This window comes from Ligilactobacillus murinus, assembly GCF_003288115.1.
GTDB lineage: Bacteria > Bacillota > Bacilli > Lactobacillales > Lactobacillaceae > Ligilactobacillus > Ligilactobacillus murinus.
The window spans coordinates 1,918,021-1,975,691 of sequence record NZ_CP023565.1 but is presented as its reverse complement, the minus strand read 5'-3'; the positions used below and the strand labels follow the sequence as shown (position 1 = coordinate 1,975,691).

Here is a 57,671-nt window from a genome sequence, read left to right as displayed (position 1 = left end):
CAGCTTGATAATTTTCCACCAAGATATCTCGTAACTCACTTCGGATCAACATCGTACATCCAGGAGAAATATTGTTACGCATGATCGCATTTGCATTGAATTGGGTCAACTTGGCTAAAGGGGTTTTTGAATAAATAAAACCAGCGTTGTAAAAAGCTTTACTCTCAGGCAAGTTGAGTGGTTCTCCGTTAGCATCGATCAACTGCACGGCACAATTCAATGCTTTTATCTCCGGCTGTTGTTGCATAAGGGCAACCATCTTGGCTATTTTGTCCAAATGCCAATCATCATCTTGATCGGCTAAAAAAATGTATTTTCCTGTAGCCTTTGCCAAAGCTTGCGCAAAATTCTTACGATAACCTAAATTCTTTTCATTGATCGAAAAATGCCACTTATCAGCAAGACTGTGCTCTTTAATAAAATCTTGCACTAACTGAGCAGTATTATCAGTCGAAACATCGTCACAAATGATCACTTCATCTGGTCGACGCGTTTGTTCTAATAGCGTTGTTAGTTGTCGTTCAATGTATTTTTCACCATTATAGGTCGCCATAACGACTGAGATCATAATTCTGCCTTCTTTCTTAGTGTTTGAGATAGATCAAATACCAATCCCCTAAATATTGGCGATAACGCGGAAAGCAATCCCAGTAAGTTGCTAACTTTATACCTACTAAAGGATTTTTTGTCAGATAAAATCGCTCTCTGACAGAAAGCCAACGATCATTGCGGTCTAAAACTTTTAACTTAGTAGCCTTATCAGCGATCTCACCGCTATTTACATACTCGCGTAAAGTATCATCAAAGGCACGTGCGGTCTGGATCCACTTTTTCTTTGCAGCAACAGATTTTAGATCACGACTTTCCTTGGTAAAGGCACTATTTTGATGTTTACGCCATTTTATCAAATTGCCGTTATAGTTATACAAGCCGTCACTAAATAAGCTTAAGCGCCACAATAAAGTATCATGCGGATATTCCGGACGCCAATACTTGCGTGCCGTATCTAGGAGTTCTTTTCGGATACAATGGGTACACCCTGGGCGTCCAACCAATAAATAGTTATTCTTCAAAGGGATCTGACTTACACTACCATCATTTTGTTTAAAGCCATCTTTATGACTACCATCTTCAAAAAAGAGCTCATAATTTGAAGTCAGCAAGCTGATCTGCGGAGAGTTTTCCATCACTTCACTCATGATCTTTAACTTATCCTGATGCCAAATATCATCTTGATCACAAGAAAAGACAAGCGCGCCACTTGCTGCCCACATGCCATCCATAAAATTACGTCGCCATCCCTTATTTTCAGGATTACGCGTATATTTCCAATTAGCTAGCGAATATTTGGTGATATAGTCGGCAACTATCTGTGGGGTCTTATCGCTACTGCCATCATCAAACAATAAGACTTCATCGGGGCGACGTGTTTGCTGACGCAATGAATCTAACTGCTCGCTGATATATTTTTCACCATTAAAAACTGAAACTACAACTGATATTTTCATCTAGTCACCTCTTAGCGTTGGCCCTTGACTTTGAGATAATTTTTCCAAGCGACCTTGTACATTGGAAAACCAAATTTCAACATAAGATAACCCAACTTGTCCCTTTTTGGCGTCTTAGGATCAGATACTACCTGGGCTTGATTGACTTTCAGATACTTAATGATCGCATTTCGCTTTGCTACTAGATCCGGTTCTGTAATGTCTAACATCTGATTTAGCGTACTAAAGCGTGCATATACTTGACGGCGTTTAACTGCAGCGGCTAGATCAGGATAGCGTGCCACTACATCTTCTGCCATCTGATCAGTCATCTCTAACAACTCTAATTTCTTTGCGTTAAAGCCTGAAGTCGTGATCGATCCAGCTCGTAACATGTAGTTATATTTAGGCAAAAAGCCACACTCGATCGAATCACATTGCATAAATAATTGATATGTAGTTGCAATATCTTCAAAAATCTTACCTTCAGGGAAAGCTACTGTCTCATATAACTCTTTTTTGGCTAATTTAGCATAGGCACAGGTATCAACTAAATCGTGATAACACATCATCTCGATCGCTTTTTTCCCACTGAGAGTGGTCACCAAACCATTGCCATCATTTTTTTCAACTCCAGTCGCCAAATAAACATTATTCAATGCACAGATCGACATCGGTGACTTGAACCCTTTTACTTCCAATAATTCATACAAAAAAGTCACATAATCCGTTGCTACTGTATCATCAGAGTCAACAAATGTTAAGTATTCACCTTGGGCTAGTTTTATACCATGATTTCTAGCATTGGAAAGACCACCGTTAGCTTGGTGGACGACCCTAAAGCGTGGATCTTTTTGAGCAAATTCATCGCACATTTTACCCGAAGAATCCGTACTACCGTCATCGATCAAAATGATCTCAAGTTCAGGATAGGTTTGGCGAGCTAGTGACTCTAAACAAGCCTGTAAATATTTCTCAACGTTATAAACTGGCACGATAATACTGACTAATGGTTTTTCCTGTGTCATCTGTTCATTCATTAGTAGGCACCCTCTGTTTTAAAAATACTGATAATATTTCTAAATAAAATCTTTATATCAAACCACAGTGAAGCATGATCAACATAGTATAGTTCAAGATCACAACGCTCAGGATAATGAACTGTACTTCTTCCCGAGGCTTGCCAATATCCCATAGCACCTGGTGTTACCGATAAGAATTTATCTACTCGATCACCATATTGTGCTAATTCTTCTTCAACAACAGGTCTTGGACCGATCAATGACATATCACCCTTTAAAATGTTGAAAAATTGAGGCAATTCGTCCACCGATGATTTGCGCAAAAAGCGCCCAAAGCCTGTGATCCGTGGATCTTTGTCTGGTGGGAGTTTATAGCTATTTTTTACATACAATGCGTATAAAGCTTTATCTTCCTTGAGTTTTTTATCAGCATCAACGATCATCGAACGATATTTATAAATATAGAAAGGACGATGGTCTTTACCGATCCTTCTTTGCTTATAAAAGACTGGCCCCTTATTCTCACCAAAACTATCGACCAACCAGATCACAAATGTCAGTGGTACTACAAAAACTAAGGCGCAAAGTGAAACTACTATGTCAAAGAGTCGCTTTACTACTAGATATATCATTTTACTGATACCTTTGTCCAAAATCTCATCTCCTTTTTGCAAGACGTTAGTTATCTAGGCGGGATGGCTTCCCAGTTATTTTTCTGATCAAAAACGAACTGATCTTCTTGACCCAATTCTGTTTTCCCATAAACATTACAGGGTACTCGACATAGCTGATCTGATTTTTATCGACCCAAACATCCAATAATAATTCACTGATAAAACCATAGATCCGCTTCTCATATGGTGTATAGTCACTGATATCAGTGCGTTTTTCTACTTCCGACAATACATCGATCAACCAAGTAGTATAAGCATCAAATAACTCACTTTTAGCGATCATCATGTTAAACATATGTACTGAACGGCGCTTGACAGCTTGATCAAAGAACGGTACATGATCAGGGTACTTTTCTACTAACACTTGCCGCGTTGTCTCAAGATCCTTGATATGATGAACATGTTCATAGTGTGACCATGAAGTTTCAATATAGTAATTGCGCTTTTTAGGCAGGATCATATCATATTCTTGAAGAGCTTTCTGCAAGGTCTCAGACGTCATGATATCTTGATACTTCTTATCTACACTAGCAAAAAAATTACGTTTGCCATTGGAAAAGAAACGCCGATAATGAACTAACCCTTTAACATCAGCGGTCCTATTCTTAGTTGCCCAATATTGTGCGGTCAGTTCACAATAATTTTCATTTTTAGCTGAAATATTATCCCCAGTATTATCGCGCAAAAATCCCTTAAAATTTTCTGGATCTTTACCTACTTGTAAAGGGAGATAAATTTCATCTTTTGGCATTTTTGTTTTTTTATGACTTACAACATATACTTCAGCTTTCAAAGCGTCCTCTTTCTTCTGTGATCATTATCTACAGACTAATATTACTCCTAACATTATAGCTATATCTACGTAACTTTGCAATCAAGCTAAAACTCTTTAACAATTCGTTTGACATATAAAAAAGGTCCAAACTTAATTGCTTGAACCTATTACCTCTGATCAGTTTTTAGCTAATTCTACTAATGCTTGCTCTAGATTAGCAAAATAATTCTCTAAATAAAACGGGGCAATGCTTTGCTTGACTACTTGGGGGTCAAAAGTAGCTTGAGTGGCTGCATGTAAAGCCTGCTCTAACCCTGCCAAATCGCCAACATCATACGTAAAGCCATTTTCCCCCTCCTTTAACACATCACGATAACCATTAAAGCGACTAGACACTACAGGGATCCCGCGTGCGATCGTTTCAAGCATGATCATCGGAAGACCTTCATAAGTCGAGGTCATCACTAAAGCAGTCGGGCGTTTTTGGATCGTTTGCCATAGATCTGGCGTCCACCCATGCCAAGTCACTCGATCGGCAATTCCAAGTTCAGTCGCCTTGGACTCACACTTTTTCGCATCCACTCCAGTTCCATACATATCTAATAATGCTTCATCGAAGTGTGCGACTCCTGTCAGCAATTCACCGAGATTTTTTTGTCCAGCCAACATCAGACGCCCCGCGTAAAAGAAATGCGGTTTGTTGTCCGAATAGCTTGGTAACTCAGCTGGCTCTGGTTCGATTGGATTATAGATCAGACGTATTTTCTCTTCTGGAACACCATATTTCATTAATTCTGCCTTGATCGGTGAACTGATCGCTAAATGACCATCAGCTAGTGGTATCGTATTAGCTGCATCAAACATATCTTGGTCTGCTAAGGAAAAATGGATCCATGATAACAAGGTATATTGCTTATGTAAGAGCTGCTTAATCTTTGCCCCTAACTTGATGATCTTTGGACTCAGTGAGATAAAACAGGTACTCTTATCGGCACTGAGAAATAACTGTGCGATCTTGATGAGCTTTTCAAACCGTCCTGCATAGATCTTGACCTTGATTTTTTGATCCAATTTATCTAACCACTCATATTTTACTGGCTCATCTGCCAAAACTAACTCAACTTCATTTTGGGTGACCAAGTGGTTCAAAACTTTAACCAAAACTGTCTCAGTCCCTCCAGTTCCAGATAGTTTCGTACATAAAAATTTCAGTTTCATCCCTGTTCCCTCACTAATTTTTATTGATGCGATCTAATTGTCGCAACAGCTCACTGGAATGTTTGGCTTCGACTTTGCGAATAAAGAAATAATCTCCCTGTTGGATCTCAGCTAAATTCTCCTCATCCAAAATGGCTGGATAACTCCCGTGTTTTTCTTCCCACTTGATATAGCGATAATTTCCATTGATCAATCTTTCCTTGAAACATGGCTCATTACAAATTATCGTCTGCATCCAAAATTCATCTGAAAAGCACCCTGTTTTGAGCATTTGCAAAAATTTGGGATGCGAATCGAGATATTCTAAGCAATATTCAACTGTGTCACGTGGCAGATCAGCCCAATTAGCACCAGCATAGATCTCTTCTTTGATCCCTAAACGCTTGAATTTATCTACACGTAGTAACGTCTGCATCGAGATCAACAAACGATGGTAGATCTTACCAAACGTACTTCGCCGGTTTATGCGATCATAATTAAAGTAGTATTTTTGCCACCAAATGATCGGTTCCCCATTTTTTTTGACCTCAGCAGCTTTTTCGTAAACCATATAGATCTTAGAATCATTTTCAAAATGCCGGTAGAGTTCTTCAATGTTGGCGGCGACCCAATCTTGGCCCGAAATAATATGAAAATAACTGATCGCGGGATTTTTTAAAGCTAATCGCATCAATCTAACAGTTGCTTCCCCGATGCTCCAACTACCCCAATTAACTTTCACCTCAGAAATATAGTGGATCTTATACTCTTTTAGAAACGCCTCATCCGCCGCAGAAAGTTGCATTTTGGTATCAAAATGGATATAGATCTCAAATGACTTACTGAGCTTTTGCGTCAATTCTTTAATTAATGGCATTTCTTTGTGAGCCAAAAGTAAAATGGCTTGCATCGCTTACCTAACTAAACACAACAGGTCTAGTTGTTCCTTTCTAAATTAGTATCTTATCGTATCTTACCTAAAAAATAAGGGCTAAGCAACCAATTGCCTTGATCCATTCAAATTAGCAAAAAGCGCTAAAAAGACAAAGTTATAGGAAACATCCCACATATGTTGGTCGATCCCTGCTGTCAAAACAACCAATAGCAAACAAATACTCCAATAGTAGAGTTTCTCTTGGCGGAAGCGTGTAAATAACAAGTAAAACAGTAAGAACATTAAGGCAAAAATAATGATCCCATGCATCATTAACGTTCTAACATATGAAGAGTCAATATAGAAATAATCTACAACTTTAAATCCACCACCAAAGCCATTTTGATAGATATATTGACCCAACAAAGGTACATTATAGTCATTAAAGGCTACTTTTTCTAAAATCAGTCTGCCTGATAAAAAACTATTGATCTTTTCTAGTGGCCAAAAACCCGGATGATAGAAATATCCCATCAATATAATGGCCAATGTATATAAAATAGTGACCACTTCTAGTAAATATGCTGGTATTTTAGCAAAAAGTGGGCTCAACTTAGGATATACTGCTACACAGATCAGCAAAAATAGCATTAATAAAAGATCTATCCGCGTATCAGTCACAAAGTAAACTAGCGCTGTCAAAGCTACGCAAGAAATATACTCGGCTATATTGAGCTTGAATCGTTTGAGCGCCGTATAAGCTAACATCATAAAAAATCCACGTGCTGCTAGATCGGTAGGATAAACAGCCCCTAGTGAATAACGAACTGCCGGTGAATCGGCTCTCGTGATCATCACATTACGGACACTACCATTTAACGCAAAAATCAATGATAGGACGATCACAACTAAATTGATCCAAATAAACAACTGCAATATCTTGTCAATATCAATGTTTTTAGCCCCAATGATAAAGAACAATAGATAAAAGATCTGATATTCATTTGCATTTGTTCCGACTGCAAACAATATGATCTCTAGTAACATGAAGATCGTTAAATCTTGCCATTTATGGTCATCTAAAAAGATGATCTTTAAAGTGACCAAAAAGGCTGGAATGATCGACAAATAAAACAAAGCTCTTTCTGAGAGCAAGAAATTGACTAGCATCGTGCCTTTTAACGACATCGCAAATAAATAGCATGTAAAACTCACAAAATAAATGATGCTTCCCAAATTAGGGACTTTTTGTAAGAGTTTGTTACTAAAACTATTTCTTAAATCTTCAACTCTATCCATGGTTATCCTTCCAAACTTTCTAGTTTTTTGATCGCTGTTTTAATAAAGTGACCTTGGCGCAATTTTTGTGCCAAAGTCAAGGTATTTTGTTGCATCTCACGGTACTGTTCTGGTGTCATTTGTTTTAATACGTTGCCAACTTCAGTCAAGCTTTCAACTACAAAGCCCACATTATGCGTCACGATAAAGTCAGCTAAGGCAGCTTCTTTCCACATGACAATAGGTAGACCACTGCTCAAGTAAAGTGAGACCTTATGCGGGTCATTGTAGCGCATATATTCACCAAATACGCCATTACATGTCAGCAAACTATCACCATCCCACACCAAACCAAAATTCTGTGAGAAATGTTTAGCTAACTCATCCGGTGGATAGACCCCTGCATATTTGAGAGGTTCAGGATAAGTTTTAGCTGGCGCTGGTCCAAAAAGTGTCAGTTCAAAATCTAATGTTGCTGCTTTTTTTAAAAAATCAGCTTTAGCTAAGTTTCCCGCAAACACCACACTCTTTGCAAAAGGTCGCTGCTTAACTAAAGGGGTTGGATTATAGTAGTCAAATAATCCCAGTTCAACGATCGGAACAGTCACTCCTTGTTCTTCCAGCCAACTACGCATCTTAGCATTATGAGCAATGATCCCATCGGCTTGTTTGAACAGTGCTAGTTCTGCTTGACTTTGAGCTTTATCGCCTCCAAACAAGCGCAAAGTTTCAATGTCATGTATCAATAAATACAATTTTGCGTTTGTTTTTTGCTTGATCGCTTTAAACAGCTCATTTGTCAAATAAGCAGAGTAGACTGGATATTGCAATAAGATCACATCTGCTTGACTTTGTTGCAATATTTTAGGGATATAGTATTTACCGTAATAGATCTTCTTTAACTTAGCCCCAAAACTCTTATCTGCTGGATCCAAATTAACTTTTAGCGGTAATATTTGATAATCAGTTTCCGTCAAAAATTGCTCAACATCAGCCTTGGCTTTGGGACCAGCGTTGTTAGCTTGAGAGCTTTCGAGTGTTATGACATACTTATTCATCTTATCTATTCCTTTGTTCAGATTAACTATCTCCTAAATTATAGCATATTCAAAAATGCGATAGGCTTGAATTCCTACCGCATCCATCTATTTGTTGAATTTTTGTTTGACCATTGCGGTTACTTGTGTCAAAGAAGTTGGTTTTAACAAAACGATCATGATCACATAAATAATGACGCCTAATACAACTTCGCTTCCGATCGACAAAATACTTGTCTTGATCAAATTGCTCATTGCAAAAACTGGGATAAACATCACTATTCCCGCCAAAAGATACTTAGGCACATTGACAAACATCTGCTTGAAATCAGCAATATCACGGATATACCATAACTGATATCCTGTTACTACTAATTCGGAGAGAACCGTTGCATACATCGCACCGTTTAATCCCCAAAAGTAAATAAACGGTAAATTGGCTACGATATTAAAGAGTGCCCCCAAAACAACTGAGGTCGTAAAAGCTTTAACTTTATTCGTTGGTAAAAGATATTGCGTCCCAACAGTATTGCTCCAAGCGATCAGCAAAATAACAACTGACTCGATCAACATTGCTAATCCAACTGGACCAAAGCCCTTACCATAAAAATATGGTCCTAATTGCAAGGAAACAGCTGCTAGACCAAACGTCATCGCCACTGATAACAACGAAATAAAGTCAAATGAAGTATAAAGCATCTGATTGACTCGCTTATGATCGCCTTTAGCAAAGGCCGAAGCCATATGTGGTAACATCACTGTTCCTAATGAGGTCGCTAACGTTAAGACCATTTTAACGATCTGATCAGCATTAAAATAAAAACCAGAATATTCTGAGCCGACCATCGCTCCTAGCATCGTCTTATTGAGCTGAAGATAAACCGACGTCGCAATTTGTGGAATAAATAACGATACGGTCGGATTAAAATGCCTTAGTGGATGCAATTGTCGTAATTTCACGGGTACTAAGATCTTACGCAGATATGGCCATAAGACCCAGTTGCCCACTAAAGCTGAAGCAGCTACGATAAAGATATACAAACCAACATCATTGGCATCCCGAATAAAGGTGAAGATCAAGATCATCGAACTGATCTTGATCACAGTATTTCTAATAACCGTACTCTTAAAGTCTTCGATCCCCATAAATAACCATGAGATATCAAAGGCGACTGCAATGATGTTGATCGATTGGATCCAAAGATATTCAGTATACTCGGTATAAAGCTGCAAAAAGATCACAAATGTAATGTAAGCTACCAATGTCGTCAATGTTTTTAAGATCTGGATCTCCCAAAAAGTTTCTGACATCTTTTGCCGGTTTTCACGAACATATGCAATTTCTCGATTCCCGTAATAACCAACACCTAGACCAGCGATCAAAACAAAATACTGAATGATCGAGTTCGTATAAGCGTTATCGCCGACCCCTGACGCATGTAAGACCCGACTGATATAGGGACTTGTGATCAGCGGTACGATGATCGCTAACACTTGATAGCCCGCATTATACAAATAGTTGCGGAGAACTTTCATAATTAATCACCAAATTCTTGCTTAACTGTGGTCAAAGCAGCTGAGATCACTTGATCCATGTTGTAATAACGATATTGTCCTAAACGTCCACCAAAGATCACATTTTGTGCTTCTTGTTTAGCTAGCTCTTGATATTTAGTGTAAAGCGCGTTGTTTTTCTTATCGTTGACGGGATAATATGGTTCGTCACCGCGTTTCCAATCAGCAGGATATTCCCGGGTTATAACGGTCTTATTCTTATCACCTTTACCAAATTCAAAGTGCTTATGCTCAATGATCCGCGTATATGGTGTTTTGGCATCAGTATAGTTAACGACCGCATTACCTTGGTAGTTATCAACGTCTAAGTTTTCAGTCTCAAAACGTAAACTGCGATATTCTAATTCACCTAATTTGTAATCAAAGAATTGATCGATCATCCCAGTGAATAAAACTTTATCGTAATCACTCAAATATTGGTCTTTGTCATCAAAGAAATCGGTATTTGTTTTGATGGTGATGTTGTCATGAGCTAACATCTTTTCGACGATCTGAGTATAGCCACCAACTGGGATCCCTTGATAATCATCATTGAAATAGTTGTTATCGTAAGTCAAACGCACAGGTAAACGCCGAATGATAAAGGCTGGTAATTCAGTTGCCTTACGCCCCCATTGCTTTTCAGTATAACCCTTGATCAATTTTTCATAGATATCGGTACCGATCAACGAAATAGCTTGTTCTTCCAAGTTTTCTGGTGTCTTACCATTCAAAACAGCACGTTGTTCATCGATCTTTTCTTTAGCTTCTTTAGGTGTGACTACTCCCCAAAGCTTATTGAAAGTATTCATGTTAAAAGGCAAGTTATAGATCTCACCATTGTAATTTGCTACTGGTGTATTCGTATACCGGTTAAATTCAGCAAATTGGTTCACGTAATCCCAAACTTTTTTATTTGAAGTATGGAAAATATGTGCTCCATATTGATGCACTTGGATCCCATTGACTTCTTTTGTATAAATATTTCCTGCTAAGTGATCACGTTTTTCGATCACTGTAACTTCATGGCCACGCTTAGCCGCTTCATTGGCAAAGACAGCCCCAAAAAGTCCTGCACCAACAACTAAATATTTAGACATAATATGTACTCCTCCAAAGATATCTGATTTATCTTGTCTAATTAAACAAAAAGCCGTCACAACGACGGTAATTCCTTTTGCATTATACCACAGAAAAAAAACTTAGCCTACTTTCTTATAAAGTAGGCTAAGAAATTAAGAATATTTGGTATCTGATACTGTAGGTAAAACCGCCAATAAAGCTAGTAAACTGACATTATAAGATACATGCCAAAAATGATGATTGACCGCCATACTCAGGGCTATCAATAAAACTGCGATCGCTAAGCCATAATATTGCTTTTTGAACGCGCGATAAAGCAAATAAACTAGCAAGCCTAACATAAACAATAAAAAGACGATCCCAAACATCATTAGTGCTTGAACATACGCAGAATCGATAAAGTAATAGACTACAAAGCCCCTTGGATCTCCATTGCCATTTTGATAGATATATTGGCCAAACAAGTGGATCGGGTACTTTTCAAATGCCATTTTTCCAAATAACAACCGCCTTGATAACCAGGCGTCAAGTTGCGCATAAAATGGATCATAGGGGTCAAAAAAATATGTTAGCAATAAGTTTCCAAAAGCATAGATACCTACGAGCGCACTTGCCCCTTTAACACCGATAAATTTAATGGCTTTAAAAACTGGTCCTCTAAAATACATCACTAACACCAACAACAGCATCAATACTGCATCTAGTCGACTATTAGTGATCGCGAATATCAAGATCGCGATCAATGCCATAAAACCGATCTCTTGACGTGAGAAAATAAAATCCCGTACCAATGCAAAAGCAAGCATCAAATAGAAAACATGCGCTGCTAGATCAGATGGCGTCGCTAGCCCTAAACCGGCTCGGATCACACCTGCACCTTCACGCCACATGATATTATTAGGCACAAGCCCTAGGACCGCAGCTGCATAGATCAATAAGAGCAACGAGAGGACGACCAAAATATATTTATTTAAAATTTGTTTAAAATCTATCCCATATGCCCCAATGATAAATAGATACATAAAAAATGGATCCAATTCATGTGCTTGCTTACAGACGATAAACAAAAAGCAAGCCCCAACTAAGATCGCCAAAATCGTATTGAATTTATGGTGATCAAAAAATATGATCTTGCAAAAAACCAATAATGCTGCTAATTGTGATAGACGTAATAAAGCAACGATCGCACCTAGCCCTAACGCCCGTGAAAGTGTCGTACCTGCCATAAAATTAACGATCAAATACAGACTAAAGCAAAACATATAGAACTGATTTCCCAGGTTATCTTTGTGTAACGCTAATTTTTCAAGCACCAGACAGCCTCCTAACTATTCTTCTTTAAAGGCCCAAAATCTTTGGCCTAAATAATTCAAGCCCACAAAAAAGACCGATCCAGCCAACATTGCTACATTATTTTGCACATGCGCATCAAAGCCACTAAATAACCACACGGCAAGTGGTTTAGCGACTCCATAAGCGATCAGATAGCATACAGTGATATTTACAGTGAACTTGATCACTGTCGTTAAACTTTTAGATTTATTTTGGAATGTAAAATGCTTATTCAAAAAATAACTCAAAATACTGCCAAAAATATAATTCGAAGCTGACGAGATCCAGTAGCTAAGATGGAAAAAGTTATAAAAAACAAACATGATCCCCATCCCAAAAGCAGTATTTACGATCCCAACTATAATAAATTTTAGCATAGTGGCATCAAATAGATTTTTCAATTTATTAATGATAATTATCAGTCCTTATTTTTTAATTTATTAATCTTTTAAAGATCACATACAATTCTAGCACGACACAAATCTTTCACCCATAGCCTAATAATATCTATAATTTAAACTGAATTTTCTTCAAAAACGTCATTTTCTCAATACTTTAGATAAATTCTTAATAATAACTACTAACAATAGAACTATCCATGTAGTTAAACTTACAAATATAGATAATTTATCCGCCATTGACTTCCTATATCTTACCGTTATTGGAGCAGAATTTGTATTTTTCACTTCAATCATTCCAGTCTTACTCTCACTAGATAGCAATTCCTTTTTCCCTTGATATACGTGAAGATTCTTATAATTAGCAATCGGTAAAATAACTACTTTTTGATTTTTTAAGGTTTTATCCTCATATATAAGACCGTCTGGAATTGATTTTATTTTTTGTAAATTCACTTTTTTCCCAGCGACCGTTGCTTGATGATAAAAGATATCATCGAGATGCTCGACCGCTTTTTTAGGATTATATTGATCTAAATTCCAATAATAAACTCTTTCTTTATCCCCTGCATAGACCTTACCATCAATGAAATTGTCATCAGTTGTTGAAGCTGGGGAACTTATAAACTGTTTGACCCCTGAGTACCAAGTTCCTAACATTATTACTGTTGCCACTCCAACTGTTGCTATTTTATAAAATCTAGGATCAAACTTCTTTTTGGGTAATACTCTACTAAAAAGCTCCCCACCAACAAAAGATAGTAACACTGAAGAAAACGCCGACAGTCTGAATGGAAATTGGATCACCTTAATAGGCGTACGCATCATTATTCCCCAAGGAAAGACACTTGATGATACAACAAAAATAACTGAACCGATCACTAAGCTAATTTTTGAAACTTTACTTAGTTTACTAAAATAGATAAACCCAAAAAACATTACTAGCAAAAGTATGAGTCCAATACTATATATCCCTGTTCTTTCAAAGGTATTTGATAAAGAATTAAGAAATATTTTATCCAACGGAAAAGCTGTTGCAACTAAATCAAGCGGGGCAGGTTGATCGTATTCTTGGTATAACTGTTGTTGCAAAAAAGGTACTAGATAAATAGCAGAACTAGCCATAAATAAAATTACTGCATAGCAACATCTAATAAGTCGTCCTTTTTTATCTGACATCCAGTAAAAACCAACAAAAAATAAGATAGCCATGATCACAACACATAAAAGAGTGCTTAGTACATGAGATAGTAGGATAAATGATAGACCTATTCCCAAATAAGGCCAATCTTTTTTATTTCCAAACATAATGGCATACAAACCATATAAGGCTAGTGGTATAAACACCATTGCTAAATATTCACCTAAGGCAAAGCGAACAAAGGCATCGACAGTACGATAGGTACAAAAACCATATATGATCGCACTAATAAGTGCTACATCTTTTTGATGACAAATCTTATTAACTACTAAATACATAAAAAACATCGACAGAAAACTATAAAAAGCAAAGCCCACATAAATACCATTTACCGTACTATGCAAAATAAGACTTGCAATAACAAAAGGATACAATGTGATCTGTGGATAAAACGATCCCAATAAAAAGCCAGTTTCCCTGTAATTATATGTGTATAGCTGTGGAAAATAATTTCTATGCGATATATTGTCAGCTAATTCCCTTATTCGATTGATATGATAGACCAAATCATCTCCAAAATAAAGTTGATGTTGTGCATATAGTGGAAATACAAATATCACACTAAGCAATAGCAATAGTACTACGATTACTATACTATCACATTTTTTCAATATTTTTTGCATTCTATTAACTCCCTTACACATATAAATCACTATCATTTTTTCTCTTTGATGATATAAACAGGTCGATTTTTGACCTCAGTAAAGATCTTACCAATGTACTTACCCACGATCCCCAAACAAAACAGTTGGATCCCGCCAATAAACAGCATGATACAGATCGTTGATGCCCAGCCACTAGTTGGATCCCCGTGAAGTAGGTAACGGGCAATGATAAATAAGATCCCTAGCCCTGAGATAACTGAAGAGATAAAGCCGATAAAAGCAGCAATATCCAATGGAAATTGTGAAAAATTCACGATCCCATCGATCGAATATTTAAATAAGCTCCAGAAATTCCAGCTAGTTTCTCCAGCGACACGCTCTTGATTTTCATAGTTTAAATATTTCGTTTTAAAACCGACCCAGCTAAAGATCCCTTTTGAAAAACGATTATACTCACTCATTTCAAGGATCGCATCGACCATTTGCCGTGTCATCAAACGAAAATCCCGCGCCCCATCAACGATCTCAGTATCAGAGATCTTATTGATCAATTTATAAAACATTCGTGCAAAAAATGAACGGATCGGTGGTTCACCGGAACGATCGACACGGCGCGTTCCGACACAATCATAGTCGGTAGTTTCTAAGATCTCAAGCATCTGCGGTAACATATCTGGTGGATCTTGAAGGTCAACATCCATCACGGTCACGTAATCGCCAGTAGCTTCACGCAAACCACAATACAAGGCTGCTTCCTTGCCAAAATTACGTGAAAAAGAAACGTAGTGGACATGTTCTGGATCTTTGACCTGTAATTTTTGCATCTCATTTAAGGTGTTATCCGTGGAACCATCATTTACAAACCAGTATTCTAATTCAATATTCTTTAATTTACCCTTTATTTTTTCGACCGCTTCATAAAATAGCGGTACTGATTCTTCTTCAAAATAACAAGGTACAATGATCGATAATTTTTTTGTCATTATTTTCTCCCTTGACTACCCTTTCTCGTTAAATACCAAGTACTACTTAACAAAATAACGCCCATTAAGGTTAACAAAGCACCCAATTTCAAGTGTACTACATGATATTCCATTGTAATATTATTTCTTCCTTTTTCCAAGGGAAGTGCCATTAGCGTATCATCTAACAATTTAGGCATAACTTCTTTTCCATTTAGCTTTATTTTCCACCCGCTATCATATGGGATCGTCGTCTGCAAGTAGTGATCAGCTTGAGCATTTTCTACCACAAAATTAGCCTTACCATTCACTACCTTAGCCTTGACATGATTACTTTGTTGCTTGATCTCAGTCGTTACTTTATCTAACTGATCTAAATTCAACAAATATAATTGTGGTGCATGAAACGCATTTAGATCATTTGTCTGAAGTTCAACATAGCCTTGGCTACCCGCAGTTGGCACATAAAATACACTTGGTGAAAGCCACGTACTATACACTTGTTGAAGCTTACCGTTTAGATCTAATTTGGTTCCATCAACGCCCCAATTCCAAGGAAGCGAACCATACACACTATAATTACCTTGTGGGAGCTTAAATTCATAGCGGATCCCTTTAGGCGTCACTACTTGCGTATATGACAGGGGTTCAAAGAGTTTTACTGGCTCAGCCATCGCTTTAGTATAAACTTCATTTAGATATTCAAATGGCCCTTGTCCTTGAGACGCTTGGGCTACTCCTTTAGTTATAAATCCTAATGGCAAGGCATATGGATCTTGATAGACATCTTTTCCAGCCGCACTAGGCAATGATACTTTTTCCAATCCCTTGATCGGATATGGTGAAAGAACATATTTCACGCCTAAAAATGCATCTGTCGGCAAGATCGATGTGTTAACGACACTTATCCGCTCGCCCTCGGTTCGATATCCCATATCCGCTAATGTCTTCAACTGCATCCCACTTGGGCTTGAAATGTATGACGCTAGTGACCAATAGTTAAAACCATAAGCTTCATTATAGTTGGCCGTTATATTAACGTTAATATCTTCGCCTTTAGCTTTCGTCTGACTGATCCGATAGAGCGCAGGATCATATTCTTTTAACGCAGCGATCTGTGCTTGTTGTTGCTTGACATAATTTTGGTAGCTACTGACCTCACTAAACATATCTTTTGTCAACAGATATGTGTTATAACTAAGTTCACTACCGACCACTAAACATAGCGCAAGCACTATATATTTTTGATAACGTTGTAGTTTGCTACTTGTTAACAAACATAAGCCCAAGACTAGTGCTCCTAAAAAAATACCGCTTTGTCCCCAACGTATTCTGGGCTCTTTAGGTAAGACACACCACGCAACGACCGCTAAGCCGCAGATGATGATAGTAGCTTTGATAAGCGGACGCCAACTTTTTTGCGAAGTATTTGCCCATTTTCCAAAAAATAAACTTGCCATAAAGATCAAAAATAACGAGCCTACATATGAATAACGATACCAGTAACTCGTAGCATCTTTAAAGAGCGAAAATACCATAAACAGCGGTTGCCAGTAATACATCAATAATGAGATGACCAAGAAAATGCCTAAAACTAGCTTTTCCTTGATTTTAAAGCTCTTGCTAAAAAAGAGTGCTACCGCCCCCACCAGAACTAAACTTCCACAAAAAAGCGAAACTTTGGTCGGTGAACTTCCAGCGCCTAAGGTATAACCCAGGACAACTGATAACATGTTGCCTCTAAAAGTATTGGTCACCAATGACCAATCTAAACTTGAGCGTGATTGTTGGCCCATTGACGTCACTGTTGGCAAAAAGGTAATTGCACTGAGCAATATTCCGCTGAGCATTGCCCAAGCATAGACCATGCTTGATCGTCCAATTTTTTTCAAACTGGTATTTTCAGCTAAACATAATTCTAAAACTAACCATCCAAAAGAAAATAAGCAATTTATCGCCCCAACAAGACATCTTTCCAGTAGGCAAAAAAGTCAAGATACTGGATCGATGCATCCATGATAGCTAGCGATTTATTTCCAAATGGCGCAAAGCCAGTGATAAATAAAATCGTATTTAACAAGACGAATGCTAAAAGAAAAATACTCAAATATATTCTACTTTTTTTTAATGTGTGTAGCATTTTCTCACCCCTACTATCGCTAAGCCACCCCAGCTCAACAGTGCTATAAATAACATACTGTAGTATATTTTACTCATTTCATATCTTGTCGTTATTTTATAAGTGCCCTGATTTAGTTTTAACATTACCGTTCCACGTTTACTTGTTTCATGTGAAACATTTTTACCGTTCACATATACCTTTGTTCCCGGATAAACGATAATTGGTAGATCAACAGTTGCCTTTTTCTTGAGCGCAACTTGATATGTGATCTCATTTGGGGCGACCACTGGCGTTTTTTCAATAACTTTTTCACCTACTTTTACATGATGCAAAATTATACTTTGCGCAGCAGGATTAGTAGTGATGTAGTTATTTGCAAATGATCGTTTGGGGTAGTAATCTGTTTCGCCATATAAAACTAAGTAGTCAAACAACAATTTGTAATTTGCGTGATCCAAAACAGCACCTTGTGGGACGGTCGCAAATCTATCGTCTGTTTCACGTAACATCACGTTAGGATCAGGATCACTTATCCGATCTATCATTAAAGTTACCGAGTTAAAATAGAGTAAGCTAGCCACACTCACTACTCCTAATAAAGTAACTATGCGCTGATATTTCTTTTTATTGTCAAATAATCGTGTCACCATCAACGACAGTACAATGGCCAAGAAAAATGAAGAATACACACTGAAACGATATGGGAATTGGATCACTTGTAAAAATGATAAACTCTCAACTCTTTGCAGTACACTGTAAGGAAATAGACTCGTTGAAAGCACTATAAAAGTCAGACCAAGCGCATATATGATCCGTTCACGGCGATCACTTTTAACAAAATACCACCCAAATAACGCTGCAATTAGTAACGCGATCCCGATCCCACGATTCGTTGCACTATTTTCCAGCGAAGCAGCCCAAAATTCTTGCATCGTATATTGAAAACTAAACCCTGGCAACGGTGTCCCCAAATCACTCTTCAAATAATCTGTAATAAATGGATAGATCATCCAAGCGCTCAACAGTAAAGCTAAGCCTACACTCTTAGCTAAAGCTGACCATCTCGCTTTATCTGGTATTCTTCCACATATAAGGCTTATTATAAAGATCACAGCCATAATAGCTACTGCCATTACTGTACTTAATAGGTGACTATAAAGCAATAAAGCAACGCCCATACTTAATAGCGGCCACTTTTTAGCATCACCAAAAACCACCTCATAAAAACCATACATTACAAGTGGAACAAATGTATATGCAATAAATTCTCCAATAACATAATTTTTCAATCCTAGGTATAAATGATACGCTGAAATTGCATAAAAGATAGCAAAAATAATCGCCCGGATCCTACGTTGTGAAAATTTAAACATTACATAGTAGGCTATGGCCATGGTCAAAAACATTACTAGACCATACCAAACATAAAATGCTCGAAGTGGATCAAAAATAAATCTTAATGTAGCCCATGGATAAATAAAGACACTTGGATAAAATAGGAATGAACCGACTCCACTATTATGAAACGTATGTGTTGCAATAAAAGTGAAGAAAGATCCCTCTTTTAGATTACGATATATCTCTTCGACCCTTGAAAAATGAAAACTTCCATCTGAATCGATCCCTAGACGCCCATTTATGTAAAAAGTAATAGTAAATAAGATACTTAAGCCGATAAATAATCCAACGACCAATATTTTTCTTATCCATAGATCGCGTCTTTTACGCGTTGATTCATCCACTAAAATTCCTCCATTATCTAAGTATTTATCCTAGATATTATACCATCAAATGAGTTGCTTTAAAATTTATCTTGCACGATCAAAGCTTTAATGGTATTCTAACCTTATAAAGCTCACGGAGGTTGTTACCATGAATTATGATATTAGTACACAAACTACAGCAACCACCACCTCAACCACTACTATGTAGGCTGGTTGGGGCTATTTGAGATAATAAAATGTCAATTACTAAAGCTAACTGATCAGCAATATCACCTAACAATAAATGTTACGTCGATACCGCTTTTTAGTTAGCTTTTTTGTATAGGACAAAGAAATGGGGATTTTTTATGAGTAAGGATTCACAAGAGCAGCCAAAAAATCATTTAAATCGGTCGCTCACGTCTGGTCAGATGGAAATGATCGCCCTTGGTGGTACGATCGGGGTCGGGTTATTTATGGGTTCGACTTCCACTATCAAATGGACTGGTCCATCAGTTTTACTAGCTTACGCCTTTGTTGGGATCGTCTTATATGCAGTCATGCGTGCTCTAGGTGAAATGATCTACATCAAACCTGGGACTGGTTCTTTTGCTGACTACGCTACCGATTATATCCACCCACTTGCAGGCTATTTAACTAAGTGGAGCAACATCTTTCAATATATCGTTGTTGGGATCAGCGAAGTCATTGCGGTCACTCAATATTTGAATTACTGGTGGCCTAATCTTCCTGATTGGATATCTGGGTTAGTTGTCGTGATCACACTAGCCTTGGCTAATCTAGCCTCGGCCAAAGCTTACGGGACTTTAGAGTTCTACTTTGCCTTGATCAAAGTCGTCACGATCATCTTGATGATCATTATGGGGCTAGCCGTGATCTTTCTTGGCTTTGGAAATAACTGGCAACCCTTAGGCCTATCTAACTTATGGGCTCATGGTGGCTTTTTCCCTGGTGGCTTTAAAGGCTTCATGTTCTCACTTTCGATCATCGTTGGTTCCTATCAAGGGATCGAACTTTTAGGGATCACAGCCGGGGAAGCGGCTAACCCTAAGCATGCGATCGTCGCAGCCGTTAAATCGATCGTTTGGCGCATCTTGATCTTCTATATCGGAGCGATCTTTGTGATCGTAACGATCTACCCATGGGATCAACTAGCTGCGATCGGTTCTCCATTTGTTGAGACTTTCTCTAAAGTCGGGATCGCTGGGGCTGCCGGGATCATCAACTTTGTGGTCTTAACAGCTGCGATGTCAGGGGCTAACTCTGGGATCTACAGTTCTAGTCGCATGCTCTTTAAACTTTCGCTCGACCATGAAGCTCCTAAGATCTTCAGCAAGTTATCTAAGCACGTGGTTCCAAACATTGCGATCTTAGCTATTTCAGGGGGGATCTTACTAGGTTTTATCTTGAATATTATTTTGACTACCTTGAACAAAGATACCGCTAACCTATTCGTTGTTGTTTACAGTTCTAGTGTCTTACCCGGGATGGTACCATGGTTTGTGATCTTGATCTCAGAATTGCGTTTTAGACGCCAAAATACTCATGAGTTAACGGATCATCCGTTCAAGATGCCACTTTATCCGTTCTCAAATTACTTTGCGATCATTTCGCTTGTTGTGATCATGCTCTTTATGTTCATCAATCCAGATACCCGCGTATCAGTCTCTGTCGGAGCTGTCTTTTTACTCATCTTGACGGCTATTTTCTTTAGTAAAAACAAGAAAACTAAAGCTTAAATAAAAAGCCAAAATTTCTAAGTTAAAAAGAAAGAAATTTTGGCTTTTTTGCGTACTTTATTTTATGAAGGTACCTTTTAAATATTGTTCACCAGCCGTCAGATCATACTGAACGAGTTTATAATCTTCTAACAGCTGTCTTTGTTCTTTAGTCAAGTTATTTTTAGCCACTGCTTCACCATCTTGTGTGAGCAACTGCATATTAGTATTGTAGTTATTGATCGTATTTTCAGTGATATCAAGTGTCAAAACCGGTAATTTTTGCCAAACATCTGTCAAGAGCGCATAGTACGGAGAAACTTTTGCATTGACTTGAGCTGAAACCAACGCAGGAAAAGCAGTCGGAGAAACTAATTTCGTCGCTTTAGTTAGATTTTTAGCTCCATGTTGTCGTGCATAAGCATTAGAATAGATAAAATAATCAGTCTTATGCAAAGCTAGACCATTTTGCTTCATATCTACAGTTGGGTAGATCCCTGGTAAATGATCACCATAAAAGACAAAAGTGATCGGCTTTTTAATGTGTTCGATCTGTTCGATAAACTTTTGGATCACTTGATCACTATGGTAAAGTCCCATCGAAAAGTCTTTGACCATATTTTGGACACCTTCGTCTTTGGCAGCTGATCCTGTAGGCGTGAAGCGTTCGGAGCCATCATAATAATTATTATAGTATGGGAAATGATTTTGCATTGTCACTAAATTGATAAATAGGCCCTTTTTAGCTTGTTTTATCTGATCTAAAGTATTAGCAAATGCGGTTTCATCTGAAAGATATGGACTTCGATCGATCTTTTTTTGATGTTTGATCGAATATTTGCTCCCTAGATACATAAAGCGATCAAAGCCAAACTTAGCATAAACCTCGGGCCGACTATAATAAACCCCAATATAAGGATGGATCGCTACAGATTCTGGAAAATAGTTAGCTATTTTTGTTGAGGAACTAGCTGTGTATACGGAGTCGGTAAGGTCGGTGAGAAATTAGCTAAATTCAAACCAGTCAAAGCCATATATTCCATATTGGCAGTTCCTCCGCCGTAGCCCGAACTGATCATATATCCTGCTGTTGTTTGTTGCTTTAGCTTTCTAACATTTGCGATCGGATCTGCCGGCAAACTTATTCCGGGAACTTGAGTTGGGTCAGCAAAACTTTCACTTAAACCAAAGATCACGATCTGATCTTCTAGTGTATTTAAGCGAGTTTGATCGATCTGTTTAGCCCGTTTGATATAGCGTTCTTTGATCTGTGCCATTTTTTTAGCTGAATAATCAGCTGGTCTTTCCATGACTTGAACATCCAGATTATTCAAAAATTGTAATACTGGTCCATTTTTTTGTGCACCTGCAAGTTGATTATAAAACGTTGGATCATTGCCAGTTTTTTCCATGAAAATATGCACCAACGAATCTTGATGATTCAAATATAGTATTCAGAGATCGAATATCCAGCATCTAAGAAACGAAATACTCGATAAATAGTTTCAGCACTACGTTTTAAGGTTTTAGCTACAATATAGGCTTTAACACCTTGATTCCAAAAATTTTGTATGAAGGACAGTTCGCTTATGGTAAAATGATTATAGGTCATTTGTGATTTTCCTTTACTTTTGTTTGTCGATACTCAAAAGTCTATCACAAATGGCTTTTTATTTTTCTAACTTAATTTTACAAACTGCGTAAACAAAAAATACGGCGCAAGCACAGAGCTCACGCCGTATTCATTATTTTAAATCAAATTAACCTTTATGTTCTTTTTTCCAGAGACCTAAGACCACACCTGCAATGATCGAACCGATCGCAACGGATGCGATATAGCCAAGTGGGTTAGTTGCTAATGGCGTTACCCAGAAACCACCGTGTGGCGCTGGTACGGAGACATGCCAAAGCCCAACTAAAGCCCCACCGATCGCAGAACCCAAGACACACGATGGGATCACACGACCTGGATCAGCTGTAGCAAATGGGATCGCACCTTCTGTGATAAATGAGAACCCTAAGACCCAGTTAGAGATACCTGCACGGCGTTCTTGTTCTGGGAATTTATTAGGGAAGAAAGCTGTTGCGATCGCTGTAGCAAATGGTGGGATCATCCCGCCGACCATAACTGCCGCCATCAAGGTCGCAGCTACAACAGATTTAGGATCGTTAGCAAATGCACCAGAAGCAAAGACATAAGCAGCCTTGTTGAAAGGACCACCCATATCGATCGCCATCATCCCAGCTAAGACTAAGGTAAGCACGACTAAGTTACCTGTTCCTAAGTGGTTCAAGAAGTTTGTGATCCAGATGTTGATCGTTGAGAAGATCGGATTGATGATAAAGTACATGATCAAAGCGATGAACAACAAGCCCAAGACTGGGTAGATCAACATTGGCTTCATACCTTCGACACTCTTAGGTAAGTGAGCACAAAGTTTCTTTAGGCCGACCATCAAGTAACCTGCGATAAAACCAGCTGCGATCCCACCTAAGAAGCCAGCTGCAGATTTAGCATCAGCCATCACATTAGCGGTGTACGCCCCGCCAAATGAACCACTGTAAACTGTTGCCATGAAACCACCAACAAACCCTGGCATCAAGGCTGGACGATCACCGATAGCTTCAGCGATGTAAGCAGCTAAAACTGGAACCATGAAAGCAAATGCCATATTACCAGCATTGTTCAAGAAGATGAAGGCTGGTGACTTAGCCCCACCCATGTATTGTTCGACGATAAAGGAGACCGCCATCAAGATCCCACCACCGATAACAAATGGTAACATGTGGGAGATCCCGTTCATCAATTGTTTATAGATATCGCCCCAAACAGAACCGGTCGAGTCGCTTTCTTCAGTTGCATCATTAGCACTTGCATGAAAGACTGGTGCTTTATCTTCTAAAACTTCATTGATCAATTTTTCAGGATCTTTGATCGCATCGGTAACTGGTTTGTTGACCAAGTTCTTGCCATCAAAACGTGCCATTTCGACTTTCTTGTCGGCAGCCACGATAACACCCTTAGCGCGCTTGATCTCATCAGCTGTCAAACGGTGCTTGATACCTTCAGAACCGTTTGTTTCAACTTTGATGTCAACGCCCATCTTATCAGCTTGTTTTTTCAAATTTTCTTCCGCCATGTAAGTATGCGCGATCCCGTTTGGACAAGCTGTTACAGCTACGATGTATGGACGAGAATCATCAGCTGGTTTGTTAGCAGCTGCTTTTTCACGTTCTTCTTGCGCTTTATTTTCAGCTTCCTTTTGCGCAACTGCTTTAGCAAAGATGTCTTGGACCTTTTGTGGTGTGTCAGCTGCTTTCAAAGCATTGACTACATCTGGGTTCATCAAAACTTGGGATAAAGCTGCTAAAGCTTGTAAGTGGGTATTATCTCCACCTTCTGGAGCTGCGATCATAAAGAATAAGTGCGCTGGTTGGCCGTCCATTGATTGGTAATCGACCCCATTGACACTGCGCGCAAACATTACAGCTGGTTTCTTAACTGCTGTATCGTGAGCATGTGGGATCGCGATCCCTTCACCCATACCAGTTGAGCTTTCAGCTTCACGTTTTAAGATATCTTTTTTGTATAATTCTTCGTCGTCAATGATGCCTTTAACAAATAAGTTATGCACCATTTCATCGATAACTTCATTTTTGGTCGTAGCCTTAAGATCCATGATCATAAGGTCGGTCATCAATAAGTCACGAATGTCCATGTCTTACACTTCCTTTTTAATTATTTATATTCTTCGATCTCGATCATTGGTAAGATCTCATTGATCTTTTTAGCATCAGCCAAGTCTTCAGAAAAGGCTGTCGCAGACCCACAAGCTAATCCATAACGGAAAGCTTCGAGTGGATCTTTAGTCTTAGCGTATGTTCCTGTAAAGCCACCGATCATAGAGTCACCCGCACCGACTGAGTTGATCACGGTGCCTTTTGGTGCATATGAACGATAAACTTTATCTTTAGTGATCATCAAGCCACCATCGCCTGCCATCGAGATCAAGACGTGTTGAGCGCCCATTTCAAGTAATTTCTTACCGTATTTAACGATATCGTCAATGCTATTTAGTTTTACACCAAATAATTCAGCTAATTCATGATTGTTAGGTTTGACCACTAAGGGATTTTCTGGCAAAGTCTTCAGCAAACTTTCACCAGTCGTATCGATCACAAATTGGGCACCCTTTTGACGAATGACTTTGATCAGATCAAAGTAAAAATCATCACTCAAACTTGGGACTAAACTTCCGGCAAAGATCACCACATCATCAGCGGTCAATTTATCGAATTGCGCTGTAAAGGCTGCGATCTCTTCTTTAGTCAATTCAGGTCCGCGTCCGTTGATCTCAGTTTCTGCTTGGGCTTTGATCTTAACGTTGATCCGCGTATCAGCTTTGATCGGAGTAAAGTTCGTCTTAAGTCCTGTCTTTTCTAAACTTTCTTTAACAAATTCACCGGTAAAACCACCTAAAAAGCCCCAAGCTGTATTATCCAAGCCAAGTTCTTTCAAGATACGGGAAACATTGATCCCTTTGCCCCCAGGTAATTTATTGTCGTAATCCATTCGGTTGACTTCGCCTAAAGTTAGTTCATTTAACTGGACGATATAGTCGATCGAAGGGTTGACAGTTACTGTATAAATCATCAAAAATCCTCCTGAATCGTCGTTTGTTCGCAATAACGCGCTCTCACTGGTTGTGAAAGACTGCTGGTAATGATCGTTGCTTGCGAAAGTTCAGCTACTTTGACAAAGGAAACATTGTCAAACTTACTTGGATCAGCCAAAACAAAACATTCTTCGCTTTGTTCTAACGCTGTTGTCTTGACAGCTGCCTCATCGGGATCAGGCGTGGTGAACCCATAACGAGGATGGATCCCATTGATACCCAAAAAAGCTTTATTAAACCGTAATTGTGTCAGCGAACTGACTGCTTTGACACCAATAATTGCTTTAGTAGTATTTTTCAACTCACCGCCGACCAAGATCGTACGCACGTTTTGATCAGCTAATAGCGAAGCATGCATAACTCCATTAGTCACAACCGTCAGTTCTGGCTTATTTAAATATGGGATCATCGCTAAAGTCGTCGTTCCCGCGTCCAAGTAGATCACATCTTCAGCTTCGACTAACTTTGCAGCTGCTTGGGCGATCGCCTCTTTTTGAGCCGTATTCTTCGATGCTTTGCCACTCATATCAAGTTCACGTTGGAGCGAATGCTTGATCTTGGCACCACCATGCACTCGGATCAACAAGCCCTTTTCTTCCAAAAGCTGAAGATCGCGCCGAGCCGATGACTCAGAACAATTAGTTTGTTTGCGGATCTCTTTAAGTTTAACGACATTATTTTCCTTTAACATCTGCAAAATATGCTGTTGTCTTTCCTCTGCAAGCACTTTCATTACACCTCCCAAATTATAATATCATCTAAATCAGCAAAAATCAATCATAAAAAGCCAAAAAACGTCATTAAATTCCAAAAAAATTTTAAATATATATTTAAAAAATGCCGTTTTCTATTTAAAAACGGCATTCTATTTACAATTATTTTAAATTATATTCGGTCAAAAACAGTCATTAATTCTTAAAACTGTGGATCGGGGCTGGGATCAAGCCACCACGAGCGATCATCGTAGCACTTGAAGCTTGATTGTATGGCATGATCGGAGCATGTCCCAATAAACCGCCAAATTCAACTTGGTCTCCGACTTTTTTACCTGGAACAGGGATCACCCGTACTGCGGTCGTTTTATTGTTGATCATCCCGATCGCAGCTTCATCGGCGATCATCGCACTGACAGTTGTGGCTGGAATATCACCTGGTAAAGCGATCATATCCAGCCCCACTGAACAAACTGCTGTCATGGCTTCTAGTTTATCCAAGGATAATGTTTTTGCTTCAACAGCAGCAATCATTCCCGCATCTTCAGAAACTGGGATAAAGGCACCAGATAATCCACCTACATGACTGCAAGCCATGATACCGCCTTTTTTGACTGCATCATTTAACATCGCCAAAGCCGCCGTTGTCCCATGAGTCCCGACTTGAGCAAGACCGATCTCTTCTAAGATCTGTGCAACTGAATCACCGACCGCTGGCGTCGGGGCCAAGGAAAGGTCCACGATCCCAAACGGTACATTTAACCGTTTGGCTGCTACACTACCGACTAATTGTCCCATCCGTGTAACTTTAAAAGCTGTCTGTTTGATCGTTTCTGCCACTTGATCGAGTGGTTGACCTTTAACATGTTCTAAAGCAGCTTTAACGACACCAGGCCCTGAGACCCCGACATTGATCACGACATCCGGTTCACTGACCCCATGAAAACCACCCGCCATAAAAGGATTATCCTCGACTGCATTACAGAAGACGACTAATTTAGCGTTGGTCATATAATCTAATTTAGCAGCCGTTGTGATAACTTCCCCCATTTGTTTGACTGCATCCATGTTGATCCCACTCTTGCTGGAACCGACGTTGACTGAGGCACAGACCAAATTCGTTTGTGTTAAAGCTTCAGGCAATGAGGCGATCAAGGTTTGGTCTCCTTTAGTCATCCCCTTTTGAACAAGCGCGGAAAAGCCGCCGATAAAATCGATCCCCAATGTTTGAGCCGCCTTATCCAAAGTTTTAGCGTATTTGACGTAATCTTTATCTTGACTAGCCCCTGCAACTAAAGCGATCGGTGTCACCGCCACGCGTTTATTGACGATCGGAATCCCATATTCCATCTCGATCTGCTCAGCCGTTTTGACTAGATCTTTAGCTTTAGTAGTGATCTTATCGTAGATCTTTTGGCAAGCCACATCACTGGCGCTATCAATGCAATCCAGCAAGGAGATCCCCATGGTAACGGTGCGGACATCGAGATTTTGGTCAGATATCATGTGGATCGTTTCTAAAATCTTATCAAATTCCATGAACTTCCCTCCTATAGTTGATGCATTGCGCGATAAACTTCTTCATTGCGCAAATTGATCTCAACTTTCAAGTTCTGCCCCAATTCAGCAAGTTTAGCTGAGATAAGTTGCAGATCGCTTTGTTCTGGAACTTGGACCGCCATCATCATAGTAAAATGCCCTTCTAAAATAGTTTGACTAATATCGAGAATATTGATACCTTGTTCAGCCAAAAAGCGACTGACTTCAGCAACGATCCCGACCTTATCTTGACCAACAACAGTTAATATAGCTTTCATTATGTATGCCCCCTATATATAACAGTGCGGAGAAATGCGGGAAGCTCCGTAGAAATAACGGTAGCTCAGTCATGAGGTGCTTTTTGCCTCGTGACTGAGTTATTGTTATTTCCTAGGAGTTGCATTTCGTAGCACGACTACTATAACAGTGCGGAGAAAATCGATTTGCACCGTACGGATAGCCTAGAATAGACGATGATGTGCTTTTTGCATCATTGTCTATTCGTAGCTATACGCTAGGTGCTGATTTTCGCAACACGACTACTACTACAGTGCGAAAGAACACGGGAAGCTCCGTAGAAATAACGGTAGCTCAGTCATGAGGCGCTTTTTGCCTCGTGACTGAGTTATTGTTATTTCCTAGGAGTTGTGTTCTGCAGCACGACTATAACAGTGCGGAGAAAATCGGTTTGCACCGTATGGATAGCCTAGAATAGGCGATGATGCCGGTTTTGCATCATTGTCTATTCGTAGCTATACGTTAGGTGCTGATTTTCGCAACACGACTACTACTACAGTGCGAAAGAACACGGGAAGCTCCGTAGAAATAACGGTAGCTCAGTCATGAGGCGCTTTTTGCCTCGTGAGTGAGCTATTGTTATTTCCTAGGAGTTGTGTTCTGTAGCACGACTACTACAGTGCGGAGAAATGCGGGCTTTGCCGTATGGATAACGGTAAGGAAAGTTTGAGGCGCTTTTTGCCTCGTGCTTTCCTTATTGTTATCCACTAGGCATTGCATTTCGCAGCACGACTACAAACCAATAGTTACCAAACGACACCTTAACTATATAATTAACTTACCTTAAGTGCAAGAAATTACTTAACCTGGAAAATATTTTCTTTTACTTGATATTACATGCAATTACATGTAATATAGATTGAGCATTTATATGCATCTGCATGCAATTTATTAGTGAAAGGACTTTATTTATGGATAACATTTCTAAAACGATCGATCCTAAGATCCGCCTGATCGTTACTGTACTACTTTTATTTTCTGGATTTGTCAGTCTAGCTAGTCAAACGATGATGATCACTGCACTACCCGTCATCGAACATGAGATGAATGTCTCATTGACTCTAGTTCAATGGCTCACAACAGGGTACACTTTGATGGTCGGGGTCATCACGCCGCTTTCATCTAATTTGTATGAAAAATTTAAAAAGCGCAATATCTTTTTGGCTACGATCGCGATCTTTATCTTAGGGACTTTGATCGGGTGCTTTGCCACTGATTTTTGGCTCTTGCTACTCGCCCGCTTGGTCCAAGCATGTGCTAGTGGGATCTTGATGTCATTTCAAATGACAACGATGATCTCGATCTATCCCATCGAAAAACGGGGCACGATCCTAGGGATGTCTGGGCTAGTTATCGCTTTTGGTCCAGCTATCGGACCGACACTTTCCGGTTTGATCGTTAACACTTTAGGGTGGCGCTATATTTTTATCTTAGTTTTACCGATGATGTTACTGGTTTGGTCGATCGGTTTTTTTGCCTTTCCTAACTTCTCTGAACCTAAAGACATCAAGATCGACTTTATTTCCGTGGGTCTCTCCTTGCTTGGTTCAGGATTGACTTTAGCAAGTTTGACCTTCTTTCAAACTTCTGCTTTACAAGGTTGGATCATGTTAGTTTTGGGGCTAGCGATCCTCTTCATCTTTGTTAAACGCCAACTTCGCCTCAAGCAACCGATGCTCAAAGTTCAACTCGTCAAAAATCGCTCATTTAGATTGATGACTTTAGTGGGGATCTGTGCTTTCATGGTCTTACTTGGGACTGAACAAATGCTTCCGATCTTTACACAAAATGTTTTACACCTAAATAGTATGGTCTCTGGGATGATCTTGTTACCGGGGGCGATCGCTAATGCGCTTAGTGCAGCTTTAGTCGGACGGCTTTATGACAAACATGGTCCTAAATATTTGATCATTTCAGGCGGGATCTTGATGTTGATCGCTGCGATCCCCTTTGTCATGATCTCTGAGACTACACCGGTTTGGCTCTTGACAGTTGCTTATATGCTTCGCATGATCGGAAATGCCCTCGTATTTTCCCCAGCGATGTCAGAAGCCTTTGTTGACGTTTTACCTGATGAAGTCAGCCATGCTACCGCACTTAACAATAGTTTACGCCAAGCATTTGGTGCTTCATCGATCACCATCTTGATCGTTTTATCCAATATTCCAGCGACATTTACCGCCGGGATGCGTCTTTCCATGTGGGTAACCGTCGGCTTGGTCTTATTGATGTTGACTTGCTTTGGGCTCTATTTACGAAAGGATGCCTGATCATGGAACCACGAATCGATAAATTAGTTTCAATTTTTAATCACAAAATGCGTACCGAACTCAATTTTCAATATGAAAAGATCGGTCTCAGCGCTAAAAATTATTTTTATCTTGAAAAGATCGCCGAGACTCCTGGGATCAGTCAAGCTCAATTCATCAAGATATTACACCGTGATCAAAGCGTTGTTACCCGCCAGATCAATAAATTAGTGGCCGATGGTTGGATCAACAAACGTTTTTCCGATAATGACCATCGCCGCTCAGAATTATTTTTGACTTCTAAAGGTGAAGCTATCTTGCCTAAGATCAAAGATATCTATCGTCAAGTCAATCAAAATTCGCTGGCTAGTTTGACTGCAAGTGAAGCTAAAGTATTTGGTGACTTACTAGATAAAGTGACCACCACCTATCAACCGCATAATTCGACAGAAGTATGAGCCATGCCATATAATAGGGATAAAAACATATGAGGTGTGCACAATGAAAGTTCACATGACCAATATTTACGGGATGACTAAAAATAGTGTCGCTCAGATAGCTCAAAATATGACATCTCAATTTGGAAAACAACTGGGCTTTAACGAGATCGGCATTTACAACTATCCTGTTAGTGTTGATAGCCCAACTGAACTTAGCAAGCGATTCGACGGTATGGTCGCTTCTGTAAGCAATAATGATATCGTCATCTATCAAGCGCCATCTTGGAATACGATCGAGTTTGATCACGCCTTTGTCGATCATCTCAAACGCTATTCTAAGTTGAAATTGATCATCTTTATCCATGATGTGCCGCCACTGATGTTTGCTGAAAATCGCTACTTGCTACCAACATTTATCGATTTTTACCAAAAAGCCGACCTTTTGATCGTGCCTTCTGAACAGATGTATCATTTTTTACGAGAAAATGGCCTGGCAGAGAAAAAATACGTTGTGCAACACATGTGGGATCATCCCTTAGATGCTAATATGCTTTATGACACCACTGAGATCAAACGCTTAAATTTTGCGGGCGACCCCACAAAATTTACATTTGTTCAAGACTGGCAACATGATACTCCCTTGCATTTATTTGCTTCCAAAAAACCTACAGCAACTGACTTGAACCTTATCTATGAAGGCTGGCTCAATGATGCCGAGCTTTGCATCAAGCTTTCTAAAAATGGTGGTTTTGGTTTGGTTTGGAATGATGGTGGCTATACACAAGAATATACTTCCAAATATATTTCCTATAAATTAGGTACTTATCTGGCTGCAGGTCTACCCGTCATCATTCCGTGTGGCATCTCAAATGAAGAACTGATCAGCAAAAATAATCTTGGTTTTGCAGTTGATTCGATCACCGAAGCTTTAGAAAAATTAGAGCGCCTCACCCAAGAAGAATATCTGCAATACAAAAATGCCGTTAAAGAATTTGCTCCACTGCTCCAACAAGGTTACTTTACTAAGCAAGCCTTAGTTCAAGCAGTTTTTGAAGTTTTACAAGCCTAAATGAAAAACAAGCTTTCCTGGGGAATTATTTCCCAGGAAAGCTTATTTTTTATTCATTTAAAAGCGTAAGCGATACAGACTAGCTGGTCGTCCCGGCCCACGCTTATTTGCCTTTCCGATCTCTCTAAAAAGTCGCTGGTGGGTCTTTTTAAAGTTCGAATTATCGATCTCATGAAAACTAACGCCTAAAAACGGGGCATACAAACTCCGCGCTTCACGCAAAGTAAAGGCTTCGCCCAAGATCCGTAAGATGTCTGGTTGAGTATCCAACGAGTGGCGAATACGCAGACAAGCCTTCTTCAAAACATAATCGTTGACTTGGTAGAATTTGTTTTTTCGCAAGCGTTTTTGGTAATACTCAGCCTCGGTATCAACTGTTGCCACCGCTAATTGTTTCTCACCTTTAGTGAAATAATAGTGGCTATTTAAGTTTTCTAAGGTAAATAGTTCCAAGGTCGAAGTCATCATATTCGGAAACTCCGGTAGATAAGTCATATAGACCATTGTCACTAAGCGTTTTCCATCAACTACTCGCTTAGGATCAGTCAATGTCTCTAATTGTTCAATATTTTTAGGTGACACAGTCTGTCCCGTCAACTCATGTGTCAATCTGATCGTCGCATCAAGGACATCCTCATCCTGAATAAGATAAGTTTCAGGTAAAGTCCAGTCACCCTCATCTTTTAATATCACCTTCACTTGGTTGGTCTTGCGATCAAAACACCAAATGATATTGAGCAACTTTACATCAAATGGGATAAATGTTCTATTGATCTTCATTTTTTAGCAACTATCTCGAATAAAAGTATAGCTTTTCCTTTCCTAAATTATCCTGGTGTGTCCATTTTTCCTGTTAATCAGAAGCCAGCTTGTTATAATATAGCTAGCTAAAACGAGGAGGAAAATAACTGTTAATTAAAATGCATTAAAATATAATCAAATATGATGTAATATCTACAAGAAAGATAAAATGTGAGGTAGATATTAAAACCAAAATAAATAGCTGAAAGATCGGGCGTTACTGTTTTAACCCTACAACGCTGGGATAACAATGGGACTTTAAAAGCTTATTGTGCTCCCATGCTAAAGGTGTTATTCTTGATGAAACAATTACTAAAAGAAGTAATGGATAATCAAGTTGACACAATCTTTATTACCTATAAAGATTGATTTATCCGCTTTGGTTATGACTGGTTTGAAAGATTATGTAAGATGCACAATACGGAAATTGTAGTGTTAAACAACATTGAAACTAGTCCTACTCAAGAAATGATCGATGATATGATAAGCATTGTACATGTATTTTCTTGTCGTTTATATGGTTTACGCAAGTATAAAAGTAAATTGAAAGCTGATAAATACTATCCAAGCACACAAAGATGTTCTGATTGCGGTCATATCAAGACTGGTGATGAAAAAATTAGTCTTGATGGTAATCAAAAACATAAAACTAAGCATAACGAATATATCTGTTATGAATGTGGTGCGATCATGGATCGAGATGAAAATGCCGTAGCTAATCTTTTAGCTTTATTAAACTAGAAAATATAACGGGGTGGGCTACACCCTTAAGCTATCTGAGCTAGTCAATGTCATTACCCTCTTGTTAGGATATGGGAACACTAGCGTTGACGGTAGTAAATAAAATTTAGGAAAGGAAAAGCTATATTTCTTTCTCAAATGTAATCATTTGAGATATTTGATTACGTTTGTTCATATTTTATATAGCAGGAAAATATCGATGTTACATCTAATACCAAATGATCTGCCCCAAGCACTCGAAAAGTTAGCTTGGCTAAAAGCAAATGGCTATAACACAGCTACCAGAGAAAGTGTCATCAACGACATGACGCAAGATGGTGTCCAAGATATGCTCGACACAGCACTTGAGGGTCCATATTGGGGGACCGCGTGGGAAAAGCCCGATATGATCTTAACGATTACGGGAAGTCTGGGAGAAGAGATCGCCAAAGTTTATCCGCGAAAAGGATTTGAGACCTTTTCACAAGATCTAGCAGATAATGATCTGCTCTACTGGCGTAATTTATCGGCTCAAGTCAGTGGAGCGATCGGCAACGATTAATAGCGATCACCGTTGATGATTTTTAACCATAACATATTCCACCTTGCTTAACCAGTACTAGGATACAAGTTTCATATACCCATCTGCTTACATTGCTGGTATACCTAGAAAAAGCCTATATATTAAGAAAAACTTAACTTTATATTTTCAAAAATTCTAAAATTTTTCTTGCATTTACAAATTACTATGGTAGAATTTAAAGTAATTTTTGCAAGGGGGAAGAATACAATGGTTAAATTTAGACGTGTTCGTGCGTTTGACACTGAAAACTTGGCTAAAGACATGACTATCGTAAAAAAGGATATTCAAATCTCTGGTCATAAGATCAAAAATGTGCCAGTTCAGCTTGAAGATTCGCAGTCTGAAGATATTAGTTACCTTATTTCAGACCCTATCTTTAAACATCTATATTCGATTATTCGAAGAAGCACTGAAGGTGTTGAATTCGACTTTGACAAGCTCTAAAATCAGTCAAATCTATTAATTTAAGAATTACCTGCGCATCTTTACTTTGAAAGGTGCGCTTTTTATTTTGTTTTGTCGAAACCGCTTACCAAAAACTGTATAATAAAAGAAAAGACCATTGGGGGGATTTAGATGCAAATCTTTACTGTTGCCAAACAATACTTGTATTATAGGTTCTCATTAGCTTTTATCACTTACACACTGCTGCTTTTACTGGGATATTTTTTACTCCAACACTTCGATCATGGCAATTATTTTCGACTCACCTTATTTTTTTGGAGTATTGTTTTTGTTTTAGATTGTCTACGTAGCTTTTTTTATTGGAAATATGCTCGACTCAGTTTTAGTTCTACAGCCGTCATCGTTACCAAAGGCCGTTTCTTTTACTCAAAAACTACGATCCCGCTTGAAAAGATATATATTGTTTCAGAAAGTACAAATGTCTACTTACAGCTTTTCAAATTAAAAAGACTAAATTTTCAAACGATCGCACAGGCAGCTAGTTTTGCCGGGATCACTGAAGACTTCCAGCTTCCCGTGAAAGTAGGTGGGCGTGATGAAGGCTAGACATCAATCGGTGAAATATTTTGCAGTCAAATATACGGAATTTTTTGTCCGTAACGGTCTGATCTACTTGCCCTTGCTGGTTTTTATCTTCATTCTTCCCAATTTTTGGACACTTTTACTTTTCCTGGGTTATACTAGCTCGCTCATTGCGATTTTTTTACGCTATTTCACTACCACCTACCGCATTGAGGCTGATACTTTGACGCTCACAACTGGGGTCATTGCAAAAACAACGCTCAAACTCAAACAAGCTGAGCTCAGCCACACGCTTTCAAACTTCCGCGTCGAACAGACTATCTATCAAAAATTCTTCCGCACGCAAGGTATCCAGATCTATCTCAACAACAGTACCACCGAAGAAGCAATTGAGTTTTTTGCTTTGACCCCTGAGCAGTTAGCGCAATTACAGGAATTTTTAGCCGCGTTCCAGCCCGCTACGGAAATAGTTGCAGAAAACAAAGCAAGCCTCATTGAAAAATCACAAACTGATTTCCTAACAATTGTAAAAACTGGCCTTATTTCCACACGATACTTTGCTTATTTGGCCTTAGTCCTTCAATTAGAAGAGCAGTTTCCACAGCTACAACGTTTCTTTGATCTCACGGCGCTATGGTTTTGGGCGGTCTTAGTCAGTGGTGCGCTCTTTTTTAGTCTCGCTTACCACTATATAAGCTTTGCCAAGTTTTCGTTATGGGAAACTGAGCATAATTTTATCGTTAAAAATCATTTCTTTACCACTGACCAAAATACGATCCCTAAGTCTGCGATCGTTGGGCTAGAGTTGACCAGTGATCTTAATCGTCGACTCTTTAAACTGACCTGTATTACCGCGATCTTGGCTAACAGTGATACTGATCAAGACGAAAACCGCTCCAAAAATTTCTTATTTCCTCTATTACCAACACATGAGCTCTTACCGACTTTAGCCCGTTATTTCCCCTGGATCCCGCGCGAACTTTTTGAGCTTCCAAGCTATCGGCCTAAAGTTCGCTACCAGCTAGGATATTTGCTAAAAATTGGCATTCTAGGGGCAAGCTTATACTTTATCCTGCAATTTTTCATGAGTTGGCTCAGTGCTTTAGGCGTGATCGTTACAGGGATGCTTTTGTTGTCACGTTCATTATTTGAACCACTAACAACACGGATGGCTCATACCCCAGACTACTTTATCTTTACCAGTGGTCTCATCAATAAACGGACTTATATCTTACCTCGAAAAATGCTCGCGAGTATCAAAACAACAGACTATCTTGACATCATTGTTGGTTCGACGTTGACCTTTACCACGACTGACGGCAAAACGATCAGGCTGCTTAGCACTGACGAAAATATTTTATAACAGGAATTCTTTATTCCTCACTAGTATTAAAAACGCCCGTGACACTAAGTCACAGGCGTTTTAATATTTATCTAGAACCTATTTTATTAGTAAATCAAATCATCGTATTTAACTTCTGCTTGTTGTTCTGCTAAAGCTTCAGTTTGATAATAAACTGTGCTCGTCCATGCGCTAGCTCCACCACCAACTACTACGACCGGTGTTTGCTTGCCATCGATCAACTCGGTATGAGCTGCATAGAAAGTTCCAGCCCCAGCAGTTTGGTACCATCCACGAACATTGATATAATTCAAATCATTTTTCGTAACTTCACTGGCAACTCCCCATTCTTGGCGTGCTTCTTGCACAGCGCTATCTGTGTCAAATTTTCTACCGTTTCCTGGACGATATAAGATCGTTTTAGCAGGCTTTTCACCTTCGGACGTATAAACAATCTCATGTTCACTAACTTCTAGCTTAGACATTTTACCATAGCTTTTGGCATACCAAGTTCCCCGCATTGCAACCGGAGTAGTTATATAACCGTTTCTCCCGTCGCTGTAAGCATCATCAGTTGCTGTTTTTTCGTTAGCTGAGCCAACTGTTGTCGTTGGTCTGCCATTATAAATATTGGCAAAATTTTCTTTTAAATCGTTATTTTTTGTTTGTGTCCAGTTATTTGAAGCAGTGTCTGTTTCGTTTACAAGTACGAGCGGAGTGCCATCTTTGATCGTAAAGGCATAAGTGATACTGCCACCAGTATTTTTATTGTAATTATATAGTGCAACGACAGCATAACCCACTTTTTGAGTTCCTTTTGGATCCCAGACAAGTTCTGCAGACTGACCATCAACTGTTGCCGTTTTAAACTCAGTTGGGTAGACAGTTCCATTAGCAGTAGTCAAATTGGTTTCTCCCGTATATTGCGTGTACGTTTGATCCATCACTTTTCCCACTGCTTGATAAAATTACTTAACTCAGTATCCTTTTGAGTCGTCCAAGCACCGATTTTCGTAGCTGAGGCCTTCGCTCTTGTGCTTGAACTGGTGGTCTTCACAGTGGATGAACTTTCATTTGTACTTTCTTTTTTTGCTGCAGAGTTACTGCTACATCCAGCTAAAACGAGCGATAGTAACAATATTCCCAAAATGCCTTTTTTCACGATTTTAAAATACCCCCCTATACTTCTTCACCATTGATCTGGAAGATGATCTCAGGAAATTCTTCGGTCCCATTCTTACCTTCCATAAATTCTAAGGCATCCCGTCTAGTCTGCGATAGATCAACACCCTGTTGTTTAGCAGCAAAGATGCAACCACAGTAACATTGACGGTAGATGTCATATTCCTTACACATCTCAACTGAACGCCGATAACCATTACCCTTCTTAAAATCACTTGGCAAGTAATTGACGTCGTAAAAACGTTGGATCTCGATCCCTACTGAATTGATCGTTTGGGAGTTTTTGTGTGGACTGATCGTCAATGCGCTCCCAAAATAATCAAAGCCTAACTCAACTGCTTTTTTGGCTACCATGTCTAACCGGTAGTCAAAACAAGCTTTACAGCGATCGCCACCTTCAGGCTCTTTTTCTAACCCACGTACTGCTTGGAAATATTCTTGGGGTTTATACGGAGCGGCCACAAATTGCACGTTATTTCCGGTCTTTTCGTTGAAATCATGGATAAATTTTTGTTGGACATATTCACGCCGTTGGTACTCCGCTCGGGGGTGAATATTTGAATTAGCAAAATAGATCGTCACATCCGCAAATTCTGTCATGCGCTCAAGTGTCGTCGTACTACATGGAGCACAACAGGAGTGCAGTAAGATCTTGGGGCGAATTTGGTCTTTTTGCCATGTTGAGACCATCTTCATCATGACTTTATCGTAATTGATCTTTTGGTTTAGATTCATTTTTGCCAAAATATCTTGCAGATCGATCAAAACCCTGACCCTCTTTCAATAAAATTTCTATTTTACAGTATATCACACTATTATCGTGTATAATATTTTTTAGAAAAGAGGGCTCCCTATGCAAAAATATCGCGCTAAACTACACCGTTATACTATTATCCTAACTATCATCACCCTGATCGTTAGTGGGATCTTCATTGTCTGTGCCTTGAATAACGTTTCAAAAATACTACTATTAACACTATTTTTATTGCTTTTTTTCGCCTTAAGTTCATTGATCAGTGTGATCTTCATACTCTATCTCCCACGTTTAGAAAAATTCTTAGCTAAACGGCGCAAACAAAAAAAGACCACTGACAAAAAGCGACCGTAATGCATCTACGCTATATACCCCTAAGATCAAAGCGACTAAGGTGATCACACTGCGGTCATGGGCCGATAGTTTGTCTTCTCGTGACCAAACTTCACCAAATAAAACATCATCATTTACTTGGGCAAACTTAGGCGCAAAATTTCCCAGGTTATCCCGACCAGCTGTTTGTTTTTCTACCATTCGAAGTAGCTAAATATAACTATTTAACTTTGAAGCAAACTGAGACTTGGGGGATCGTTGTGCGCAAAACACACCGGCTCGCAACTAACACAACCGTTACAGGGGCTGATCTAAAAAATGAGACTCTTCTCTTACCTAAACGCGGGATCGTTCGCAACGAACTTAAAACTTGGCTCAAAGCGCTCCCTACTAGTACCAATATTTTAGGTACCAGCAATCTCTTAGGCAATGTTACGACTTTAGCAAGACAAAGTGGCGTTTGCCTAATATGTGTTAAAGGTGCCTTTGAGATGTTTGATACCTCTGAACTTGTCTTTATCCTCTTTGCTCTACTTCGTCACAGTAAACACATTTTAGCGTGGCGTAAAAATATCGAATTATCACTCGCAGCCCAAGAGTTTATCGAGTTTGTTAAAAATAATAAGCTTTAATCATCGAGTTATTTTAATTATTTTTTCATAATTCTCTAAAGCGTGCTATAATCCATATAAGGCGATCTAATCAGCCTACAAAGGAGGAATTTTTATGACTGATCTAGTTGATCTTGACTGGGAAAATTTAGGGTTCGACTACATGGAGCTACCCTATCGTTATCGAGCACATTATAAGGATGGCCAGTGGCACAAAGCTGGCTTGACTGAGGACGCAACGATCGCGATCAATGAAGGCTCACCTGTCTTTCATTATGGTCAAGCTGCATTTGAAGGCTTAAAAGCGTATCGTTGTAAAGATGGTAGCATCAATCTTTTCCGGCCTGATCAAAATGCAGCGCGGTTACAACGAAGCTGCCAACGTTTATTGATGCCAGAAGTGCCGACAGAGATGTTCATCGACGCTCTAAAGCAAGTGGTAAAGGCAAATGAAGCCTATGTTCCTCCATATGGTTCAGGTGGCACCCTTTACTTACGTCCAAATATCATCGGGGTCGGACCAAATATCGGCGTTCATCCCGCTTCTGAATACATCTTTACCGTCTTTGCAATGCCTGTTGGTAACTACTTTAAAGGTGGGCTCCAACCTACTAACTTCTTAGCGGCTAATTACGACCGGGCTGCTCATAAAGGGACTGGTCAAAGTAAAGTTGGCGGTAACTATGCAGCTAGTCTCTTACCCGGGGCTGAAGCCAAAAAACAAGGCTTTTCTGACTGTATCTATTTAGATCCACTTGAACATAAGAAGATCGAAGAAGTTGGTTCAGCTAACTTCTTTGGGATCACTAACGATAACAAGTTCGTTACCCCAAGCTCCCCTTCGATCTTGCCAAGTATCACCAAATATTCATTGCTCTATCTTGCCAAAGAGCGCCTAGGGATGGAGACTGAAGAAACCGATATCTACTTAGATGATCTTGATCACTTAGTCGAAGCTGGTGCCTGTGGGACGGCGGCTGTGATCTCTCCGATCGGTGGTTTCCAGATCGGTGACAAGTTGCACGTCTTTTATTCAGAAACAAAAGTTGGTCCCGTCACCAAGAAACTCTATGATGAATTGACCGGGATCCAATTTGGCGATAAAAAAGCGCCTGAAGGTTGGATCGTTAAAGTTTAAAGCTATAACAAGAGGCTGTGACATAAGTCTCTATCTTTAAAGAAGACCATTCGAATTTTTTGAAAATTTTGAAAAATTCGGATGGTCTTCTTTTTGTTTTTATTATTTGGTGATATTTTTGAACTACTAGTGGACATTTTCCACATGTTCAATGCCATTAACGCTATCCCCATTTGTCGATTTACCTTTTTCTTACTTCGTACGGTAAATCGAGTAAAACCCAAATAAGCCTTCAAATTACCGAAAATAGGTTCGATCTCATACTTTCTTCTACGATAGATCTTATTTTTTTCAGTATTTGAAAGGTTTGTTTTTACTTTCCCCTTGAAATATTCCCATTGTGGATTGATATAGATCTTTCTGACGTTTCCTTTTTTGGTCAATGCATTTGGATCTTCTTTACGATCTTCATCGAATTTTTCAGCTTCATATACTTTAAAATTTCGTTTATAACCATATGTATCATGGCGATATGCATAGCGTTTAAAGTTAAAACGAACATTCTTTGGATCTATATAGTAATCATCTTCAGCGTTATAATGCCAATTCATCACTTTGCGCTCATCTGATCTCCAACGTTTGGTTTCTTCCTTTAACATCGTATTATATGGAATAAGGTAATCAAACACTCCGAATTTATCTTCGATAAATTCATAGTTAGGTTCAGATCCATAACCAGCATCAGCAACTATCGGACCTTGAATAACATCTGCATCCATCTTTTCTAAAAATGGGATCAAAGTACGCATATCAGTTGGATTAGGTGCGAGGGTGTAGTCCAAAGCAAATTGATTATTAGCAGCGACTTGGAGATTATAGCCAGGTTTGGTTTGACCATTTTTCATTGGATCTTCTTTCATACGCATAAAAGTGGCGTCATTATCAGTTTTAGAATAGCTGTTTCGCTCGCCAACGATGGCAAACTGTTCAGCATATTTAGAGTTTTTCTGTTTGCGCTCGCGTGTTTGTTTTAAGTATTTCTTGGCCGTCCGTCGTTCCTGCTTCGCAGGATTAGGGGAGATCTTCTTAGTCTCTTCGACTTTTTCATTCAAATATTCAATTCGTTGTTCCAATCGGGCACATATCTCATCAAGTTGATCAACAGTCAGATCATCAGCAAAATCAATATTGACGATCGATTCTTTGATCTCTTTCAATAACTTTTTAGCTTTTTGTCGATTTAAATCATCATAGCGAATAGTATTTTTCTTCCAAACAAACGAGTATTTATTTGCGTTAGCAAGAATCTTAGTACCATCAATAAACACAGCCTCATCAATGAGCCCATTTTTTCGCAAATATTCTCTAAATTCAGAAAACGAACTTTTTAGCATCATCTCAATAGTATCAGAGACAACAAAGCGAGCAATAGTACGATAAGTAGGTTGGGCTTCCTGAGTCAACCACATGGCAACAACGTTTTCCCGAGCAAAACGTTCGATCTTTCGACAAGAAAAAATACCATAACTATATGCCAAAAGAACTAACTTGAGTAAGACCCGAGGTTCATATTCGAAAGGACGCCCAAAGGTATAAGAGTCATCAAAATCAATAGATTCGACTAAATGGTGTATGTAGTGTGCTTGATGATTTTTTTCAGGTTCATAGAAGGTCGCCATGTTCAAACTGAGTTGATTTATGTTATAATTACTGTGCATGGGTTTATCTCCTTTCTTTTTTGAAGGGGGTAGACTATAGGGCATCAGGGGGTTCTGATGTCCTTTTTTATTTATAGTATACAAAAACGGTCGTAAATGAACAATTTTTAAAGTCCATTTACGACCGTTTTTTGGAGACTTATGTCACAGCCTCTTTTGCTATATTTCCTACTATTTCCTAATTATTGATCTTTTCGCTTTTTATCAAGTAACGATCCCAGCCCTAAAAGAGAAGCTAACATTACAAAAAATGTTCCCACAATTGATGGCTTGGTTTGTTCGCTTAATTGTGGTAATTTTGTTAGTTCTAGATCTTTAGCATTCTCATTTTCTGTTGCCTTTGATAGTGCCACATTTTGGTCAACGTGTGGTTGTTTAGTTGACATTGCTGGATTATCTGGAGCACTTGGTAAGTTTGAGCCTTCTGATATGACCGGATCTTTTGGTAATGTTGTAGTTCCTGGGTCTTTTGGCGTTGTTGGCTCAGTTGGTCTTACTGGAGGTGTTGGTATTTCTGCTAACTCTTCGCCGACCGTCATAGTTTGCCAAGTATAATTTACAGGAGCATCTTTTCCGGTAGCTTGTAAGCTGACCTCATATTCTTTTCCTGCTAACAGGCCTTTCAAGGTCAAAATACCAGCCGTGCCTGTAACTTGATATGCTTTAGTCCCATATTTTTCTTTAGCAATTAAAGTATATTCAGCAACTTTTGCTGGATCGACTCCAGTGACTTTAGCTAAATCAAAACTCATAGTCTGTGCCTGCTCATCATAACTAATAGCTGGTGTTTGTGGGATCGAAGTCGTTGTCGTTGGTACCAGATACTCTAGTTCTTCGATATGACTACCATACTGACTTAAGCCGAGACCTTGGATAAAGAGTTTAGTTAAAAATAACTGTCCATTTGGTCCTGGATGAAGTGGGATCCCATCCGTAACGAACAAATTCTCTTTTTCCCATAGATACGGGTATTTATCTACTAGCTCCTTAAATGGCGTATATTGATCGATCAGTAGCAGATCTTCATTTTGTGCTGCGATCTGTTTGATCATTTCGATAAACTCAGGGATCCGCTCTGCTCGACCAGCTTGAAGGGTTGGGGTCGGAGTGCGTAGGATGATGAAAGCATTTTTCTTACGCGCTTTTTCGATCAATCGTTGCAACTGTTCTTTAAATTGTTCTGGAGTCAATTTAGTATTGGCTACGTCATTTGTCCCTAACATGATCGAGATCACATCAGGTGAATATTTATCTAACCGTTGCTCAATCTGGGCCAAAGTACTTGCAACCGTTGCCCCTGAAACAGCTGTATTTAAAACAACATCTTGTGTCCGTCCAAGATCATCAGTTAAATATTTTTCAAATGACTGCGCGATTCCATCATAACCAAGTGTCCAAGCTGCTGCATGCGTGATCGAATCTCCCATAAAAAGCCAAGTCATACTTTGCTTATTTGCTAAAAGATCTTTTAATCGCTGCTGATTTTTATCTAATGTTTGGGTTTTCACACTTGCAGTTGTTTGATCATTTAAAGTACCCGTAACTGTTTTTAACTGATTTTTACCATCAGCACTCGTTACGACTAGTTCATAATTTTGCCCTGCAAAAGCACTTAATTCAAGTGAAGTTTTGTCCGTAAAATCACCCGTTAAAGTCTGCGGACCGATCTTTAGTTCATAATGCCAAGCCCCTTGACCTGGTTCGAGCGCCAACTTACCATCACTGTATGTCGCTTTTGGACTTTCTTTTAAAAACTCGGTTGCTTCTGGCTTAGCATTTAGATCTAATGTCACATTATTTCCCGGGTAACCTTCCGTTGTTTGAAGTGTCGCCTTGGCTAATTGTCGTCCAAGCTCTAAGTGTCCCTTGGCATTTAATGTCCCATCATCATTTAAACAATTTTGTTTAAACTCATCATTATCTGTCGCCAAAAAATGATCGACTAAAACGATCTTATCGATTCGATCGTCATTACTATATTTAGCGATGACTGCTTTTGTAGCTTCGATATAACGTTTGATCTGCTCATTTTTAGCATCATCTTTAGTTGCATATGGCATCTGTAAGACGACAAAACCATCTACTAAAGCACGATCGATAAAGGCGCTCAATGTTTGCTGATAAGCTGTCAGATCCTCTTTTTGGAGTTCTTCCTCGCCTAAACAATAATCCGCGGCTTTAGGGTTATATTTAGCAACTAATTCATCATAATTAGCCAGGATCGTAGCTAGATCCAACCCTTTTTGCGCAGTATTGATCGTATATCGTTGCCGTCCGAGTTCAGTTTCTGATTTTGTCCACCGAATATACTCTTCGAATTGGCCAACATAATTTCTAGCGCCTCCAGTTTGATCAAATCCTCCTTGAGTCGTTTCACCTCCGACAAAGACCCAAGTTTTATCACCGGCATTTTTAGCAAACATTTCAGTGATCGCAGCTCCTGATTTGATCTCGCCGATAAAGCCAACTGTATGTTTAGTCGTATCTGTTGCACTAAAACCGTATTTGTTGGCGATCGTCGTTTTCGTTGTCTGTAAGCCTACTTTGATCTGACCTGTATCAGTCTTCTTTAGCTGATAACTAAAGACAAGTTCATTAGTTCCATCACCACTCACATAAGTAGCTTCTTCTTGTTTATCGCCGATCTGAAGCGCTAATTTTTGTTCACCAGTAATAAAAACTGGAGTATCGAACTTAACTTTGAGCAACAACTGATCACCCTTGATCTCTTTTTCAAAGCCACGCAAAACAACAGCATCTTCACGGATTTTTGTAGCTAATAATTGCTCAAGATCAAAAGTTTGGTATTTGATATGGCCATTATGCTCATATGCAAGCCCAACTGTTTTTTGATCAAGTTGGACTAAGCTCGAATATGCAAAACGAAACGGTTCAAAAACATTGGCACTTAGCCATTTGATCGAATCATCACTTTGAATTTCACCAATACGCAAGATCCCTTTATTTCGTTGGTTGCGCACTTGGATCTGTTCGCCTTGAGGATCACCTAAAGGATTAGATAAGACAACATATTCTTTACCGTTTAAGTTAACATGGAGCGCCGAAAGATTGACATAAGGTTCAGGTAGATCGGTCACTGTTAACTTATCATTCCAAGTTTGACCATAGTCTGTACTTGAAGCGATTACGATCGTTTTACCTGTGTTTCGCATAAATTGCAAAAGATGACCATTGTTTAACTGAATGATCTGATTTTCTGATAATTCAGTAACTGATGTATCAAAATCTTTTGAATTTGTCTGCTGACCATTACCAAAAATCCGTCCGTCATTTGGTGATTCACCCCGATGCCAAGTCTGACCACCATCATCACTGTAAATATTAGCACTACTTTGCCGTCCCATCCCCGCACCTTGCTGATTAGTATAATAGATCGGGAAGATCAACCGCTTCGTTGTTGTTCCATCATCATGTTTTACTTCGATCTCATTTCCAGCAGCTGCTCCAGTTCCGACAAAGCCCATCCAGTCTTCTTTGATATCTGGTGTCAGATCCATCGGTGCTGACCAAGTTTGACCTTGATCTTCACTTGTCAATAGCCATAAAAAACCTGTTAGAGCAGTAAACAATGGTGCTGTTTTTGAACCAGGACGCGTCACGCCATTTTTATCACGACCACTGCGTAAATAAATATTACCTAAATAGGTCGCAGGAGCCCCATTTTTCCCTGTTTGATAAAGATCTCCCTTGGTGCTAAAAGCTGTTGCAAAATTACCTTCATCAACATACATATCAGTCGCATTTCCTTTAGCATCATATACGATCCCATTTTCACGCACGGTATAAGTCTGATTATTGAAATCAGTGAGTTTTAAATAATTTTTTCCGTTGATCTGTTCGTAGGCTGAACCAGCCTTTGAATTGACCGCCCCTTGCGATTCAGGGTAGGCATCAACTAAAAGATAAAGCTTACCATTAGAGTCGGTCAATAATGTTGGGTCGAGCGTAAAAGCCGATTGCGTCATATTAGTATTCCAATCAGCTTTACTGTAATTAGGCGTAAAATATGGTTGTGTAGCTAAATCTAAGACAACGATATTATCGCTCCATGTTTTACCATCATCATGACTGATCCTAACAACTGTTGCTACATCGCCCCAATCGTTATAGTGCTTCTTTCTTGCATCAGCAACTGCGACAAGTGTCCCTTGAGGGGTTTTAACTAACGAGGGGATCCGATATTCAAAAACGCCTTCAGAATATTTATCAAAAAGACTCCCTGCCGTTGATCCTTTACGTGCAGTCGCTTGGTGAAGGGTAGCGATCATTTCAGCATCGGCTGGCTGATCTGACACGATAACTTGATCGAGCTTTCCTTTTAATCCCCATTGACATGCTGAAACCCCATCGTATTTCCGTAAGACCGCGCCTAAAGTTAAAGTATCTACTTTATTTGCCCAACTAAGATCACTCAAAGCACCTGTAAACTCAGTCGCTCCAAGCTGATTTCCATCCAGATACAGCTTAACTTGTTGCCCGGTAAAAACATAACTGAGTGTGTGCCAATCTGAATTGCTCAATCCGCTTGCCTCAACTGCAAATTTGACGATCGGTTTTCCTCTAAATTCTAAACCAACATTATTATTTTTCGTGTCTAAATAAAACGTTGCATATTCATTTGAAGTCCCCTTAACAGAAAGCGACATCAAGGCTAAAACTTGTGAATTTCTCACGATCGTATCGTCAGGATCTAACTGATATCTAAAGGTAAATGTTCCTTGCCCTAAGTGCATGATCTCAGCGAGTTTGTCTTGTAAAGCAGCACTATTTTTTTCAACTTCAGCTTGTGTTCCATCAAATTGGTGGTCATTAGTTTCCAAAATAACTTTATTTTCTGGAACTACTAAACTTGTCGCATGGATCTGTTCTGCTGGCAATTCAAGCAACACAGTACGTCCACCTTTAGTTTGATAACTAAGGCCATAACTTGTAGCACTCCCGATGACTTGTGTTGGATCTTGCCATGAAAATCCTTGCGGTAAAGCAACACTTGCTAAAGTCTCACCATCTTTTCCAACTAACCCAGTAGCTGGTAAGATCGTTAGATGCGCAACTTGGCGGACCACTTTTGCTGTTGGGGTCTTTGTCAGATCGATCCCTTTAGGAACAGCACTATAGTAAATATTGTAAACTCCTGGTGCTAGATCTTTTAACTTAGACTGGTCGCCACTGCCAGAAACTTGTAAGGTCGAATTTGTATTTTGACCATTATTATCAAACATATATTCATCTTCGACTGAATAATCAAGTTGGTAATTTTTATCACTGACACTTACCCCTGCTAAAAGATCGGGTGTGGTTTGCGCCGTCATCGTGATATCTTTGACACCTTCAATTTTAGGTACTGTTGCATAATAGGCTTCTGCAGCTGCTTTTTGTTCATCTGATCGATAATATCTAACATAATCAATGACAAATTTAGTATCATCTTTACCTAGATAATATCCTGCATTCTTAGCCCAATTCCCACCAGTCGCTAAATTTAATTGTATATATTGTGGTTTGTTGAAGCAAGCAGCCGCTGCTTTTGCCCGTTCATCTGTGGTCAGATCTAATGTATTATAAACGACTCCGTCAACGTACCACTCGATCTTATCGGGCGACCAGTTGATCCCAAAGGTATGGAATTCATTATAGAAATCCTCGTTTAGGCTGATATTGCCTCCCATTTCGTAAGGCGAATAAGAACCATCCTTGTCAGCATCACCTTTAGCGTAATAAAAATGCGGTGTACCATAAACTTTCTTATTACTTTGATCGCCTTCGGCCACTTCGCCAGCATGTTTACCATTAGGACCACCGATCAGTTCCATAATATCGATCTCACCAGTACTTGGCCAACCATAACCTTGTGATGCAGAAATATCACCATCTAACGTAAAATCAGAACCTAATGTCCAAAAAGCCGGAAAAGCTCCTTTACCACTAGGCAATTTAGCCCGCATCTCAATTTTTCCATAGAGGAACTCTTTTTTCCCAGCGGTACGCACACTACCAGAATCATAGATCACTTCACGACCGTTTGTACCTCCGCGTGGGTTGGTATATTGATCTTCTCCCTTGCGATCAGTGACCTGCAAAACCAGTTTCCCATCTTCAAGATAGACGTTATCTTTACTATCCGTATAGTGTTGTTGCTCATTACCACGTACACTACCTAATTCATAATCCCATGTATTTTGATCAAGTTCGGCTTGATCAAAATTATCTTCCCAAACTAGCTCATAGTTTTCGTCTTCTTTAACACTGACATTATCTATACTTGCCCCGGCTTTCATGTCAGTTGCTTGTGTGACTTCTTTAACTAATCCGATATAGGTTTGGGATGTTGTCGCTGTAAACGTGAATTTTTTGTGTGAAAAATCACCTTTGACCCCAGTTAATTCAAGTTGGTGTAAAACTCTACCTGGCTTACCATTTGTGACCTCTTTAGCAACTAAATACATCCCTGAAGAAATATCAGTATCCAATCTCACATCCGCTTCAAATGAATATTCTTTTCCAGCCGTCGTTGAGATATTTTGAAGAACAGAACTCTCTGGTGCTGTGCCCGTGATCGTTGCATGACTTCCCGTCTCATCAGTCGTTACCTTGGCGTTACCATCAGCTGAATATTCCCAACTATCTTTATTAGCTGTATATTCGCCCTCAAAGCCCCCATTGTCAACTTTATTTAAAGCATCTTCTTTTTCTGAGCGCGCTTGTGGAACTTCTGTTTGCGCTGTCGTAGCTGGAGTTACTTGTTTTGGATCGATCTGTGAACTTACTTGTAATCCAGTAGTCGGTGGCTGTTCAGCAATTGCGTTCGTTTGGGCATCATTTTCTTTAGTAGTTGCTACTTTTGGACTTTCAGAAAACGTATCAGCTTTCTTGGACGTATCTGTTACATTAGCTTCATTTGAAGCAGTCGTTGCTGTAACTTGTTGGGTTTTGTTAGCAGTCACTTCGGGCTCAGTATCTACCGTATCAGCTTTAGCTAAGGTGCTCCCAAAACTTAGACCTACTCCGACTAAAACTGAGGCCACCCCTACACTTAAACGTTTGATCGTATAACGATTTTGCTTAGTCGCCTGTCGTTGTAAATGTAGTTGTTTATTTTTCTTAGAAACCATCTACTTACTCCTTTTAAAACGCTTTCTTTATTTGGTATCAAAAAGAAGCTGTGCCTTATCCAAGCTCCGCCTCTTTATAGCAGTTATTTTTGAGCTATATATTCGTACAATTCGACTAATTCTTCAGCTAGATCAACAAAAGTTATCCCCGTCATCAAATGATCTTGACTATGGACCGTAAGTAATGTCATTTGAACTGTCTCACCTTTAGCTTCATTTGTTAACATCTCAGTTTGAGCGTTATGTGCATTAGCTAGCTCCTGCTTTGCTTGCTTTAATTTTGCCCGCGCTGCATTAAAATCCCCTACTTTAGCAGCTTTCAATGCTTCCATTGCACAACTCTTTGCATCGCCACCATACATGATCAAGCCCATAACAGCTTGTAGGGTTTTTTCATCCATAATTTTCTCTCCTATTTGAGTAATCCTTGAGCTAATTTCAAAACATTTTCCCCATTCATCATGCCATAATCTCCCATTGGGATCACTTCGACTGGGATCTGTTTTTCACCAAATGTCTCTTTAAACTCGTCTAACATAAAGCGAACTTGTGGTCCTAATAAGATAACATCGATCGTTTGCTCTTCAGTTTGCTTTTTTGCTTCCGAAACAGGAACTGCAAAGATCGTAGCTTCGATACCTTGTTTTTTTGCTGCAGCTTGCATTTTTGTTACTAGTAGACTTGTACTCATTCCAGCAGCACAAGCTAACATGATCGTTGTTTTTGCCATTTCATTTCCCCCTAACGATTGATCGAACGTGCGATCGCTGAAACTGTATGCCGAACTCCGCGGATCGCTTTACTTAATTCATAAATATTTTCTACTGGAGCTACACCACCATAGCCCGCATCACCAATATGTTGGATATCTACACCACAGATCTTATTTACCAAAGCGATCTCTTTGATCGTTTCGATATCAGAACTTTCTTGACTAGTCCCGATCGCTGATAACACTAGACCACCTTTTTGATGGACCAATGACACAACTTGACATAATTGAGCTTGGGTAAAGCCTGGGACCGTTCCAACAGCTGGCACTAAGATAATATCAGCCCCCGCTTCAAGCAATTCACTTGTAACTTCTAGATCTACGACTGGTTCAGCGACTCCTGCACCGTGCATCTTCCCTGCAATGATCAAACCAGAAAAAGCACGCTTAGCTTGTACGATCGCATCTTTGATCTGGGCATTAGTTACACCAGTACCAGGATTTCCCGTCAAACAGACAAAATCAAACCCTAAAGTCTCGATCCGTCTAAATGTATCTGAAGTTGCTTTACGCCCAGCTGAAATATCCAAACGATCCTCTGCCATCTTTGCGTTTTGATCAACTGGTTCAAGGTTCACTCCCAAAGGACGGCCAGTCAGTTCGTGTAACTTAGCTATCATCTCATCGGTTTTTGCCTTCAAACCAGAGATCTTAGGTTCAAAAACATCAACTCCATTTAATAACAACAAGTCAGCTCCAAAAGCACTAGCAACTTCTGAATTAGTGATATCTTCAACAAAACATTCCCGAGGCGCGAAATTTTCTGATAAAACTACGCGTCCTTCACTTGCTTTGATACTTTGCTTTAACTCCTGTGCACTCATCTGTAAAACTTCAGATGTATCAGCACTTATCAAACGTTTGACCATTACTTTTCCTCACTTTTTTCTTCTTCTTTTTTAAAGGTTTTTTCTAAGTTCAAAATAAATGGTAGATATAATAACACATCTAAAACGATCAAAACGATCTGGACCACGGACCCCATTATGCTACCAGTACATAAAAAGCCACTGATGATCGGTGGTGTCGTCCAGCCTGGTTCTGCATAGATCAGAGGTAAGATCCCCACTTTGACTGCTGCATATGATATCAACAAGTTCATCAATGGTGCCAAGATAAATGGTACGATCAATAATACATTCAAAACAACCGGTACCCCAAACATCGTTGGTTCATTGATGTTGAAAAAACCTGGGATCAATGTGATCGGTGAGAGAGCTTTGGCACGTTGACTAGCTTTTTTACGATGTGCGATCCAAGCTAAAGCGATCACTAAACCGATCGTAGCCCCAGCACCACCGATATAAATAAAATTATTGATAAATGGTGTCGTAAAAATATGCTGTAACGGTTCGCCCATTTTGTGAGCTTGCACATTATCATTTAAATTTGCGATCCAGATCGGTTCCATGATCTTGTTGACGATATTACCACCATGAAGTCCGACGAACCAAAAGAGACTATTACATAAAACTAAGATCACAACGCCTAAAATATTATTTCCTAGCATTCCCAATGGCACACCTAAAATGGTCTTTGCTAATAAGTGCATATCAGGCAATTTAAAATGATCTAATAAACTGTAAACTAATAACCAAAACGAAACTAGCACTGCGCCTGGAATGATCGCACTAAAACTCTTAGAGACAGCTGGGGGAACACTATCAGGAAGTTTGATCTCAATATCGTTATTGATAAACCACTGATAAACGTAACCATTGATCAGGCCTAAAATGATCGCAACAAACAAACCTTGTGCTGTCATGTATGAGGTCAAGATCGAACTACCATCTTTTGAAGTTAAAAATGGTGTAACTACGATAAAACATGACAGTGAGACGATACCAGCCGAGACCCCGTCAGTCTTATATTGTTTCGCCAAACTGTAAGCGATGCCAAAACTGGATACTAGACCAATCAAACCAAAACTACTATCTGAACCTTTGTAAAGGTAAGCGCCAATACCAGCATCTGTCAACCACTTTTCAAACGGGGGGATCGAAAAGCCAGTTGCTAAGATCATAAAAAATGATCCAATGATGATAAGTGGCATTGATAAAATGATCCCATCTCTGATCGCGACTAAAAATTTGTTATTTCCTAATTTCATCGCAAATGGCATCAATTTATCTTGAATACTTTGACCCTTATTACTCATTTCTTGCTCAACTCCTATATTTTTGTCTGAATCTCCTTAACTCAATTAATAAATCACCAAAAATAAACAATACCTCCTGTTATTTATATTTTTAGTTATAATTTATTAACAAATGAATTGTAATACACTTTTTTGATTTTTGTCAACAATTTAGTTATAAAATCCAACAAATCAAAATTCTATTTTAAAACACATTGATCGTAGTATAATAGTGATTGTCAGCAATATAGTTACTATCCATCTATCTAAAATAAATTATTTTTTATTGTTAATTTTAACGAAAGGACTACGATACATGGCACTTACAAAAAAACAACGTGAACTTTGTGCTAAGATCTTAGACGAAGTGTATACAAACGGTGCGATCTCACGGATCGATATCGCTAATAAAACAAATATCACACCAGCGACGGTCAGTTCACTCACTAGCCAAATGGTCGAGGAGGGCTTACTATACGAAGCAGGAGAAACTTTTGATAAAAAAAATAAAGCAGGTCGAAAAAAGATCCTGCTTTCGATCTGCCATGATCATAGCTATTTCATTGGTTCCGAGATCTCAGAACGGTATTACACTTTTAGTCTGACAGATAATCTGGGAAAGATCATCGCTCAAACAGCCTATCCTTTAGTAAACAATGAGATCCATCTAACTAGTGAATATTTCATCAGTAAACTTCAAGAATTTTTGCTTGCAAGTCCAGTTTCGATCAAAGCGATCGGGATCGCCTTACCAGGACATTTCAACTATATAAAAGCCGACCAGATCGTCACCAACAATCCCTTATGGCAAAATTTTTCACTAGCTACGATCAAAGGCGCATTTGACCTACCAGTGTTTTTCTCAAATAATGTTAATTGCATGGCGCTTTCAGAAAAACTTTATTCACCTGATAAAGAAGATAATTTTCTCTTCTTTAATCTTGCACGAGGCATCTATTGCTCCTATGTCTACTGCGGTGAGATCTTTTGTAAGCAAAATTTTTTAGTAGGTGAGATCGGGCACACAAGTGTTTCTTTGCAAGGAGATCTTTGCGAATGTGGTAAACGTGGTTGTCTTCAAACTTATGCTAGTGAGACTTGGCTCTTAAAAAAAGCCGCTCTACTCTTTGAAAGTTCGACTACGACTTTTTTACGTCAACTAGCCACTAGTCCTAAAGATATCACTTTGCAGACACTATTGACGGCATATCGCTTAGGGGACTCTGGGGTCATTTTATTGATCGATACTGCGATCAATTATATTGCCCTGTCGTTACTTAATATGACGATGATCCTTGACTCAAGTAAAGTTTTTATCCGTGGCAAACTATTTAGTGAACCAATGATCAAAAAACAATTACTATCTTTGTTAAACTACGAATCATCGCTTTCATCTATGACAAGCGCTAACCAATTTATCGTCAAAAATTTTGACATCTATACCGGTTCGATCGGTGCAACTGCTTTAGCACTAAACAGAACTCTATTAAATAAACTTTAAATAAAAAGAGGACTTCAAAAAAATTTTTGAAGTCCATTTTTTACTTACGTTTATGTTTGACGACCGTAAAGAAATGCAGTGTGATCGATAATAGAATAAAAAAGATCACCACAAAAGAAATATAATTGTTCCAAAATCCCAGTGTTTGGCCTAATAGATGTAGGACACCCGTTTGGATCAACATCGTGATAAAAGCCATTACTGCCACAATGAAAAATAACTCGATATAACGTTTCACAGTCTGATCATCCTTTCGCTGTAAAGTACCAGCTTTTTGGCCTAAGTGGCTTAACTCAACTTGCTTTTTAGCCGATAAAGTCGTTAAAAAATATGTATTGGTTTGAACTGCCTCACCTGCTTTGATCAAGCCTAAAGTTGTCATAACTTTATCCATCGTGCGCAAAGCTGCATCAGTCGTTCCAGTGAACATGTTTTCCCAAGTCTTAGTATAGCAATTCGTCAATAAAAGATAATGTTTATGTAAAAAAGGTTCGAGCGGATGCGGGTCACCATTTTCATCAAAACGCAAGGTCAATTGGCGTAAACAATCTAAAAAATTCTTCATCACGCCCGATAACGCCCCCCAATAGGTCGGAGCCGCTAAGACCCAAACATCGGCTTGCTTTAATTTTTCAACGAGCTTAGCTAGCTCAGGACTTTCCGGATAGATCTCATAGTCCAATAAAAAGACCTGTTCAACTTCATTTTCAGGGCCAACATTGGCTAAAACTTGATCTAACATCTGCTTTGTGATCCCGTCACGCTTATAGCAACCTGCAATTCCTATGATCTTCACAAAAAGCCCTTCTTTCATAAAAAATCTTCAATCGCTCTCATTATAGCATAATTACTCGTATCTCCTCTTTTTTCTGCTCAAATATTAATTAAAAAATTTATCCATTTTTAAAACCCTGATTATGGTATATTAATATATATATCATTGTAAGGGGTATTTTTATGACTAAAAAATTATTCGGACTCGTGAGTTTACTCTGTGCATGCCTATTTTTCTTTAGTTTCAGCTCTACAGCGCATGCAGAAAAAACTTATCAGATCGGAACAGATGTTACTTATCCACCATTTGAATTTGCCAATAAAGATAATCAATATGTCGGGATCGATATCGATCTGTTAAAAGCGATCGCTAAAGAAGAAAATTTCAAAGTCGCGATCAAGCCCGTTGGTTTCAATGCTGCCGTCCAATCACTCCAATCAGGTCAATTAGATGGTGTCATGGCTGGGATGGCAATGACTGATGAGCGTAAAGTAAAATTTGATTTTTCAGATCCATACTATAAAACTGGCTTTGTCATGGCTGTTGCCAAAGATAGTAAGATCACTAAACTCGAACAATTGCGTGGTAAACGTGTAGCGATCAAAACTGGAACGGCAGCCGGTGAATACGCCATGTCTTTAAAAGACAAATATGGTTTTACTACGGTTACTTTTGATGATTCTGACAATATGTATAATGATGTTGTCAATGGAAATTCGGTCGCATGTTTTGAAGATATTCCTGTCATGCAATATGCGATCAAAACCGGAACCGCCCTTAAGATCGTCACCAAACCAGCCCAAGGTGGCTACTATGGCTTTGCTGTGATGAAGGGACAAAATCAAGAATTACTCAAAAAATTTAATGCTGGCTTAGCTAAGATCAAGAAAAATGGCGAATATCAAAAAATCGTTGATCGCTATCTTAGTTCCAAAACAGTAGCCGCCCAAAAAGAAGCTAAAAAAGATGGGAATAGTGAACGCACATTTCTTGGGTTATTAAAACAAAACCGCCAAGCTTTGTTAAAAGGGCTAGGTGAGACCCTTTACTTAACGATCGTCGGGATCATCTGTGCAACGATCTTTGGGGTGATCATCGGTTTACTTGGGATCTTGCCTAATAAATTTGCCCAAGGTCTCTCCACCACTATTATCTATATTTTCCGTGGGTTACCACTACTAGTCCTAGCTTTGTTCATCTATAATGGACTCCCCTCGCTTACTGGGGTCAAGATCCCGGCCTTTGTTGCTGGGGTGATCACCTTGATGTTAAATGAAGGTGCCTACACCGCTGCTTTTGTTAAAGGTGGGATCGAAGCCGTTGACAAGGGTCAAATGGAAGCCGCCCGTTCATTAGGGCTTCCATTTGGTACCGCAATGCGTAAAGTTATCTTGCCCCAAGGACTCAAGATCATGGTGCCATCCTTTGTCAACCAGTTCATCATTACCTTAAAGGACACCTCGATCCTTTCGATCATTGGGATCTTGGAATTGACTCAGACTGGTAAGATCATCATCGCTCGTAACCTTGAAGGCTTCAAAGTGTGGACGATCATCGCTTTGATCTACCTCATCATCATCACACTTTTGACTTGGTTATCAAATTACGTTCAAAAGAAAATGAACTAGTGAGTAACACAAAACATAGCTAAAATATATTACTTAGTAAATAGCGCGGGCTCCACCATGATGTTGGTGGGGCTCGCGCTATTTATATTTTTAGTCTGTCAGCGTGATCATATTTTGGAGTGGAACATCAAATTCATCTATCGGCCACTGAGCCGTTGGATAAGCCATTGCTGGTGCTACCAAAGATACAGTATTTCCTGGGAAATTTTTTAAATAGCGATCATAGTAACCTCCGCCAAAACCTAAGCGGATCTTGCTGTCTAAAGCGTAGGCTATCCCCGGAACGACCAAAAGATCTATGTCAGTTTGAACTTTTTTAGCATCATATTTAGGTTCTAAGACACCAAACTTACTCATCTCAAAATCTTTTTCCGTATTCGCTGGTAAAAAGACCATCTGGCGTTTTGGCAGCGTGCGCGGATAAAAAACTTTTTTCCCCTCACGTTTAGCTTGGATACTTATCACCTCAGTCGGCACTTCAAGGTCGCCTGCCATCGTTAGCCCGACCGTTTGTGCTTGTTGCCAAATATCTGTAGTAAATAATTTTTTGGCTAACTTACTTCCAGAAGCTTTAGTCTCTAGCGTCGCACTGGTTAATTTTTTTAATTGTTGTTTACGAAATTCTATTTTAGTCTGCATTAGTATCCCCCTCATTTCAAGCATAAGCCATTCAATCCAAAAAAAGCAACCGTCAAGAACTGACGGTTGCTCAAGTGTGTTATTTCATCGTTTAGGAGACATCTTAGTCTTTTGTTTCTGCTTCAGCAGCAGCTTCTTTACGTTCTGCGATAACTAAAACTCCATCTTTCATATCTGCTTCTAAATGCTTAACATCAACGTTATCCAAGTAGAAATCAGTTACTTTGTCACGAATTTGTTGTTCAATGACACGACGCAATGGACGAGCACCCATAGCTTCATCGTAACCTTGTTCGATCAAGAATTCCTTAGCAGGTTCAGAAACTTCTAAGTCTAAGCCCTTCTTAGCCAAGTTGCGGTTTACATCAGCTAACATCAAGTCAACGATGTGATGCAAGTCTTCCTTAGTCAAGTGTGAAAATTCGATGACCGCGTTGAAACGGTTCAAGAATTCAGGTCTGAAGTATGGAGCTAACTTCTTCATGATCTCTTCGTCTTTTTCTTCATCGCCTGTCAAAGCTTCGTTACCAAATCCAGCGTTTGAAGTTGCAATGATCACTGTGTTCTTGAAGTTGACCGTATTACCTTGACCATCTGTTAAGCGACCATCATCAAGTACTTGTAATAACAAGGTGATAACTTGAGGATCAGCCTTTTCGATCTCATCTAACAAAACGATCGAGTATGGTTGACGACGAACACGTTCAGTCAAAGTGTTACTGTTGTCATCATAGCCAACATAGCCTGCTGTTGTTCCGATCAACTTAGAAACAGCTGTCCGATCTGAGTATTCAGACATATCTAAGCGGATGATCGCGTCTTTATTGCCAAACATGTCATAAGCTAATTGTTTAGCTAATTCAGTCTTACCAACACCTGTAGATCCAACGAATAAGAAGGAACCAATTGGACGGTTGCCATCATCAAAGCCTGCACGGTTACGACGGATAG

The 57,671-nt window shown here is 39.2% G+C and carries 51 protein-coding genes and 4 pseudogenes (2 of these 55 only partly in view); 15 read left to right on the top strand and 40 right to left on the bottom strand.

The genetic code is table 11. The features are described 5' to 3' along the window. The 18 genes from CPS94_RS09625 to CPS94_RS09540 all read right to left on the bottom strand — a co-directional run. On the bottom strand, window positions 1–568 hold the 5' portion of the coding sequence (locus CPS94_RS09625; protein WP_112194051.1) for a glycosyltransferase family 2 protein. 425 nt of this gene lie to the left of the window's left edge; the window shows 568 of its 993 coding nt (coding positions 1–568); its start codon is at window positions 566–568; the stop codon falls past the left edge of the window. A 16-nt stretch (window positions 569–584) separates the two neighbouring features. Beyond that, window positions 585–1,508 (bottom strand): glycosyltransferase, encoded by a 924-nt coding sequence (locus tag CPS94_RS09620; RefSeq protein ID WP_112286477.1) that lies wholly within the window; start codon window positions 1,506–1,508, stop codon window positions 585–587. An 11-nt stretch (window positions 1,509–1,519) separates the two neighbouring features. Beyond that, complete coding sequence (locus CPS94_RS09615) at window positions 1,520–2,527, bottom strand: glycosyltransferase family 2 protein (protein ID WP_238145349.1); 1,008 nt, start codon at window positions 2,525–2,527, stop codon at window positions 1,520–1,522. Beyond that, window positions 2,527–3,141 (bottom strand): sugar transferase, encoded by a 615-nt coding sequence (locus CPS94_RS09610; protein ID WP_112195913.1) that lies wholly within the window; start codon window positions 3,139–3,141, stop codon window positions 2,527–2,529. The genes CPS94_RS09615 and CPS94_RS09610 overlap by 1 nt, the downstream gene beginning before the upstream one ends. A 46-nt stretch (window positions 3,142–3,187) precedes the next feature. Then, window positions 3,188–3,976 (bottom strand): DUF4422 domain-containing protein, encoded by a 789-nt coding sequence (locus tag CPS94_RS09605; protein WP_112194047.1) that lies wholly within the window; start codon window positions 3,974–3,976, stop codon window positions 3,188–3,190. A 159-nt stretch (window positions 3,977–4,135) separates the two neighbouring features. Further along, complete coding sequence (locus CPS94_RS09600) at window positions 4,136–5,176, bottom strand: glycosyltransferase (protein WP_112194045.1); 1,041 nt, start codon at window positions 5,174–5,176, stop codon at window positions 4,136–4,138. A gap of 13 nt (window positions 5,177–5,189) precedes the next feature. Beyond that, on the bottom strand, window positions 5,190–6,065 hold the full coding sequence (locus CPS94_RS09595; RefSeq protein WP_112194043.1) for a beta-1,6-N-acetylglucosaminyltransferase: 876 nt from the start codon (window positions 6,063–6,065) through the stop codon (window positions 5,190–5,192). An 81-nt stretch (window positions 6,066–6,146) separates the two neighbouring features. Beyond that, on the bottom strand, window positions 6,147–7,328 hold the full coding sequence (locus CPS94_RS09590) for a hypothetical protein (RefSeq protein WP_112194042.1): 1,182 nt from the start codon (window positions 7,326–7,328) through the stop codon (window positions 6,147–6,149). A gap of 2 nt (window positions 7,329–7,330) precedes the next feature. After that, window positions 7,331–8,365, bottom strand: a complete 1,035-nt coding sequence (locus tag CPS94_RS09585) for a sugar transferase (protein ID WP_112194040.1) — start codon at window positions 8,363–8,365, stop codon at window positions 7,331–7,333. Between the two features lie 87 nt (window positions 8,366–8,452). Next, window positions 8,453–9,880 carry a flippase gene (locus CPS94_RS09580; RefSeq protein ID WP_112194038.1) on the bottom strand — a complete coding sequence of 476 codons (1,428 nt, stop codon included), beginning with the start codon at window positions 9,878–9,880 and terminating at the stop codon, window positions 8,453–8,455. Between the two features lie 2 nt (window positions 9,881–9,882). Continuing rightward, on the bottom strand, window positions 9,883–10,998 hold the full coding sequence (glf, locus tag CPS94_RS09575) for a UDP-galactopyranose mutase (RefSeq protein ID WP_112194036.1): 1,116 nt from the start codon (window positions 10,996–10,998) through the stop codon (window positions 9,883–9,885). A 135-nt stretch (window positions 10,999–11,133) separates the two neighbouring features. Beyond that, a complete protein-coding gene (locus tag CPS94_RS09570; RefSeq protein ID WP_112194034.1) occupies window positions 11,134–12,294 on the bottom strand; it encodes a hypothetical protein in 1,161 nt (386 codons plus the stop codon). A gap of 15 nt (window positions 12,295–12,309) precedes the next feature. Continuing rightward, window positions 12,310–12,690, bottom strand: a complete 381-nt coding sequence (locus CPS94_RS09565) for a GtrA family protein (protein ID WP_112195911.1) — start codon at window positions 12,688–12,690, stop codon at window positions 12,310–12,312. 162 nt (window positions 12,691–12,852) lie between these two features. Then, window positions 12,853–14,535 carry a hypothetical protein gene (locus CPS94_RS09560; RefSeq protein WP_112194032.1) on the bottom strand — a complete coding sequence of 561 codons (1,683 nt, stop codon included), beginning with the start codon at window positions 14,533–14,535 and terminating at the stop codon, window positions 12,853–12,855. A 32-nt stretch (window positions 14,536–14,567) separates the two neighbouring features. Further along, window positions 14,568–15,500, bottom strand: coding sequence for a glycosyltransferase family 2 protein (locus tag CPS94_RS09555; RefSeq protein ID WP_112194030.1), 933 nt, complete (start codon window positions 15,498–15,500; stop codon window positions 14,568–14,570). Next, the gene (locus CPS94_RS09550) at window positions 15,500–17,434 is read right to left on the bottom strand and encodes a YfhO family protein (RefSeq protein WP_238145415.1); all 1,935 of its coding nucleotides are present in this window, start codon (window positions 17,432–17,434) and stop codon (window positions 15,500–15,502) included. Before CPS94_RS09550 ends, CPS94_RS09555 begins: the two co-directional genes overlap by 1 nt. Then, a complete protein-coding gene (locus CPS94_RS09545) occupies window positions 17,431–17,619 on the bottom strand; it encodes a hypothetical protein (RefSeq protein ID WP_112194026.1) in 189 nt (62 codons plus the stop codon). The genes CPS94_RS09550 and CPS94_RS09545 overlap by 4 nt, the downstream gene beginning before the upstream one ends. After that, window positions 17,604–19,343, bottom strand: coding sequence for a glycosyltransferase family protein (locus CPS94_RS09540; protein ID WP_112194024.1), 1,740 nt, complete (start codon window positions 19,341–19,343; stop codon window positions 17,604–17,606). Before CPS94_RS09540 ends, CPS94_RS09545 begins: the two co-directional genes overlap by 16 nt. Before the next feature lie 329 nt (window positions 19,344–19,672). Between CPS94_RS09540 and CPS94_RS09535 the strand changes: the two genes are divergently transcribed. Then, on the top strand, window positions 19,673–21,064 hold the full coding sequence (locus CPS94_RS09535) for an amino acid permease (protein WP_112194021.1): 1,392 nt from the start codon (window positions 19,673–19,675) through the stop codon (window positions 21,062–21,064). Between the two features lie 57 nt (window positions 21,065–21,121). On the opposite strand, the gene CPS94_RS11660 is transcribed toward CPS94_RS09535, so the two are convergent. From CPS94_RS11660 to CPS94_RS09500, 8 genes and pseudogenes are all read right to left on the bottom strand, one after another. Then, the gene (locus CPS94_RS11660) at window positions 21,122–21,955 is read right to left on the bottom strand and encodes a sulfatase-like hydrolase/transferase (protein WP_238145414.1); all 834 of its coding nucleotides are present in this window, start codon (window positions 21,953–21,955) and stop codon (window positions 21,122–21,124) included. 38 nt (window positions 21,956–21,993) lie between these two features. Then, window positions 21,994–22,455, bottom strand: coding sequence for a sulfatase-like hydrolase/transferase (locus CPS94_RS11655; protein ID WP_238145348.1), 462 nt, complete (start codon window positions 22,453–22,455; stop codon window positions 21,994–21,996). Window positions 22,456–22,490: 35 nt separating this feature from the next. Next, window positions 22,491–22,655 (bottom strand): annotated as a pseudogene (locus CPS94_RS09525) (IS30 family transposase); the annotation flags it as partial. Between the two features lie 148 nt (window positions 22,656–22,803). Next, window positions 22,804–24,762 (bottom strand): PTS fructose transporter subunit IIABC, encoded by a 1,959-nt coding sequence (locus CPS94_RS09520; protein ID WP_112194019.1) that lies wholly within the window; start codon window positions 24,760–24,762, stop codon window positions 22,804–22,806. A gap of 20 nt (window positions 24,763–24,782) precedes the next feature. After that, entirely contained in the window at window positions 24,783–25,697 is a 915-nt protein-coding gene (pfkB, locus tag CPS94_RS09515) for a 1-phosphofructokinase (RefSeq protein WP_112194017.1), read from the bottom strand. Continuing rightward, window positions 25,697–26,446, bottom strand: a complete 750-nt coding sequence (locus tag CPS94_RS09510; RefSeq protein WP_305775237.1) for a DeoR/GlpR family DNA-binding transcription regulator — start codon at window positions 26,444–26,446, stop codon at window positions 25,697–25,699. The genes pfkB and CPS94_RS09510 overlap by 1 nt, the downstream gene beginning before the upstream one ends. A gap of 181 nt (window positions 26,447–26,627) precedes the next feature. Further along, entirely contained in the window at window positions 26,628–27,971 is a 1,344-nt protein-coding gene (locus CPS94_RS09505; protein ID WP_112194015.1) for a PFL family protein, read from the bottom strand. 11 nt (window positions 27,972–27,982) lie between these two features. Further along, complete coding sequence (locus tag CPS94_RS09500) at window positions 27,983–28,249, bottom strand: ACT domain-containing protein (RefSeq protein WP_112194013.1); 267 nt, start codon at window positions 28,247–28,249, stop codon at window positions 27,983–27,985. Window positions 28,250–29,179: 930 nt separating this feature from the next. Here CPS94_RS09500 and CPS94_RS09495 point away from each other — a divergent pair. From CPS94_RS09495 to CPS94_RS09485, 3 genes are read left to right on the top strand one after another with little or no spacing between them, the layout of a single operon-like run. Beyond that, on the top strand, window positions 29,180–30,538 hold the full coding sequence (locus CPS94_RS09495) for an MFS transporter (RefSeq protein WP_112194011.1): 1,359 nt from the start codon (window positions 29,180–29,182) through the stop codon (window positions 30,536–30,538). Between the two features lie 2 nt (window positions 30,539–30,540). Then, entirely contained in the window at window positions 30,541–30,975 is a 435-nt protein-coding gene (locus CPS94_RS09490; RefSeq protein WP_089135777.1) for a MarR family winged helix-turn-helix transcriptional regulator, read from the top strand. A 43-nt stretch (window positions 30,976–31,018) separates the two neighbouring features. Next, the gene (locus CPS94_RS09485; RefSeq protein ID WP_112194009.1) at window positions 31,019–32,026 is read left to right on the top strand and encodes a sugar transferase; all 1,008 of its coding nucleotides are present in this window, start codon (window positions 31,019–31,021) and stop codon (window positions 32,024–32,026) included. Between the two features lie 57 nt (window positions 32,027–32,083). Here the strand turns inward: CPS94_RS09485 and CPS94_RS09480 are convergent, their stop codons facing one another. Beyond that, window positions 32,084–32,806: an NrtR DNA-binding winged helix domain-containing protein gene (locus CPS94_RS09480; RefSeq protein ID WP_112194007.1), complete on the bottom strand. Its 723-nt coding sequence runs from the start codon at window positions 32,804–32,806 to the stop codon at window positions 32,084–32,086. 219 nt (window positions 32,807–33,025) lie between these two features. On the opposite strand from CPS94_RS09480, the pseudogene CPS94_RS11880 reads away from it, so the two are divergent. The 6 genes and pseudogenes from CPS94_RS11880 to CPS94_RS09455 all read left to right on the top strand — a co-directional run. Continuing rightward, window positions 33,026–33,106 (top strand): annotated as a pseudogene (locus CPS94_RS11880) (IS607 family transposase); the annotation flags it as partial. Window positions 33,107–33,187: 81 nt separating this feature from the next. Next, window positions 33,188–33,568, top strand: a pseudogene (locus tag CPS94_RS11875) (zinc ribbon domain-containing protein); the annotation flags it as partial. 199 nt (window positions 33,569–33,767) lie between these two features. Further along, the gene (locus CPS94_RS09470) at window positions 33,768–34,109 is read left to right on the top strand and encodes a hypothetical protein (RefSeq protein ID WP_076149646.1); all 342 of its coding nucleotides are present in this window, start codon (window positions 33,768–33,770) and stop codon (window positions 34,107–34,109) included. A gap of 228 nt (window positions 34,110–34,337) precedes the next feature. Beyond that, window positions 34,338–34,574: a hypothetical protein gene (locus CPS94_RS09465; RefSeq protein ID WP_004050988.1), complete on the top strand. Its 237-nt coding sequence runs from the start codon at window positions 34,338–34,340 to the stop codon at window positions 34,572–34,574. A gap of 132 nt (window positions 34,575–34,706) precedes the next feature. Then, entirely contained in the window at window positions 34,707–35,141 is a 435-nt protein-coding gene (locus tag CPS94_RS09460) for a PH domain-containing protein (protein ID WP_112194005.1), read from the top strand. After that, entirely contained in the window at window positions 35,131–36,480 is a 1,350-nt protein-coding gene (locus tag CPS94_RS09455) for a PH domain-containing protein (RefSeq protein ID WP_112194003.1), read from the top strand. The genes CPS94_RS09460 and CPS94_RS09455 overlap by 11 nt, the downstream gene beginning before the upstream one ends. A gap of 86 nt (window positions 36,481–36,566) precedes the next feature. On the opposite strand, the gene CPS94_RS09450 is transcribed toward CPS94_RS09455, so the two are convergent. From CPS94_RS09450 to CPS94_RS09445, 3 genes are read right to left on the bottom strand one after another with little or no spacing between them, the layout of a single operon-like run. Continuing rightward, window positions 36,567–37,403, bottom strand: a complete 837-nt coding sequence (locus tag CPS94_RS09450; RefSeq protein ID WP_162626439.1) for a DUF4767 domain-containing protein — start codon at window positions 37,401–37,403, stop codon at window positions 36,567–36,569. Further along, window positions 37,403–37,621 (bottom strand): hypothetical protein, encoded by a 219-nt coding sequence (locus tag CPS94_RS11390; protein ID WP_162626438.1) that lies wholly within the window; start codon window positions 37,619–37,621, stop codon window positions 37,403–37,405. Before CPS94_RS11390 ends, CPS94_RS09450 begins: the two co-directional genes overlap by 1 nt. A 17-nt stretch (window positions 37,622–37,638) precedes the next feature. Further along, window positions 37,639–38,406 carry an epoxyqueuosine reductase QueH gene (locus tag CPS94_RS09445; protein WP_004050993.1) on the bottom strand — a complete coding sequence of 256 codons (768 nt, stop codon included), beginning with the start codon at window positions 38,404–38,406 and terminating at the stop codon, window positions 37,639–37,641. A gap of 88 nt (window positions 38,407–38,494) precedes the next feature. On the opposite strand from CPS94_RS09445, the gene CPS94_RS09440 reads away from it, so the two are divergent. Next, complete coding sequence (locus tag CPS94_RS09440; RefSeq protein ID WP_112194001.1) at window positions 38,495–38,749, top strand: hypothetical protein; 255 nt, start codon at window positions 38,495–38,497, stop codon at window positions 38,747–38,749. A gap of 18 nt (window positions 38,750–38,767) precedes the next feature. Here the strand turns inward: CPS94_RS09440 and CPS94_RS09435 are convergent. After that, window positions 38,768–38,929 (bottom strand): annotated as a pseudogene (locus CPS94_RS09435) (carboxymuconolactone decarboxylase family protein); the annotation flags it as partial. 29 nt (window positions 38,930–38,958) lie between these two features. Between CPS94_RS09435 and CPS94_RS09430 the strand changes: the two are divergent. Further along, window positions 38,959–39,360, top strand: a complete 402-nt coding sequence (locus tag CPS94_RS09430; RefSeq protein WP_162626437.1) for a LysR substrate-binding domain-containing protein — start codon at window positions 38,959–38,961, stop codon at window positions 39,358–39,360. 94 nt (window positions 39,361–39,454) lie between these two features. Then, window positions 39,455–40,477, top strand: coding sequence for a branched-chain amino acid aminotransferase (locus CPS94_RS09425; protein WP_004050997.1), 1,023 nt, complete (start codon window positions 39,455–39,457; stop codon window positions 40,475–40,477). A 2-nt stretch (window positions 40,478–40,479) separates the two neighbouring features. Here the strand turns inward: CPS94_RS09425 and CPS94_RS09420 are convergent, their stop codons facing one another. The 6 genes from CPS94_RS09420 to CPS94_RS09395 form a co-directional block, all read right to left on the bottom strand. Then, window positions 40,480–42,135, bottom strand: coding sequence for an IS1182 family transposase (locus CPS94_RS09420; protein ID WP_112193997.1), 1,656 nt, complete (start codon window positions 42,133–42,135; stop codon window positions 40,480–40,482). 182 nt (window positions 42,136–42,317) lie between these two features. Next, complete coding sequence (locus CPS94_RS09415; protein WP_112286476.1) at window positions 42,318–49,268, bottom strand: GDSL-type esterase/lipase family protein; 6,951 nt, start codon at window positions 49,266–49,268, stop codon at window positions 42,318–42,320. Window positions 49,269–49,351: 83 nt separating this feature from the next. Further along, window positions 49,352–49,669, bottom strand: coding sequence for a PTS lactose/cellobiose transporter subunit IIA (locus CPS94_RS09410; RefSeq protein ID WP_112193993.1), 318 nt, complete (start codon window positions 49,667–49,669; stop codon window positions 49,352–49,354). An 11-nt stretch (window positions 49,670–49,680) separates the two neighbouring features. Further along, window positions 49,681–49,998 (bottom strand): PTS sugar transporter subunit IIB, encoded by a 318-nt coding sequence (locus CPS94_RS09405; RefSeq protein WP_076149657.1) that lies wholly within the window; start codon window positions 49,996–49,998, stop codon window positions 49,681–49,683. An 11-nt stretch (window positions 49,999–50,009) separates the two neighbouring features. After that, entirely contained in the window at window positions 50,010–50,909 is a 900-nt protein-coding gene (locus CPS94_RS09400; RefSeq protein WP_112193991.1) for a DUF7916 family protein, read from the bottom strand. Then, entirely contained in the window at window positions 50,909–52,198 is a 1,290-nt protein-coding gene (locus tag CPS94_RS09395) for a PTS sugar transporter subunit IIC (RefSeq protein ID WP_112193989.1), read from the bottom strand. The genes CPS94_RS09400 and CPS94_RS09395 overlap by 1 nt, the downstream gene beginning before the upstream one ends. 295 nt (window positions 52,199–52,493) lie before the next feature. On the opposite strand from CPS94_RS09395, the gene CPS94_RS09390 reads away from it, so the two are divergent. Further along, window positions 52,494–53,678, top strand: coding sequence for an ROK family transcriptional regulator (locus tag CPS94_RS09390; protein WP_112193987.1), 1,185 nt, complete (start codon window positions 52,494–52,496; stop codon window positions 53,676–53,678). A 40-nt stretch (window positions 53,679–53,718) separates the two neighbouring features. Here CPS94_RS09390 and CPS94_RS09385 read toward each other — a convergent pair whose 3' ends face one another. Beyond that, the gene (locus CPS94_RS09385) at window positions 53,719–54,474 is read right to left on the bottom strand and encodes an NAD(P)H-dependent oxidoreductase (protein ID WP_112193986.1); all 756 of its coding nucleotides are present in this window, start codon (window positions 54,472–54,474) and stop codon (window positions 53,719–53,721) included. Window positions 54,475–54,635: 161 nt separating this feature from the next. On the opposite strand from CPS94_RS09385, the gene CPS94_RS09380 reads away from it, so the two are divergent. Further along, window positions 54,636–56,081: an amino acid ABC transporter substrate-binding protein/permease gene (locus tag CPS94_RS09380; protein ID WP_112193984.1), complete on the top strand. Its 1,446-nt coding sequence runs from the start codon at window positions 54,636–54,638 to the stop codon at window positions 56,079–56,081. A 90-nt stretch (window positions 56,082–56,171) separates the two neighbouring features. Here CPS94_RS09380 and CPS94_RS09375 read toward each other — a convergent pair whose 3' ends face one another. Both CPS94_RS09375 and CPS94_RS09370 read right to left on the bottom strand, forming a co-directional pair. Then, a complete protein-coding gene (locus tag CPS94_RS09375; protein ID WP_112193982.1) occupies window positions 56,172–56,720 on the bottom strand; it encodes a 5-formyltetrahydrofolate cyclo-ligase in 549 nt (182 codons plus the stop codon). Window positions 56,721–56,823: 103 nt separating this feature from the next. Beyond that, on the bottom strand, window positions 56,824–57,671 hold the 3' end of the coding sequence (locus CPS94_RS09370) for an ATP-dependent Clp protease ATP-binding subunit (RefSeq protein WP_112193980.1). Its footprint extends 1,300 nt past the window's final position; the window shows 848 of its 2,148 coding nt (coding positions 1,301–2,148); the start codon falls outside the window, past its right edge — the gene reads right to left on this strand; the stop codon is at window positions 56,824–56,826.

Bases quoted from the DNA above. Each gene is read 5' to 3' on its own strand.
- CPS94_RS09425 (WP_004050997.1), top strand. From the start codon at position 39,455: ATGACTGATCTAGTTGATCTTGACTGGGAAAATTTAGGGTTCGACTAC.
- CPS94_RS11655 (WP_238145348.1), bottom strand. From the start codon at position 22,455: ATGGAAAAAACTGGCAATGATCCAACGTTTTATAATCAACTTGCAGGT.
- CPS94_RS09565 (WP_112195911.1), bottom strand. From the start codon at position 12,690: ATGCTAAAATTTATTATAGTTGGGATCGTAAATACTGCTTTTGGGATG.
- CPS94_RS09610 (WP_112195913.1), bottom strand. From the start codon at position 3,141: ATGATATATCTAGTAGTAAAGCGACTCTTTGACATAGTAGTTTCACTT.
- CPS94_RS09395 (WP_112193989.1), bottom strand. From the start codon at position 52,198: ATGAGTAATAAGGGTCAAAGTATTCAAGATAAATTGATGCCATTTGCG.
- CPS94_RS09590 (WP_112194042.1), bottom strand. From the start codon at position 7,328: ATGGATAGAGTTGAAGATTTAAGAAATAGTTTTAGTAACAAACTCTTA.
- CPS94_RS09460 (WP_112194005.1), top strand. From the start codon at position 34,707: ATGCAAATCTTTACTGTTGCCAAACAATACTTGTATTATAGGTTCTCA.
- CPS94_RS09500 (WP_112194013.1), bottom strand. From the start codon at position 28,249: ATGAAAGCTATATTAACTGTTGTTGGTCAAGATAAGGTCGGGATCGTT.
- CPS94_RS09535 (WP_112194021.1), top strand. From the start codon at position 19,673: ATGAGTAAGGATTCACAAGAGCAGCCAAAAAATCATTTAAATCGGTCG.
- CPS94_RS09580 (WP_112194038.1), bottom strand. From the start codon at position 9,880: ATGAAAGTTCTCCGCAACTATTTGTATAATGCGGGCTATCAAGTGTTA.
- CPS94_RS09450 (WP_162626439.1), bottom strand. From the start codon at position 37,403: ATGGATCAAACGTACACGCAATATACGGGAGAAACCAATTTGACTACT.
- CPS94_RS09615 (WP_238145349.1), bottom strand. From the start codon at position 2,527: ATGAATGAACAGATGACACAGGAAAAACCATTAGTCAGTATTATCGTG.
- CPS94_RS09585 (WP_112194040.1), bottom strand. From the start codon at position 8,365: ATGAATAAGTATGTCATAACACTCGAAAGCTCTCAAGCTAACAACGCT.
- CPS94_RS09600 (WP_112194045.1), bottom strand. From the start codon at position 5,176: ATGAAACTGAAATTTTTATGTACGAAACTATCTGGAACTGGAGGGACT.
- CPS94_RS09520 (WP_112194019.1), bottom strand. From the start codon at position 24,762: ATGGACATTCGTGACTTATTGATGACCGACCTTATGATCATGGATCTT.
- CPS94_RS09555 (WP_112194030.1), bottom strand. From the start codon at position 15,500: ATGACAAAAAAATTATCGATCATTGTACCTTGTTATTTTGAAGAAGAA.
- CPS94_RS09470 (WP_076149646.1), top strand. From the start codon at position 33,768: ATGTTACATCTAATACCAAATGATCTGCCCCAAGCACTCGAAAAGTTA.
- CPS94_RS09490 (WP_089135777.1), top strand. From the start codon at position 30,541: ATGGAACCACGAATCGATAAATTAGTTTCAATTTTTAATCACAAAATG.
- CPS94_RS09410 (WP_112193993.1), bottom strand. From the start codon at position 49,669: ATGGATGAAAAAACCCTACAAGCTGTTATGGGCTTGATCATGTATGGT.
- CPS94_RS09545 (WP_112194026.1), bottom strand. From the start codon at position 17,619: ATGCTACACACATTAAAAAAAAGTAGAATATATTTGAGTATTTTTCTT.
- CPS94_RS09400 (WP_112193991.1), bottom strand. From the start codon at position 50,909: ATGGTCAAACGTTTGATAAGTGCTGATACATCTGAAGTTTTACAGATG.
- CPS94_RS09620 (WP_112286477.1), bottom strand. From the start codon at position 1,508: ATGAAAATATCAGTTGTAGTTTCAGTTTTTAATGGTGAAAAATATATC.
- CPS94_RS09415 (WP_112286476.1), bottom strand. From the start codon at position 49,268: ATGGTTTCTAAGAAAAATAAACAACTACATTTACAACGACAGGCGACT.
- CPS94_RS09505 (WP_112194015.1), bottom strand. From the start codon at position 27,971: ATGGAATTTGATAAGATTTTAGAAACGATCCACATGATATCTGACCAA.
- CPS94_RS09465 (WP_004050988.1), top strand. From the start codon at position 34,338: ATGGTTAAATTTAGACGTGTTCGTGCGTTTGACACTGAAAACTTGGCT.
- CPS94_RS09455 (WP_112194003.1), top strand. From the start codon at position 35,131: ATGAAGGCTAGACATCAATCGGTGAAATATTTTGCAGTCAAATATACG.
- CPS94_RS09405 (WP_076149657.1), bottom strand. From the start codon at position 49,998: ATGGCAAAAACAACGATCATGTTAGCTTGTGCTGCTGGAATGAGTACA.
- CPS94_RS09375 (WP_112193982.1), bottom strand. From the start codon at position 56,720: ATGCAGACTAAAATAGAATTTCGTAAACAACAATTAAAAAAATTAACC.
- CPS94_RS09390 (WP_112193987.1), top strand. From the start codon at position 52,494: ATGGCACTTACAAAAAAACAACGTGAACTTTGTGCTAAGATCTTAGAC.
- CPS94_RS09485 (WP_112194009.1), top strand. From the start codon at position 31,019: ATGAAAGTTCACATGACCAATATTTACGGGATGACTAAAAATAGTGTC.
- CPS94_RS09595 (WP_112194043.1), bottom strand. From the start codon at position 6,065: ATGCAAGCCATTTTACTTTTGGCTCACAAAGAAATGCCATTAATTAAA.
- CPS94_RS09495 (WP_112194011.1), top strand. From the start codon at position 29,180: ATGGATAACATTTCTAAAACGATCGATCCTAAGATCCGCCTGATCGTT.
- CPS94_RS09440 (WP_112194001.1), top strand. From the start codon at position 38,495: ATGCAAAAATATCGCGCTAAACTACACCGTTATACTATTATCCTAACT.
- glf (WP_112194036.1), bottom strand. From the start codon at position 10,998: ATGTCTAAATATTTAGTTGTTGGTGCAGGACTTTTTGGGGCTGTCTTT.
- CPS94_RS09420 (WP_112193997.1), bottom strand. From the start codon at position 42,135: ATGCACAGTAATTATAACATAAATCAACTCAGTTTGAACATGGCGACC.
- CPS94_RS09380 (WP_112193984.1), top strand. From the start codon at position 54,636: ATGACTAAAAAATTATTCGGACTCGTGAGTTTACTCTGTGCATGCCTA.
- pfkB (WP_112194017.1), bottom strand. From the start codon at position 25,697: ATGATTTATACAGTAACTGTCAACCCTTCGATCGACTATATCGTCCAG.
- CPS94_RS09560 (WP_112194032.1), bottom strand. From the start codon at position 14,535: ATGCAAAAAATATTGAAAAAATGTGATAGTATAGTAATCGTAGTACTA.
- CPS94_RS09480 (WP_112194007.1), bottom strand. From the start codon at position 32,806: ATGAAGATCAATAGAACATTTATCCCATTTGATGTAAAGTTGCTCAAT.